Below are 57671 nucleotides of genomic sequence, written 5' to 3' on the forward strand. Positions count from 1 at the left end.
AAAATCAAGTCCGTTTCATTTCAAAAAACGTGTAATTGACTATATTTCAATAATTTCAAAGAACTATTTATCCACTTTTACGGGACAGTAGTGAATTTCAGATTTGGGAACATAAACATAGTTACCGATTTGGCGTGTAGGAATAGAATGACGGCGTATGTGCTTAAACACACTGCTGTCATTGATATGGAACTTCTTTGCGATCTCTCCGATGGTGTAACAATCTTTGGGTTCAAAGGACAATGCCTCCTTTTTTCTCTTTCTACTCCCTGCCTTTGTTTTGAAGTGTTCATCCATATACTGCCGACTAAGGCGTATCAGACGCTGACCAAAATTGTATGACGGTATCAAGCCTTGCCGTATCATACGATAAAGAACGTCTTTACTAATTCCGTAAATCAGCATAGCTTCCTTTACGGTTAGATACCCCTTACTGGATGGTATTCGTCTAATCAGTGCTTGGCGTATCGCTTCTTTCTCTTTTGCGATTTGTCTTTTCTTATACGCCCTCTTGGAACAAGCAGGGCAACAATACTTCGACACTAATGTCGGAGGAGTAAAGATTTTACCGCACTCCTCGCAACTTCTTTGAATGATGTAATTTCCTCTTGGCATATTCTTCTCGTTTTAAATGGTTTATATCAATTTAAGTTGTACCTTATCGCCAAATAAGACGTGTCGCAAACATGTCGCAAATAAGAGATAAAAAAGCCCATAGAAAACACATAGCAACCATGAACCCCATAAACGCAAAAAGCGTGCAACTCATTGAGCTGCACGCTTTTGCTTATTGTTTATTGTCTGTTTCCTTATCGGAATCATTTGACCTCCTCAAAATCCACATCCTGCACATTATCTCCGTGCTTGTTACCATCCTGTGCACCGCCGTTTTGTCCGGCATTCATGTCAGAATCGGTTTGCGCACCGCTTTGAGCATACATTTCAGCACTTGCGGCCTGGAAAGCGGTGTTTAGTTCTGTCATGGCAGAATCAATAGCAGCCAAATCCTGAGACTTGTGAGCATCTTTCAGTTTCTGCAGAGCGGCCTCAATAGGAGCTTTCTTGTCAGCAGGCAACTTATCGCCCAAATCCTTCAGCTGATTTTCTGTAGTGAAAATCATGGAGTCTGCCTGATTCAGCTTATCGATCTTTTCACGTTCTTTCTTGTCCGCTTCGGCATTAGCTTCCGCCTCTGCCTTCATCTTTTCGATTTCCTCCTTGCTCAAGCCGCTGGAAGCTTCAATGCGGATGGCTTGTTCTTTACCGGTGGCTTTATCCTTGGCCGAAACCTTCAAGATACCGTTGGCGTCGATGTCGAATGTAACCTCAATTTGAGGAACACCGCGACGGGCAGGAGCAATACCGGTCAAGTTAAACTGACCGATTGATTTATTCTGCGAAGCCATCGGACGCTCTCCCTGCAATACGTGGATAGTCACCTCTGTCTGATTATCGGCCGCAGTAGAGAATGTTTCACTTTTCTTACACGGAATAGTTGTGTTGGCATCGATCAGCTTAGTCATCACACCACCCATCGTTTCAATACCCATAGACAGCGGAGTGACATCCAGCAATACCACACCTTTGATTTCATCTGTCAGAACTGCACCTTGAACAGCCGCACCCACAGCTACCACTTCGTCCGGATTAACACCCTTGGAGGGAACTTTGCCGAAGAATTCTTCTACCAGCTTCTGCACGGCAGGAATACGCGAAGAACCACCTACAAGGATTACCTCGTCAATATCCGCATTGTTCAAACCTGCATCGCTCATGGCTTTCTTACAGGGTTCCAAACAAGCTTGAATCAGGCTATGGGCCAAAGCTTCGAACTTGGCGCGAGTCAGCGTCTTCACCAAATGTTTGGGCACACCACCCACCGGCATGATATAAGGCAGGTTGATTTCAGTGCTGGTAGAAGAAGAGAGTTCTATTTTCGCTTTCTCGGCAGCTTCCTTCAAACGTTGCATAGCCATCGGATCTTGCGTCAGATCGGCGCCCTCGTCATTCTTGAATTCCTGAACCAGCCAGTCGATAATCACCTGATCGAAGTCGTCACCGCCAAGATGAGTGTCACCATTAGTTGACAGCACCTCAAATACGCCGCCACCGAATTCAAGGATAGAGATATCGAACGTACCGCCACCAAGGTCGAATACAGCCACCTTCATGTCCTTATGGGATTTGTCGATGCCATAGGCAAGGGCTGCGGCAGTAGGCTCGTTCACAATACGTTTCACTTCAAGACCTGCAATCTGGCCGGCTTCTTTCGTAGCCTGGCGTTGAGAGTCAGAGAAATAAGCAGGAACGGTAATAACTGCTTCCGTAACTTCCTGTCCCAGATAATCCTCGGCAGTCTTCTTCATTTTCTGCAGAATCATGGCCGAGATTTCTTGCGGAGTATACAGACGTCCATCAATATCTATACGCGGAGTGTTATTGTCTCCTTTCACCACTTTATATGGCATGCGAGATATTTCTTTCTGCACCTGTTCCCAGTTCTCACCCATGAAACGTTTGATTGAGAATACAGTCTTCGTCGGGTTGGTGATGGCCTGACGCTTGGCAGGGTCGCCAATTTTACGTTCACCACCGTCTACAAATGCCACTACCGAAGGAGTGGTTCGCTTGCCTTCACTGTTTGCGATTACCACCGGCTCGTTACCTTCGAAAACGGAAACACAAGAGTTTGTTGTTCCTAAGTCAATACCAATAATTTTTCCCATGATTGTTTTATTTTATTTGTTATTATTCATTGTTAGCCGTCCACCACATCGGCAGACGCCAATCCAAAAACAAATGCCGTGCCAAAGCATGTAAGGGCAACCACAATCGGGAAGTGACAGAACTTGCTGTCAAATTGTCAGAAACCGCATGCTCTTTTCTGCCTAAATAGTCTTTTTACTCCGGTTCTTGTTCAGAAACCAGCTTCCGCCATGCCTTCAAAATGCAGAACGGGAGGCAGTTCTTTGCCTGAAGGCTTAGGCTTCTTCTGTAATACGATTACGGCATGTCCGGAAGAACCGAACAGCCCCATATTTTTCATATCCAGCTGTCTATACCTTCTCACTCTGCCCAAAGCAGCCAGCACCTTCTGTTCCACTGCCATATCGGGACATGCCATGCGAGTATTTCCCAACGCATGCAGATGCAAAACTCCCGGTTTGGCCTTCACATCAAACGTGCCTGTGAGGCTGTTGCAACCACTGTTGCCGTACATCATGCCGGTCTTTGTGCGAAAGCTGATGTAAGGATACGATTGTCCCGGAGCAGGAACCATTGCCGTACCGTCCACTTCGATGATATACCATTCACCGTCGATAGACGAAATCTCAGTCGCGTTTTTAGTCGAAGCACAGGACGATACTCCCACCAAGGCAGCTGCCATACAGATAGATAAAATCAATTTTTTCATTATTCCTTTCAGTGTGTTCAAATTAATCCTCCTTTAGAAAACCAAAGCGGAGAGACAAATATAACGTAAAGCTTTTATTCCCACAAATCCGGCGCTTAAAAGAAAGCTTAAAAGGATATTAGGGAAAATAAAACCGCTTCATAATGATTTTATGAGAATTAACCCTTATATTTGCTCTCCGTTATTTTCACAAACAAGATATAATATAAAAATAAGTAGTAAAGAAATGGGTAAAGTTCTTATTATCGGTGCGGGCGGTGTAGGTACCGTTGTTGCGCACAAAGTGGCTCAGAATCCTGATGTTTTTACAGAAGTCATGATAGCCAGCCGAACCAAGTCCAAGTGCGACGCCGTTGTCAAAGCCATCGGAAACCCTGCCATCCAGACCGCTCAAGTAGATGCAGACTGTGTGGATGAACTTGTAGCGCTTTTCAATCGTTTCAAACCCGAAATTGTCATAAACGTGGCTCTCCCCTACCAGGATCTTACCATCATGGAAGCATGCCTGAAGAGTGGCGTCAACTATCTGGACACGGCCAATTACGAGCCGAAAGATGTGGCCCACTTTGAATATAGCTGGCAATGGGCTTATAAGAAACGTTTCGCAGAAGCCGGACTTACCGCCATTCTCGGTTGCGGTTTCGACCCGGGTGTGAGCGGCATTTATACGGCTTACGCAGCCAAGCATCACTTCGACCGGATCGAGTATCTGGATATCGTGGATTGCAATGCAGGCAACCATCACAAAGCATTTGCCACCAACTTCAATCCGGAAATCAACATCCGCGAAATCACTCAAAACGGACGTTATTATGAAAACGGCCAATGGGTGACTACCCGTCCGCTTGAAATTCATAAAGACCTCACTTATCCCAATATAGGTCCGCGCGACTCTTATCTGCTTTATCACGAAGAGCTGGAGTCGCTGGTCAAGAATTTCCCCACCATCAAACGTGCGCGCTTCTGGATGACGTTCGGTCAGGAGTATCTGACGCACCTGCGTGTAATCCAGAACATCGGCATGGCGCGTATCGACGAGGTGGAATACAACGGAACCAAGATTGTTCCGTTGCAGTTCCTCAAAGCCGTACTTCCCAATCCGCAGGACTTGGGCGAGAACTACGAAGGCGAGACCTCCATCGGTTGCCGCATCCGCGGACTGAAAGACGGTAAGGAGCGCACCTATTATGTATACAACAACTGCAACCATCAGGAAGCCTATAAAGAGACCGGCATGCAGGGTGTAAGCTATACCACCGGCGTACCTGCCATGATTGGAGCAATGATGTTCCTCAAAGGTCTTTGGAAAAGACCGGGAGTATGGAATGTGGAAGAGTTCGACCCGGATCCTTTCATGGAACAACTCAACAAGCAGGGATTGCCCTGGCACGAGATTTTCGACGGAGATTTGGAAGTTTAATAACGAAAGGCCATGAACATAGGAGACAAAGCCCCCGACATATTGGGTATCAATGAGAAAGGCGAAGAAATACGCCTGAGCAATTATAAGGGAAAGAAAATCGTACTTTATTTCTACCCCAAAGACATGACGTCGGGGTGCACCGCACAAGCCTGCAACCTGCGCGACAATTACTGTGAGCTGCGCAAAGCCGGTTACGAGGTCATCGGCGTCAGTGTGGATGGCGAGAAGTCACACCAAAAGTTCATCGAAAAGTACGATCTCCCTTTCAGCCTGATTACAGACACCGACAAGAAACTGGTGGAGCAATTCGGCGTATGGGGAGAGAAGAGCATGTACGGCCGCAAATACATGGGAACTTTCCGCACCACTTTTATCATCAATGAAGAAGGCGTTATAGAACGTATCATCACCCCTAAAGAGGTGAAGACCAAGGACCATTCCGCCCAGATTCTTTAAATCATAGCAAAAATTTTATGGCAAAAAAAGACGAACTTAATTTTGAAACAGAAAATGGCGCTGCAACACCTGCCGGGAAACTGAAAGCCTTGCAGGCTGCCATAGACAAGATAGAAAAAAGTTTTGGCAAAGGCTCCATCATGAAGATGGGCGACGAGAGCATCGAGCCGATAGAAGTAATCCCTACCGGCTCCATCGGACTGAACGTGGCACTCGGCGTAGGCGGTTATCCACGCGGACGCATCATCGAGATATACGGCCCGGAATCATCTGGTAAAACCACTCTGGCCATCCACGCCATCGCCGAAGCGCAGAAAATGGGAGGCATAGCCGCTTTCATCGACGCCGAGCATGCTTTCGACCGTTTTTATGCCGCCAAATTAGGTGTGGACGTAGATAATCTGCTCATTTCACAGCCCGACAACGGCGAGCAGGCGTTGGACATTGCCGACCAGCTCATCCACTCCTCTGCCATCGACATCATCGTGATAGACTCCGTTGCCGCACTAACCCCAAAAGCCGAAATAGAAGGCGATATGGGCGAGAACAAGGTAGGACTTCAGGCGCGTCTCATGTCGCAAGCCTTGCGCAAACTCACGTCGGCTGTCAGCAAAACACGCACCACCTGCATCTTCATCAACCAACTACGCGAGAAAATAGGTGTAATGTTCGGCAACCCTGAAACCACGACAGGCGGTAACGCCTTGAAGTTCTACGCTTCCGTGCGCCTTGACATCCGTCCGGGGCAAGCCATCAAGAATGGTGAGGAGATTCTGGGCAAACAGACCAAGGTCAAAGTGGTGAAGAACAAAGTGGCTCCCCCGTTCCGTCGCGCAGAGTTCGACATCATGTTTGGCGAAGGCATTTCGCGTGCCGGCGAAATCATAGACCTGGGTGTGGAGATGGAGATTATCAAGAAAAGCGGCTCTTGGTTCAGCTACAACAACACCAAAATTGCTCAAGGGCGTGATGCAGCGAAACAAGTCATTCTCGACAATCCTGAATTGGCCGAAGAATTGGAAGGACTGATTTTTGCAGAACTCAAAAAGGAGAAATAACAAAATCCTCCCGGACATGCACGGCGCATCTCCGGGAGTTTTTTCATCCCGGTACATTTTTTTACTGCAAAATTTTGCAGTAATATCAAAAAACCGTACTTTTGCACCGCAATTAAGGATGGTTCCGTAGCTCAGCTGGATAGAGCAACGCCCTTCTAAGGCGTGGGTCAAGCGTTCGAATCGCTTCGGAATCACAACGAAAGGCAAGCAGTCGATAAAAAAGATGGCTTGCCTTTCGTCATTTTACCGGATAGCGATTTTGCAATCATTCCGGAAACCCGATTTACCCATAGCCCACGGACAATCAGGAAAATCCGTGTCCTGCATTCCCTCCTTCCACTATTCAGAGAGATTCAATGGAAAGGTTGTACAAGTGAGGAGTCACGCTTGTACAAGCGAGGGCTTATGCTTGTACAAGTGAAAGCTCACGCTTGTACAACTGTAAGGTGATACTTGTACAAGCGTAAAAGCAGAAGCTGCCTTCGGACCTTTCAATTAAAATGTTGTGGATTTCTTTGACTAAGGATGACGTAAATGATGACCGGCGCTCCGATGATAGGCGTTACTGCATTCAGCGGAATAATGCCCGACTCGCCCGGAAGTACGCACACCAGGTTACAGATCAAAGCCACCGCCCCTCCGCTCAGGATGGTGACGGGCAGCAACAAATTATGGTTGGATGTCCCCAGAATCAGGCGGGCCACGTGCGGTACGGCCAGCCCGATGAAAGCCACCGGCCCGCAAAAGGCAGTGGTGACGGCGGTCAACAGTCCGGTGACAACCAGCAGCCAATTCCTCACCCTACGGATGTTCACACCCAGATTCTCCGCGTAGCGTTCGCCCAGCAGCAGTGCGTTCAACGGCTTTATCAGCAGCAACGAGGCAAACAAGCCCAGCAGGGTGATTGCGGCAAAGGCAGGCATCTGTTGCAAAGACACTCCGCCAAAGTTACCCATGCCCCATATCATGTAGGACTGCACCCCCTCGGCAGTAGCGAAGAAGTTGAGCAAGGCGATGGCCGAAGAGGCCATATACCCTATCATGATACCCGTTATCAGCAACATGATGTTGCTCTTCAGCAAAGTAGAGAAGAAAAGGATGAGCGCCATAATCAGCATAGCCCCCACAAACGCCCCTGCCAGCACGGAGAAGAATCCGGACAGACTGAATGTGCCTGCCGTGATGCTGCCTCCGAAGAACAGCATCACGAAAGCCACTCCCAGACTTGCTCCGGAATTAATACCCAAAATAGAGGGGCCGGCCAACGGGTTCTTGAAAGCTGTCTGCAACATCAGTCCGCAAACGGCAAGGGCACTGCCACACAGCAACGCCGTCAATGCCTGAGGCAACCGCGACTCCCATAGGATAAAAGCCCAGCCAGCCTTCACTCCTTCAGCCCCCCAAAGAATACGGAACACATCGGCCGGCGGAATCGAAACCGACCCCACCAGCAGATTCGCCAGAAAGAGCAGTACGATGATTGCTCCCAGGCCGATGCCGTATCTCCAACCTTTATTCATTCAGTTTGCAAAAATAGTGCAAACCGCCCAAATCTCCCATTTCAGGATGCAGAATTTGTATCAGGTCGGCCAGCAGATAGTCCGGACGGAAAGGCGTCTCTTCATAATACGGCACTTTCCCTGTGTTGCAGCCATAAATATTGCGGGTCTTGAAGGCCTTGAAGCCTGTATATCCCATGAAGTCCGCTTTCAGATCCGCATAGGTCATATCCCGTTCGCGGTTGTATTTGATGGTCCACACGTCCGCATTTCCCGCCTTGTCGAACACCGTCTCGAAGGCCAGAGGCACGGAACCGCTGTGCGTGTCGTCGGCAAAGGCATAATTCCCGCACGCGTCCCTGAAGAGACCACCCATGGTGCTGCGTCCGCCCGGCACATACCAAGCCGTTCCGTTTTTCAATTCACTAACCACCGACAAACGCACCGACGAAAGTTCGGCACGCATCTTCAACTGCCGATAACAGCTGTCCACCTCGGCAAAAAGACTGTCGGCTTGCGCCTTCCTGCCGAACAACAGACCATAGAAACGCATCCACTCGGCACGCCCCATGGCAGAGGTCTCCATGTAGTCGGCACATTCGATGATGGGAATATTCAGCTTCTCTACACGTCCATAGCCGCCACTGTTCTCAAAAGGCGAGAGCAAGATGGCATCCGGATGCAGGTCGATGATTTTTTCCATATCCGGATTCATGCCGTCGCCGCAGTCCGCTATCGTCCCGTTGCGACATCCCTCCTGCACGGTCGGCAGTTTGATATACTTCAGGTCGCACACGCCGCCTATGCTGCCCCAAGCGCCCAGCTTGCCCACCAGCGCGCAATGCACCGACGAGTAGACCACCGCCTTCGAGAGTGGCGTGCGCACCACCGTCCCTTCGGGCAGATTCTCCGGCAAGGGATCGGCAGCAGGCACAAGCACATACGTATGCAGCGTTTTCAACGTATCCCACGGGTTTCGCAACGAAGCCACGGTGTAACCCGGATAATCCACCAATACGAGGTTATCGGCATAGCGTAAGGCCACCGTGTCGCCTCCGGCAACCGCCGTAGCACTCCTGCCCCTTGCGCCACAAGCCGCAAAGAGCCAAATGGCAGAGCATACAACAACCGATACGAAAAATCTTCTCATCCGTTTTTAGTTAAAGAAAACCGCCCTCTTAGGATTCTGACCACCGCAATCAAACTTCTCTACAAAGCTGCCGTCGCTTTTGAAACGATATACATTGCCGTTCGTCTTGCCGTGTCCGGTAGTGGCAATGTAGATATCACCGTTCTTCCCGTTCACCTCAATCATATACACCACTGCCGTATTCAACTCTTCCGGAACATTTTTCAAGAAAGAGGTCGCATTCATCTTCCCGGACTTCGCATCATAGGTAGCAAACGAATTGCGGGCGGAAACCTCCGGCCAGTGCGAGTAGTCCACTCTCGAATCCACCAGATAAAGCAGGTCGCCTTTCGCGGCCATGTGGGTAGCATAGCCCAGTTGCGACACCTTGTTTCCGTTTTTCGGCTCTATCATCTGCAACACATAGCTTTCGGCACTGTAATCCCACGAAATGAGATACACCCGGCCATCTTCCTCTGTCATCATGTTGGGATTCTGCGTCACGGTCAGCTTCTCTTTCAGGCTGAACGTGTTCAGATCTATCACGGCCACCTCCTTGTTATAAACATACTTGGAGTCCACAACCTTATACGAATCCGCCACATAGAGCATCCGCTCGCTTATGGCCACCCCCTCCAAGTTGTTTCCCACTCCGGTCAGTTTCTTCTCCACCTGCAACGTATTGGCATCGATTTTGGCCACTGTCCCTCCGTAAAACGAAGCATAGATATAGCCATCCTCGGCGGCAATGCTGCGGATACCGGCAGACAAGTCTGCGTCACCGACAAAAGACACCCGCTTCTGCACCACACCGGCAGCGTTCAGCTTCACCAGATAATTGGAACCATACACAGCCACATACAGACACTCTTCATACACTATCATGTCCTGTCCCACATCTCCCAACTGCGCATTGTTCTGCTTCTTGAAGATGTCGCTTATGGATGCGGCATCCCCGTTGGGAGCATAAAACATGATACCCGCATTGTTCTCCTTCTGCGTGCCCTCATTCAGGAAATAAGCACGCACCTGTGGCAGACTCACCGTCGAGCCGCTGTCGTCCAACACATCATCCTCGTCGCTACAAGAAACGAGCGAGGCACTTAACGCCAGCATGCAAAGCATGCCGAATAGCAAACTTCTCACTTTCATAAATACCAGTCTTTAAAAAATTAAGTTTTAAAAATTCAATGTCCCCGTAAGCCGCCACGAACGTCCCGGCATCGGATAATATTTTATCACTTCATACTGTTCATCGGTCAGGTTCACCACCTCAGCCTGCAACCGCAGCTTGCACCGCTTCATCGCCAGCTCCCTCGACACGCTCACCGTATGCTCCATGTACCCGTCTATCCGGTTCTCCGGGATGTTTTGCGACAGCCGGTAACGCTTTCCCACTCCCACCACGGAATAGCCCATGTTCAGCCAAGGCGTTTCCCACACGGCCGATACGTTTCCCGTATGCACGGGCGTATAAGGCAACTGCTCCTTGTAGTTCTTGGCCGTTGCATCGGTCACGTCCACCGCCTTCTGATAGCTATACCCTCCGGACATGGCCAGCTTCATGCTTCTGCCCAAAGCCACCGCCGTGGCCAGCGTAATATCCACCCCTACGGCACGCACCTTGCCATAGTTTGCCATCCGCCACGCATACGTGGTGGGAAAAGCCACAATCTTGTCGGTCACGTCGTTATAATACGCATCCATCGTAACGGACAGATAATCCGGCAACCGCCAAGCCGAGCGGCTCCACGTAATGCCCACGTTATACTCGTTCGCCTTCTCCGGGCGCAGGCTTCGGTTGCCAAGCCTGTAATAATACAAATCGTTGAATGTAGGCATACGGAACGTGCTTTTGTACATCAGGCGCAAGAAGAGCTCCTCCTCCTTCCACGGTTTCAGGCTGATGGAGAGCGACGGAGCCAGACGCTGAAAATCATCGGGCGCCTCTCCCACCCTCACCCGTTCGGTCACAAACGTATGCACCAGCGTGCCCGTGGCCGTCACCGCCCCTTGCCGGTAGCGCACGTTAAAAGCCGTCAGCGAAGTATATCGCGTGGGAAACGGACAGTCGTTCAGGTTGCTTCGCAACTTATTCACCGCCCCGTCTTGCGCCACCGACAGCGACCAAGCCAATGACGGGCTGTACAATGCCGTTGCCGACAGGTAATACTCGTCTTGCCGGTGCACGCCCCGATATACTCCCTGCTCATACTCCTTCCCCTTATCCTCATACAAGTTCCATCCATGCGTATACTTGGCCTGCGCCTGCACGCTCCACCGCGGCGAGAAACGCTTCTTGTAGCGCGCCTGCACAAACGGGTTCTCATCCCACAGCGTCTCGTCCGATAACGGGTTGTAGAGCGTCACCGCACCCGGCAGCCCCCTTCGCGAATAGTAATAGCCCCCTTTCACATCCAGTTCGCCGCCATCCCCGAACGTATGATACAAAGCCGCTTCGCCCTGCCACGAATAGATGGCCGAATTGTGCCGCTTCTCCTTCGTCACATACTTCCCGTTCACCAACGTAAACGGATATACCCCATCGGCCCTCATGTAGTCGGCATTCACAGACAGGCGCGTGCGGTCGCCCACTCGCTGCCACCATCGCAACGAAGGACTCACATAGCCGAACGACCCGCCTTTCATCCTGACCCGGAAAGCCGTGTTCCGTCCCTCCTCCAAATACGGTTTCTCCGTCTCAATATTCAGCACCCCCGCCGAGGCATACAAACGGGCCGACTGCAACAAATCCTCCTCCTGCCCCACTGCCAGCGAAAGCATCGCCACATTGTCCGTCGAGAACCGTCCGATGTCAATCTGCCCCGCCAGGCAGTTGCTCACCGCCACCCCGTCATAGCTGACAGCCGTATGCGGTGCTCCCATGCTGCGTATCGACACAGTTTTCAGTCCGCCTATTCCCCCGTAATCCTTCACGTTGGCGCCGGCAAATCGTCTCACAGCATCTGCCATGCCCTGTATTCCCAGCCGTTCCATCTCCTGCTTCGACATGGTTTGCACGGGCACGGCCGATGTCACCTTGTTCGGTAGCCGTCGTGCCGTCACCACCACCTTCTCTATCTCGTGCACCTTTCCGGCAATGGTATCCCTTCCCGCCTCCTGAGCGGCAAGCGGCAAGACGCTTATTCCCAAGATACAGATGCAAGCCAGTTGCCTCCTCATATATCCGGCCATACAGACAATTAAAATTAATCTTATAAAAATCCGTGCATTGTCCGCTTTCCTCGAGCGGACAATTTTTCGACTTTGTTTTGCAGGTCTTCTGACTTGTTTCCGGTGCATCGCCTTCCCATCCTTTTTTCAAGGATAGTGGCATTGGTATTGATGCACCCTCCGCGAAACTCACAGCAGCGGGACTGTCCGGGATTTTCACCCGATTCCCTTTTCATCCATATTCTCCGAATGGAGAAGGCGGAACAAAACAGGGGCAAAGATAAGAATAACAGATGATATTATAATATCGTTAAAAAAGAAGTTTTTATTACACCAAGTAATTTATGTTATAATGATTGGGGTAGATGATTTTGCCGGCACTTAAATTGAAAGATTTCTTACGAAACAGACAAATCTGTACAGCAGGGAGTAATTCTAAGCAACTTTTTTCACTATCTTCAAATGGAATAAAAATAGGATTTGATCTCGAGAAATGACCATAAGCCCTAATCCCATCATACTTAGAAGCTAAACCGGCTTTACTCTTCAAATACTCTATCACTTTGGCAACCGTGGTAGTCTTAGTAACCAACTTTTGGGACTTCAAGAAATCAATTACTTCATTAAAGGATTTCAGATGTTCCATGTTACCATGCAGGTCAAAGCATTTTCCATTCAATAAGTCACACGTATATTCTACAATTACATAATTTTCTCTATACCTCACCTTGCCCCACCAATGTGCATTTGCAATCAATGTATCCCAGAAATAATATCCCTCTCCCAGCCATGCATTTGCAGCTTTGCAAATAAAAGGAGCATTCGATTCTATGTAATCAGGATTATCTCTATCCTCTACCGTCTGGAAAAGCTTCATCTCATTGCACTTCTTTAGTGTGTTTCTTCAAAGGTTCTTCCAAGGAAGACAAATTCATTGTCGGTAAAACAATGGGAGGAACATTTGCCTGAAGCGTTATTGTACTCACAAAAGCTCTAACATATGGAAACACTATTGCAATACTGTTTGCATAGAAAAAAGAAGGAATCTCATTAAATTGGATATTGCTTGCAAATTTAAAAGTTGCATGACACTCAACCGAGACAAAAGACTCCGAAGCACCTTTATCTTTCGCAGAAAATATAAACTTTAGGTCAAAAACAGAATTAGGGTTCATTTGCTTAAAACTTCCCGAAGGTTTAAAATCAATTTCCAATTCTGACAACTTGTTTAAATCAAAATCAATTCTCACTCTATTAAAGATATATTTCTCCAAAGAAAAAGCAGCCTTATTCATGATAAAAGAATATTATTGGTGAATATTGGGTACAAATATAAGAAAACTCCGAATACAAATCCGGAGTTTTCTTGTTTTTATTTTCTGACGTTCCTTTCCATTTGAATGACCAATTGCTTGTAAATGATAAAAAATCATCTATTGTAGGTCCTGTGTTATAGGAATCAAATTCCTCCCACTCTTGTTCAATAATAGCCCGTGGGCTATTATTAAAATATTGCTTTAATTGTTCTAATATGGTATTCATAATCCCAATCTTTTGATATATCAAGCCTTGATGATAACTAATCACTTATAAACTTTATGCAAAGATATTATTTTTCTCTCAATACGCCAAATTCATCCCAATATTTTTACCATCTGTTATATAAAGGCATATTCTTGCCTCTCAACATCCTCCATAACAGTCAAAAATGGCTGTTCCATGCATCGCTTCTCTTATGGAATATAAGCTCCGTCTTTCGCTTCAAATATAATTGAGGGCTCCTGTACATTCACCGTATGCCATACACCTGCAGGAATTTGCATACCATACAGCCCTTCGGCCGGACAAAGCAACTGCCTTGATACTTCCCTGAAAGTTCTTTTCCCCACTACCTCCCCTATATTCGATAGCGCATCCGACGCATACTCCTCCACCTCTTCATAGAAAATTTCCTCCAGCTTTCCACGTAGACATACCACCGTTTCCGCTGTAGCCTCATGCCGATGAATTGACACCTCCGTGCCTGGAAGCAACGCATTCAGCATCCGTTGCGACGTATCCTCCGACGAGTTACGCAAGTCATAATTCTGTCGCAGTCTTGGAGATTCAGCAGCCTGTACCAACAAACTGTCCAAGAAATTCTTATCAAATAAATTGTTCATTATATAACAATCATTTATTTAACGATGCCAGATATGCCTCATGCAGAGGATAATATAGTTTCAATGAACAATACTTCATTCTATCAATACGCCCTGAGCACCACCTCAAAAGCTTCGGAGTACATCTGCCCCCACTGACCACCTCTCATAGCCGCAAGACCTGAGATATATTCGGCCGATCTAGGATGTGGATATGAACGCATAACACCACGGTACATTGAGAGAGCCTTAATTTTAGCTTCCACACCTTCCTTGCCAACTTCTACAAAGCAATTAGGATTAAAAGTATTCATGCCGCTATTTATCTTCCACTCCGTACAAGAAGGTACTTCCATATACCAAAACTCTTTCACACGTTTTACCCCTGGGCGTCTTTGGAACAGACGGATAGCTTCCTGACACGCCATTGAGGTCTGTAAATGGTCATTATTAGTATCTGCAGGATGATGAGTGATGATAATATCCGGTTCACTTTCCTTAATTGCACTTTCTATGAACTGTACCAACCGCAAGTGAGGTACAGTATTCATCTCGATATTAGGAAATGTACCTTCATAAATTTTATTTACTCCGAGGAACTTATTGGAAGCATTCGTATCATCCTCCAATTCATTGTCCTCCGGACGGAAAGCACGTACTTTAACTTCCGTACACATAATGACAACTTCTACTTCATCACCCTCTTTACTCCACTTATACATAGAAGCACCAGCTCCCAAGACCTCATCATCAGGATGAGCCACTACAATTAAACGCCTCATAATTTATTCTTTTTTTATTACACAATTAAAGCTTAGGCATCACTTCTATCTCAGAATTTGACGCTTTAGCGTCAGCAAGAAACTCCCTCAATATCCAAGTGGCTTCTTTGCCAAGAAAAGTATATACAATGCAGATAACAGTATAAATGATCATCTTCAAATCATAGAAAAAACCAGCTTTCTTAACGTATGTATATTCCAATTCTCTGCGAGTAGGATAAACCTTCTCCATATATTCCTTCTCATCTGTGAAATTATCACCATAAACAAAGTCATAAAGTGCAGCAGGTCCGCTAAGTCCTACTGGTACACTCTTGGCTTCATCCCATTTACCATAGCGGAACATATCAAATTGATCTTTTGCTACAGGTCGAGGACCAACAAGACTCATAGTACCATTAAGGATATTGAGCAATTGAGGTAACTCATCAATCTTTATCCTACGGATAAAATGGCCACAAGGGAAAATTCGGTCTTCTTCTGGACGGAGAGAAGCTTCTGCTCCTTTCTTTGGTTCTTTCAGCACTCGCATGGAACGAAACTTATACATTTTGAAAAGTTTATTGTTCTTTCCTATTCGATGAGCAGTATAGAAAATAGGCCCCCAGTCAGAAATCAGGATGCCAATTATACCGATTATCCACAAAGGGCTGGTAACAATAATACCAAGTAGTGCACACACAAAGTCAAATATTCGCTTTATTATTCTGTAAATCATAATACCGATACTTACAATTCACTTTCTATTCATTAGAAGATTTTGATTTATCTCCTCTATGTGGTATTTGCTTCAAAACCTTTGCAGGCCTCCCGGCAGCCACTGTCCAAGCCGGTATATCCGTTGTAACAAATGAACCTGCACCTACGATGGCACCTTCACCTACTGTCACTCCCGGCATCACAAAACTTTCCATTCCTATCAAACACCCTTTCTTTAGAACAATAGGCTTCACTATATATCCTAGTTCCATATAATCATCTCCAACACAATAATCACAAAAATTTCTTTGATGACAAAGCAAACGAGTTCCAGAAGCTATACTAACGTGATCTTCCAGTGTAATCATATCAGCATGTCCTTGATCTATTCGTACATAATCTCCAATAAAACATTCTTTACCAACATGACATCCCATCTTTCGCATAAGTATAGGTCTAATCTTGCGAGGATTGAATGACTGCAATATCGGCCAATCCATCATCTTTTCCAATCTCTTACGATAGATGTTACCAAAAAACTTTCCAAAAACCTTACTTACACTTACATCACCATATTCTTCTTCTGAATAGTTAAAGCCGAGTGTTCTCAACATTTTGTAAGTCGTACTTAGTTTTTTCTGCTTACTCATATCTTAAATCGATTATTTTTTATTTTTAGGTTCAATACCTGCGAATGATTCTTTCAAACTTACCACTCTATATTCAAATGCATATTTGCTCATTTCCATATCATATGTACTATTAGAAAACATCTTACCCAAAGGACGGACATGATTCCCGAACATCCATATGAGAGGATTAAATAATCTTGTAATCCAAACATGTCTTCCACTCTGTTTCGCATAATAGCGAATGATCTCTACAGTATCAGCATATTCTGCATTTTGAGGAAACACGATACCTCCTGTTTCGTGTAAAATCAACTGCTTAACGAACTCACAAAGGTTATCTATATAAAGCATACTTCTCTTATTATGCCAAGCCGGGAAGATAGGAGTCTTATTAGCCAACCATACCAATCTAGGAAAATTACCTTTACATCCTGGGCCATAAATCATTGGTGGTCGAATAATACACACTTTAAAGTTATTATCTGATAAGGTGCGGATTCCTTCTTCTCCTTGTAATTTACTATCGCCATAAAAGCCATTAGGTGCTGGTTTTGTATCTTTATGTATCTGCTTACCTTCAAGAGTCTTCACTTCTTTATAAACAATCATACTACTCATATGGATAAATTGCTTCACACCTGCAGCTTTAGCCGCTTTGGCTATCTCTATCACCATATCGCGGTTAACAGCATAATACAGAGGTCCCTTACCTTTAGCCGCTTTAACATGGGCAATACCAGCCACATTGTAAACAACATCATATTTTGAGAAGTCGGCTTGCTTCCAACGATTGTCAATCGTATCTACAGCATCAATATCAAATAGCTTTTCTTTACCATCAAATGCAGCATCAAGCCAATGTTCTACTCTGAGACCAACATAACTGCCGACACCTGTTATCAAAACTTTCTTCATGATTTATTTTGCTCCTATAATCTTCTCTAAATTATCAATACACATATCCATTCGATAATTCTTCATGTAATAGTCTCGGCTATTATGTCCCATTTTTTCAAAAGATTCGCGATTCGTTAGAACCTTTTCTCTAATTACCCTTATCAATGCTTCGGAATCCCCTGCAGGTACGGCATATCCACACTGTGATTCATCAATGATATCAGCTCCGCCACATCCTATCATGGCTAGGACAGGTCTTCCAGCCGACATGTATGATTGTAGGCGAGCTGGAACAACAGCTTCTAAATGAGGAAATCCTGCCCTCAAGGTTACAAGCATTACATCTGCTTGTTTGTAAAAAGCTGGCATAGCTTCAAAAGGATACTGTCCAAGACAAACAGCTTTATTCTCCATCCCATTTCTTTTGATGAAGTTTTCGAGCCATTCTTTTCGCGAGCCACCACCTACAAATATCCATTTCACTTCGGGTTCGTCTTTCAATCCTAACATCACCTCAGTTACAGCTTCCAGATTCTGAGACTTACCCAGATTACCTGCAATCATAATTTTAAAGCCTTCCGGAACTTGTGGTATTTCATAATCGGCAGACATCTCAAGAATATCATCACTCCAATTTGGAAAGTAAATAATTTTATCCTTAAAGTCACCTTTTTCTTCGATAGGCGCTCGAAAACGTTTACTTGTTATCAATATCTTATCTGTTTGATTATAAATATTTTTAACCAGCTTATCAACAAAGTTCACTACTTTCTCGTTCTTTATCCCCCCCCCAGACTTCATAGCATCTGGCCATAAATCCATAATCCAATAATAGAAAGGAATTTTTCTAAGCTTTCTCAGCAATAATGCCGGATAAGCTTGGAAAATAGGCGAAGGCTCATGACCGATAATGCAATCATACTTCTTTTTCCATGCAAAGAAAAAAAGCACCCACAAGCATCCACTGATTACGTATGACAAATAATTGAAAGGTAACCTCCATCCCCCTTTCCCTCTTGGTGTTTGAAAACAACGATATACATTAACACCATTTACAACTTCATACCGCTTGCTAAATAATCCATATCCATCAAAGAATTTCCCGTCAGGATAATTGGGAATACCTACAAGGGCATCCACATGATGCCCTCTTTTTGCCAATTCAAAAGCTAAATCATTACTTTTAAATACCTCTGGATAAAAATATTGTGTAACTAATAATATTTGCATTTTATATTTCTATATAAGATGATTTCCCATCATAACCTTTCAAAGCTCTTCCTGAAAACCAGAGCTTTCCATCACAATACGCATTCTGTGGAAACTCAAATGTACCAAATTGGAAGATTGCTGGCCAGCAATCTTTCTCAGCCTTAAAAACTTCTTGCCATTTCTCTCCATCTTTAGTAACCCAAATATGTGAGAAACGGTCTTTATTCACTTTTGAAGGCTCAATGGTTGTAGATAAATAAGAAACACATTCTACCTGCCCACCTTTAATAGCCGATCCTTGAATTTTAAACAAAGATGTAACCTCCAATGTTTCACGATCAATTCTTTTAATCTCATTCTCCACATACTGTGAGTCAGTCGCATACACAATGAAATCCTTATAGAAAAACAACTGACAACTTCTATATTCCTGCCCTCCACGAAACACTTCATGAACCGTTTTAAATTCGTCTTCGGTATACCCGATAACACATTCATTCTCACGGTCTCCAGTCAAGTACCACATTCGTCCCGTATACTTGTCGTAAAACAATCCATGTATATGATTGATATTGCCAGATTCGAAAGTATAAACCACTTCCCATGTATCCCCTTTGTTATAAGAGCCATATACATTTACTGCAGTCTTATCTAAATTCTGGAAATACTCACCAAAGAAAACATGTCCATTGGGCAGAATACAAAGATTCAATGGTTTGGAGCCTTTGGGGATATTAAAGACCCTTGCAAAAGTAACATTATCTCTCAGTTTGAAAAGCCCTTTCTTGGCTACAACTATAGTATTACCATCCGCAAACTTATAATATCCAGTAACTTCTGCACGCACCAATCTACGGATAAGTTTAGAAAAAGAGTATTTGGAGTACTTCCACCCCTCTAGATGATAACTAACTTTCTTATTACCATCAATATTGAGCACATTTATAGCATCGGCTCTATAACAAAACATGTTGCCATCATCAATGGCTATCATTTTACCGGTTATCATTATTAAGTATCCTCATTTAACCAAAGCTTTTTTACATAAAGCTGAATATCTAATAAAATTTGTAATATTTGAACTTTCTATGCTGAAATGTGTCCGATAAAAATTCGCACTTCTTGATTAGGGTATCTTCCTCATTAAAGACTCCATTGTTTCTTTTTTATGGATATCTTAACCTATGTCTGTTTTGGGAAGTATTATATTCTTCAAATTCATAGGCCTCAATAAAAGATGCTGGAGTTTTATTAATGATCTTCACTCCTAGATAGTCTGCATAATCTCGCAAGACAAAATGAGACTTTAACGCATTATGGATATCGAGTACCCACTTGCAGTACTCACCTTTTTCAAAATATCTCATGTTCTTATTCTCATAAAAATGTCCATCATTCATAAAAATTCTATGTGTTTCTGGATCAACATCAAAAATTTTCAGCCATGAATGTTCCACACCATATAGATATATTTTCTTATAACCAGCATTTATGGCACAAAAAACAGCCGCATTAGATATATTCTGAGGCAAAGGCATACCTAATGATTTTTTATATAGCCAAAAACATACATTATCAAAACCGGAAACAGGCGTCATGTTATATATGCATACTGTTATATTCTTGTTTTTTGTCAATCCGTCAATTATATCTTTTTTACCATTGTTTGGGTAATAAAAAGTCATAGGCCATGTTACTTTACTTATAATATCATAAAGTTGTTCTACTTGTTCCTTATTATAATCTCGTTGAGCAGTTCCAATCAAAATATTATCAAGAACAATGTAATTTGAGGGTTTGGCAATAAAGAACATATCAGTGTTCCCAAAGAAATTAACAGCAAAAAGATCCCTGCCATTCACATCTTCCTTTTTGATAAAATTAGCTAAAGACGGGCCATTGCCAAATATATAGCAAACATCCCCTTTATGTTTCTCACGTTCTTTCTTAAAAAAAGAACCCACATTGTATTTACTAAACAATATTATTGATAGCACGGAAATAGCAGTATCCATCAGCAATTTCATTTTTAAATATATCCGCTTCGCAAATCTTTTCATCTTATTTCTCACTCAATATTTTATAATACAATGCAACATATAGTTTAAATATTTCTCTCCAGTCATATTGCTTTCTACTTATTCGTTTTTTCCTATGATTTCTTGCCCATAAAACAAATGCATCACTATCAAATTTATTATAATCAAACACATAATAATCATTTTTATTGGTTGTATCTGTAATTACTGTTCTCAAAACATCTTTATTCAAAGCTATTTTTAGATCTGTAGCATATGCTTCAACTTCAGACAAAGCCTGTCCTTCCTCATAACTTCCATGGATATATACGTCAGCAGCAGAATAATACTTATATAAATCTGCATTAGCAACATAACCAATTATAATCACTTTATCCTCAAGACCATTGTCACAAATATATTTCCTGATTTTTCCCTCGTCAGGGCCTCTTCCTATAAGGATATATTTATATTTAAAATCTACACCAAGACTACTGAGTTTTTGAATGAAGCTGTATTGGCCTTTTCGGTGCTGTATTGAACCGACCGTCAGCAAAACTGTTGTTATATCATCAATGCCCAAATTTTCCCTTACAATTCTTCTCTCTTCATCACAAAAATAAAATTTATTCGTATCTACACCATTAGGTATGATTATACTCCTTGATTTAGGATAATTTCGTTTAATAATCTCTGCAAGTGTTTCATTTGTAAGACATGTAGTATAATCTGGCATGTCAACAATTGATTTAGCCTCAGTATCATTATTCTTATTTACACCATGAAATGTCAGAATTAAAGGTATATTAAATTTCTCATTTGCGAAATACGCAGATGACATCTGCACTAAATTCATACAATGTATTATATCCGGCTTTTCCTCTTGGATAATACGATAAATATTGTCTCGATACATCTCATAATGAATAAAGTTTGCATGACATTGCTTCTTATAAAACCACCACTGTCTAAATCTTTTAACTGGATTCATTAACATCTCAAATAATACCCTATAAGGTCTCAACAATGTACCTCTATAACAAGTAGTACCATTTATTCTTTTTGCAGCATTATCAGATATATTCGTAGCGTATACGATAAGATCTATGCCAATAGTCGAACACCGACTAAGTTCATATACCACATTACATACCCCCGTGGTGTAAGTCCCCCCCACTTCAGAGGGTAATTGTCCAATCATTAGTATTTTCATAAACAATGTGCATTTGCAGTTGAAATCCTAACTCCAAATCATAATCTAAAAACGTTACTATTCAGTTTATTAACTCACACACATGTATTCCTAAAAATCAATCAGCATAAAAGAATAACTCTCGTAATCTATTCTCTAGGAGAAATTTAAAACTAATTAGCCCCCCTAAAAGTTATTTCAGGCTGATTAACTAAATATCACAGCTCTCTTTCCTGATAATTTTATTTTTCCGCATCTTCAAAATTAAAACTTGAAGATCTTACGATTACGCTAACTGAGATTTTCGCATAAGCCATATTCCAACAAGAAAAATTATTATGTAATAGGTCATATTAAATCCGCCGAATTTATAATGAATAAAATAAAATTCATATAGTCCTTTATTAGTGAGATAACCATTTAGTGTGATTACTGAAAAAAGATATACGAATCGTAATGGTTTTGATTTTATATATGAAACTGTAATAGGGATTGAAATAATGGACAATGTTTGGAAGTATTGAAGCATACGACCAACTTGGTTCATGCCTGGAGCAAAAGCATACCCTATTACAATTATGAGTAAAGCAATAAAACAGATCTTATTCATACCTAAATCGAAAATATGCTTCTTCAAAGAAAAAACATAAAATACCAGATAAAGAGATGGAATGATTATTTGTTTAATATCTATTTTATTTTCAACCATATAGGCATCATAAGCATCCATATTAAACACAAATATCATCAACTTCCCAAGATCAGAGCGCATCAAAATAAAAAACAAAGTGAAAGCAACCGCTGATAAAATAAATACTCGCTTTTTTTTTATTCCATACATAAAATATATGGGCAACCATATAATACTTGAGTAATGTGTAAAAAATGCCATAACACACAATACCAAATAAGGAATAATTTTGCCTTTAATAATACATGGTATTGTAAACAATAAAATTGAAATAGCCATATACTGCCTGAGGACGAACAATGATTGATTGTAATTATATATAAGCAAAACGACTATTGATATAGGAACATATGGAGAGTACTCTCTTATAATCAAGTAATGAGATAAAAAAAAGAATAAATTATAAATCAAAAGAAAGAAAACAAAATCTTTCGAAATAAAAGCCACCACCTTATTTGCAATAATAAATAAATACTCCTGACTTCTGTACTGATTAAAAATATCAGATCCCGATGCAGCAGCAATTCTATTAAAGGCCGACTCATATAAAGGAAGATCCTCTACGCTCTCGACATTTACACCTACATGAAAAATGGTCAAAATAAGAAATGAAATGAGCATAAAAATATTTTCCACCTTTCCCTGCTTTAAACCATAACCTCTATAAAGCAATATTACAAGTAAATAAAAAGCAAAAAATATATATATTATAGAAAATGTATGCATATGATCAAAAAAACTATAATACAAACATTATAATAAATTAAAGTTCAGACATTTAGTGGTTACCTGGCAATTTTTCTTAATAGTATATAGAACCAATGCGATGCATCTATCATATATTTAGGGATAGCATCGAACATATATAGAGGAAGTCTCATAATGAAAGAATAGTCACTATTCAGTTTTGAGACGTATGAATTCTCTTCAATATTTGGAATAAGACGTTTTTTTTCCTCAATTATACAATCTACAAATTTCCAATTTATTTTAGTAAAACCGTAATAAGCTCTTATCAATGAATTACAATAAAACAATTTATAAAAATGATAATCTATTTCACTTTCATATTGCTGTGCTATGTCCATTTTTTTTAGAGAATTATATTCCAATTTTGCGGTATCTAACCTACCCCAGAAAGCGTTTTGATTCATTGATCTTTGAAGCGATACATTATCTACTCTATAATGATATCCTACTTTCTCAGTAAATTTAATATTTTCTGTCTTAAAATAAAGTAGAGTGGTCATAAAGTCGTGGTATGCATTATTCTCTACAAAATGGAAAACCAATCTTTCAAATAGACTTCTTTTATAAAAATTCGTAATAAAGAATAACCCATTAAGTAAAATATTCTTCCGAATATCATAGCCACAATCAGCGAACTTCCTTTCATCAATATTATCTGACTTAACAAATCCTTTATAGAATTTTTTTGCGATTATAATATCAGCACCTAACTCTACAACTTCACAATAATCATATTCCAGCCAATCATCAGCATCAACAAAACAAAGGTAGTCGCCTGTAGCTGCCTTTACACCTGTATTCCATGCCCCCCCTTGATGTCTGTTTTCTTCATGGTTTATTAGCTTAATACGACTATCTTTAGCACTATAGTCTCTAATAACTTTTTCTGAATTATCAGGAGAACAATCATTAACACATACTATTTCTATATCACGCACTGTTTGATTTATTAGAGAATTCAAACATTGCTCTAAGTATGGCATACTATTATATACTGCTACAATAAAAGATACTTTTGGCATATTTTAATATTAATAGTTCCTCGCAATTTCAATAAACTGCTCCACAAGTACCTCCTGCTCATGCAACAATCGATAATTGTCCCTGCGTGTTACCTCACACTCTACACAAGCAATAAAATACTTGATTGATTTCAAAAAGGCATCATCAGCAGGAAGCTCACGTTTTTCGAATTCTTGGTTTTTCTTGATGGTATATGAAGGAGTGAAACCAGTAGGTGCTGTCAAAATTCGGTTCGATGTTATAGTACCTTTACTACCCCATATTTCAATCTCGCACAGATAATCATTATCCATGCCGAAAGCTATTTGCGCTATATCTCCATTATCATTTGACATAGTAGCAGATCCATACATATCGACCTCAAAACCATCAATATAGTTTGCCTGAGCTGTAACTATCTTTGCCGTATCACCAAGTAGATAACGAGCATATTTCATGCAATAACCACCAGCATCAAGAAGAGCCCCCCCACCTAATTTTTTATTGTAACGGAAGTCACTTAACTGGCGGAGAGGAAATCCAAAGCAAATACGATACAGACGTACATCACCTATTTCGCCACTATCAACTACATTATTCAAAGCCTCTATCTGTGAGTGGAAAATAAACATATAGTTCTCATGAAGAGCAAGTTTCTTCTCACTAGCTATACGAATAAGTTCATCAGTATCTTTCAAGCAAGTAGTTGAGGGCTTCTCTACAAATACATGTTTACCCGCTTCAAGGGCTCTCTTCGCCCATAGGAAATGAAGTGCTGGAGGAAGTGGAATATAAACAGCATCAATCTTATCAGATATTATGAGATTATCATATCCAACGATAATCTCACCACCATACTGCTCAATAAATGTTTGAGCCTTTACACTCTCACGAGCCTGCTGCTCATCAATAGCTTTCTGAGGCACATTGATTATATCACCAAACCATTCTTTCGGACTCGCAATGCCAATAGCGACAAACGTTATATCATCACCCATCTCCTGCAAAGCGGGTAGAAATCTTCTGAATGCAATTTCAGAAGGACATATAATACCAATTCTTATCATTCTTCTAGTAAAAACTAATAGCCGACAGCAAAGAGCGGGCAGCTATATTCAAATAATTATTATACGCAACGAAAGAAAGCATTTGATTGAGAGTCATCCAGCAATAGTTCTCCTCTACTTCAATAGGAAACTCATCACCAACCTCAACAATAATGTTCAGATTCTGCTCCTGAAAAAAGCGACCACCCTCTTCACTCTGATAACTACTATACCAAATCTTATCCTCTGCTGCATTCAGAACCTCCTCAAGATAAGGAATAGTATATTCATTCTTACCCTTGCGATAATTGCCAGTCAGACATTGCACCGTTGGCGCCATTTCCACAACATCAAAGTTTCCCGATTCAAGTTTTGCCTGTACCAAAAAGTGATATATACCATTAATTTTCTTCACAATGAAGCCCATCAATCCCTCCTGAGCAGAACGCACCATCGGCTGGTCCCAAGATACAACCTCTCTGTTACCAATCTCAACACGCACACCAATAACTTCGAAATACTTACCATTCTCATGACGGATAGTATTACCATTGTATGTCCAATACAGCATTTCTGAAAGACCTATAGGTTTAACTTCCAATTCATACTTAAACTTCAAAGAAGTAATCCATTGGATGATATCCTGCAAATCATGAAGGTGGTTATCTGAACTCAAAACAGAATAGAGAAAAGAGTCTGGTTTACATGATTTAATACCTGTCATTTTCTTGACAGAATCGAGCAATTTGAGCGAGCGTTCTGAATAGCTACCAAATTTAATACAAGAAATAACAGTACGGCTATCCATGTTGACAACATTAGGATAACGAAGTAGTTCCTTAATTTGACCAAGTGAGATCCAAATGAAACCTGCCTTAATCTCAAGCTCCTCATTTTCATCAACTTCAACAATGATGTTACGATTGCGCTTATGTAGAAAGCGGGCTCCTTGCTCAGACTGCAACTGATCTACAAGAACTGTAACATCTTTCTCACCATTGAAGTATTCAAGATAGATTGGAGATTTCCCGCCATGAACCCGAGTATAGTTGCTTCGAGTTGCCTGAAGAGTTGGCGACAATTGAACAATATTGAGATTTCCTGGTTCGATCTTTGCCTGCATCAAGAAATGCATTACACCATTGAACTTCTTAACAATAAAACCAAGAAAACCAATCTCCGGCTGATTGATAATTGGCTGATCCCATGATGGGGTATTGCCATAATTGGTGTCAATATGAATACCATCTATACTAAAAAATTTACCAGAATTGTGACGAATACGATCATCGCGATAACTCCAACCTTTCAATTCGCTAATAGAAATCTGCTTAATATTAGAAACAACTTCATCATTTCGTTTTTTCATCCAATCAAGAATCTCCTGTGTTCCCATGAAAGATCCATGACTAAGAGCAGAAATCAAAAAATCTAATTGAGCATCTTCTACATTTCTTGTTCTCATAATACTTAAATATCTTGTATAAAATCTGCCAATCTCTTATATTCAAAGACACCTATAAGTGACTGAATTTTAGCATCATCGAAATAAGTATGATCACTCTCAATACGAAGATCACGATCTGGCCAAGAAACCGCCGTCACATTTGCTCCAAACTTGCTCGCAATGAGTACCGCCGCTTCTTTCAGAGAGAAAGTTTCACCACCTATATTGTAAATCTCACCATTGCTATTTGGATTGAAAGCGCCTTCCACCAGTTGATAACAAAGATCCTGCATATGGGTAAAAGTACGCTTAATAGAACCTCCCCCATAAAGAGTAATATCCTTGCCGGCTCTCGCTTGCTTTATAAAGAAACCAACAGTTCCGAAACTATAATCTGTAGAGAGCAGATTACCATAAGGAATGCAAATACGGAAAACAGCATAAGGAATATCAAAGCTTGTTTTATAAGCTTGAAGCAATCCCTCACATGCAATCTTGTTGACAGCATAAATGGTTTTTGTTTCCTTCGTGTCAGATTCCTTTAACGCCTTATCTTCGCCTTTATAGACCAATCGAGTTGAAGGAAATATTATCTTAGGGCGATATTTACTATTGCGAATAGCATCCAAAAGATTCATCAGGCCGATCTCGTTGATAGCGTTATATGCCTGATACTTATCAAATCCAACATAAGTGCCTGTAAGACCTGCAAACATGAATATATAATCCACATTAAGATCTATTTCTGCTACAGATGCAGGATTTGTTATATCTATCTTTTTATAATTAGGCTCACTAGCATCCAAAACATCATATTCCATGGGAATATAACCTTTCTGCTTAAGATAAAAATTCAAATGTTCACCAATATAGCCTTTACTACCTATTATTGCTATTTTCATTGTTGTTTTATGGTTTCACAGAGCACAAGCCCTCTCAGGTGTTTCAAACGACACAATACTTTCTTCTAACAATTATGATGCCCCATCATTTTAGCATACAAATTATTTCCCAAGATGTGAAATAGAATAACCCTAATTACAGATCGAAAACTATAATGAAGTGTATTAAAGATACCATACTTTGCGTAAATTTGTTTATAGAAATATCTTTTCTCTTTCATTGGCATATCAGATATGCTTATATACCTAAAAAGAGTACCAATAATTGTTCTGAATACATTATCCTTAAAGATTTCTCTTTCTCTATAAAAAAGATCTAACATGGTTAAATAAGGTATTATCAATTCACTTCTATTCCATGTTATATCACCACCATGTGTCTTAAGAATTGCCTGATTTGTAAAGAAACAAGTATCATTGGGAATATTTCTTAGATGTATCATCACTCTTACAATCTGGGCAATCTTCAAAGACAAATATTTATAATGATAGAATAAATCATCTTTCGTTTTTTCTATATTATGTGCACCTTCTGATGTAAAAAAAGAAGACAAGAACTCATATTTATTAGACATAGCTTTGGCAAAGCCTTGCAAACCTTTAATTTGACCATTATAGGACGAATTAAATTTGATAAAAATTTCATCAGGATGCTCTTTAAGTGTTTTTATAATATACTTTAATGCACCTGCTGATAAATAATCATCATCTCCCAAAACAATAAGCCATTTCGTATTACAGAACTCAAATAGCCTTATAATATTTGCATCTCCACCTACATTAACCTCATTCTGGTATGGTATTACACCATACTCTACAATGTATGGTTTTATAAATTCTTCAAAATTATAATTGGTGCTCTTATTATCTCTAACTACAATCTGGATATCATCTGTAATCTGTGAACAAATATGCTCTAAGCACTCTTTCAAATAATTGCTTCGATTATAAGTCGGAATACCTATTGTCAGCAAAGCTTTTTTATTTTCCATTATGCCATTTTCGTTTGTATGAATAATAAGTATAATAACCCCATGGAAACATTAATATCTGGATTATACAGTAACCTATCGTTACACCGTATAGTCCATATAGATGTCCAAAGCCTAATGTTGATATCATACATAAGCCTCCCGCAACTACCGAATTAATAAGAAAAGGCTCTTTCTTGTGACATCTTAGATATGTTGCCCAAGAATTCACATATTGATGAGTATAAACAGGTATTATCATTAGGAGTAGTGGAATATAATCCAAAAAACGATCTGCAAAAACATTTCCATTAATCTTTAACTCAGTTATTCTTAAAAAGAAAATAAATAATAAAAAGAGAAACAAAAGGACAGCACATACTGATGTCATTTGCCGTAATGTTTTCTTAAAAAGCTTATCTAACTGTACATAATCTTTTAAAGCTATAAGTTTGCTATAAAGCGGAACCTTAGTGCCGATCCAGCTAAAAGACAGGGTCTGTATTGCATTTAATGCTTGAAGTGTCATTCCCATCTGACCAGCAACCACCGCTCCTTCTACTACGAACAATACTATATTAAAGATATTAAATATAAAATAACCACTAATCCAAGAAAGAGATATACGCCATTGAAGGGGGAATATCTCCTTCATGTAAGAAACCCTATTCTCAATCTTCTCATTCCATAAATTAATTATAATTCTTAGTAATCCCTGTCTTATTACAAAAGTCAGCCATACGATAACAGAAACCAGATATCCTAATCCTACAACATACAATTTAAGTCCTACGGCAAGTCCTATCCATGTAAATACAGGAATTATTATTTGTTGTCCAAAAGTGATAATCGACATTTCTTTAACATAGCCTAATCCACTTAATATTGAAGTTAGAGGTCCTTCGTATAATTTAATACCTGTGGCTATAGAAATAATTATCCATGGCAATCTCCATTCCACATCAGTGGATTGTGTTTCTCCGAAACGCTTAAAGTATAAGAAACCTACTATTAAAAGAAACGAGACCACTAAAAGGGCCAGAATTGCATACCATTTAATGCAAAACCGAACTAATGAAGCTAACCTAGAGACAAAAAAGGGATCTCCCGAATAATGCCCATCATCCGTGAGTTGAAGACAAGAAGCCTCATGCGCAGCAAACTGGGTCATTATGCTAGTCAATCCAAGTTCAAAGAAGACCTGCATTGCAAGTAATGAACCAAATGTATAGAAGAATCCCTGTTCTACTCCTGTTAGAAAAGTTGTTATAAAGAATACAGAAGCTACTCCTGTAAACCCTCCGATTATTCTAGCTCCCGAAGAATAGGCTATAGACTTATCAATTCCTATTTTCTTAGCAAGTTCTTTGACTATATTAGCCATTATAAAAAAAGCCTTTCGTATTTTCGTAAAAATAGTTGAGAACCTACAACCTCAACAAACTCATCAGGAATAGCAATTCTCTTAATCTTTGGATATGTTTCTATCCCACCATCAGCATAAAGATCATTTACTATCTCAACAACAGCAGACCCCATACCACAAGATTTCTGATGTTCCTCTATTGTAATCAATCCTTTTGGGTGAGAGTTAATAACCCTCTTCAACTGATCAATATCAATAGGCTTTACAAATGGAACGCTATAGAGATTATAGGGAAGATTTTCATCCTCTATTTGATGCTTAGCTGCGTCAAGAATATTACCGCAAGCTAATACCGCTTTTTCATTCCCTTTCTTAACGATTAGCGGGCAGATATCTCCAATCTTAATATCTATAACCTCTTTAGTATGTACGACCTTCTCACCAGCTTTACCCAAACGAATATACATAGGACCATCGTATATAGCAGATAACTTCGTTATAGCCTTAGCTTCGATCGGGTCACCCGGCGTTGCTACCACTATATTGGGTATAACACGAAGGGCACCAATATCCTCAGTCGCTTGATGAGTAGCACCAAGGCTACCATAAGCATAACCAGCTCCTACAGATACAATCTTCACATTCACATTGTGGTAAGAAATATCATTACGTATCTGCTCCAAGCACCGGATAGTTGGGAAATTACCTATTGAATAAAAATACACATTATAACCTGCCATTGATAAACCTGCCGCTACTCCTGCCATATTCTGTTCAGCAATTCCCACGTTCAGGAAACGTTCAGGAAACTCCTCTGCAAATGGCTCGATAACATGATAACCTAAATCACCTACAAGCAGAAAAATTTTATCATTATGACGAGCTTCTTCAATTAATTGCTTTATAAAATTCGTTCTCATAACAACTCCTCCTTAGCTTGTTTAAGTTCACCATCATTTGGTGCGCTATAATGAAATTTCAGATTATGTTCCATGAAACTAACACCTTTACCCTTTATTGTATTTGAAACGATTACGGTTGGCTTGCCTGTGCATTCTTTAAAATTATCGAAAGCAGAAATAATCTGATTATAGTCATGGCCATCGATTTCAATAACATTCCATTGAAAAGTCTTCAATTTTTCAGGAAGAGGATCAAGACACAACACATCCTTTGTATCCCCCAAGGCCTGCATTTTGTTCTTGTCTACTATCAAACAAAGATTATCCAAATGATTATGAGCTGCAAACATAATAGCTTCCCAATTGCTACCTTCATTGATTTCGCCATCACCAATCAAACAATACACACTGTTGTTTAGACCATTGCGTTTCGCGCCAAGAGCTAATCCGCAAGCTACTGGCATACCATGACCAAGACTACCTGTAGAAAGCTCTACACCAGGAAGTTTATGAGTGGCATGAGCAAAAAAAAGAGTTCCATTCTTTGCAAAGTTCTCCATAAGTTCATTCATATCAATGAATCCCATTTCTGCCAAAACTGCATAATATAGGGCACAACAATGCCCCTTACTCAATATAAATCGATCTCGTCCAGGAGCCTCCTTTGTTTCTGGAGTATTATTTAGATAGTTGGCATAAAGTGTAACAAGTAAGTCCGCCATAGATAAAGCTCCACCAGAATGCGACTCATTTGCATTATGAGCCATTTCAAGAGCTTTATAACGAACTGACTGAGCCAGTTCGAATAATTGTTTTTTTTCCATCATTATACTTATTGAGATAAAATTCTATAGTTTCATACAACCTTTCATCAAAGTTCGATGTATTTAGATTATAGATATTTTTACGAAGGGCAGTAGTATCCCCTTCCATATACATACATTGCCCATAACGATAAGGCAGTGCACCAAAATTCAATTTAAAACTTGGATTAATTGCATCCCTTATCTTACTAACCAAATCTTTCAAAGATGTTGGATTGTCAGAACAGATATTATAAATACCACTCTTTCCATCAGCATAAATTGCCATCTCAATAGCTTTCGCACATTCACCTACATAAAGATATGCCAATTTCTGTTCTCCAGGTGTTAAATCCATGTGGTCCTCATTTGATATACTCTTTATTAAACTGGGAATTAACCATCTGTCTGCTTCATGAGGGCCAAATAGAGGGAAAAGACGAAACCAGAACCAATCCATGTCATGAATTTCACAGAAACTTCTCAGTATTGTTTGAGATGCAGATTTTACTGCTGCATAAGCTGTCTTGGGATTGATAGGATCAGATTCTTCAATTTTTTTAGTGAAGTTTCCATATTCTGATTGGGAGCCAATGCCTACAAACTTCTTGCATTTAGTTTCCAATGCTATATCTAGAAGCTCCTGTTGTAAATAAATATTACTCACCTGCTTACTCCACACAATACGATCTGCAGCCGCTACTCCATTCCAAGCAAGATTATAGACAATAGTTGGATTAAAATCATGAAATCTTGATTTCCAATCATCTGAGTTATCAACCCATAGTACTTTTTCTTTATATGATTCCAAGCCGTTAAGTTTAGAATTAGGCCTTTTAAGGCATAACACCTCATGACCATCATCCACTAGAGCTTTAACTAAATATGCCCCAATAAACCCACTTGCACCTGTTACAAATGCTTTCATTACCTAAGAAACTTCTCAATTTCCTCCAAACAGAGGTTAAATACATTTTCTGTTTTATATCTCTTGTACCAATCAGCCGTTAAAGCTACACACTGCATGGCATTTAATCTTGGCTTCCATCCAAGACGTGTCTTCCCCTTATCAATATTAAGCATCAACAAATGTGCTTCATGGAGTGCCTCAGAATCTGAAACATCTTGCAATTCTCCAAAACCAAAGGTCTTGATGATAGCAGTCGCCATCTCCCAAACAGTAAGCACACTTTCAGCTTCAGGACCAAAGTTCCAGCCTTCACAATATTCTGTAGGATTCTCCCACATCTTCTGAGCGAGCATCATGTAGCCAGAAAGAGGCTCTAATACATGCTCCCATGGACGAATAGCCTTTGGTGAACGAATTTTGATTGGACTACCTGTTTCAAGCGCACGAATACAATCTGGAATAATACGATCAAGAGCCCAATCGCCGCCTCCAATTACATTACCGGCACGAACTGATGAAACGCTAACGGTATGCTTCTTACCATAATCTTCCGGATTAAAGAAACTCCTTCTCCAGCTTTGGATGGCAATTTCGCAAGCACCTTTAGAGGAAGAATATGGATCATAACCACCGAATGGGTCAGTTTCAACATACCCTTTCATCTGTTCTTTGTTATCATAGCACTTGTCGGTAGTAATCATTATACCAACTTTCACACTCTTTGTAACACGAATAGCCTCCATGATATTGATAGTTCCCATCACGTTTGTCTGATAAGTCTCGACAGGTTGCACATAGCTCAAGCGAACCAATGGCTGAGCAGCAAGATGGAAAACAATCTCTGGCTGATATTCAGTAAAGATTTGCTTCATCTTTTCGCCATCACAAATATCAGCACGAATATCTGCTTTGATTTTTGAGCCAATACCAGAAAGAACAAAATTGTCTTTCTCAGAATATGGCTCAAGACCAACACCTACAACCTCAGCTCCTAACTCATGAAGCCAAATAGAAAGCCAAGACCCTTTGAAACCAGTATGGCCGGTTACAAGAACCCTTTTTTCTTTATAAAAACTATTGAAAATATCCACCATATTGTTTAAAAACCTTTAGGGATATTAGGAATCGCACGTTTCCAACGTTGCCAAGGTGCTTTATTTTCAGCTAGCAATTTTTCCAACATAGCTTTCTCACGAACGTTGTCCATACATTGCCAGAAACCTTTATGAATGTATGACATCAACTGATTCTCTTCAGCAAGTTTGGTAAGTGCGACCTTTTCAAACACACATGTATCATCTGTTAAATAATCAAATATTCTTGGCTCAAGTACCATATATCCAGCATTGATAGGTACCCCATCAGCAATATTCTTCTCTCGAAAGGATTTTACCGCTCCTCCCTCAATATCAAGCACCCCCTTCTCTTGAGCCATTTTAACTGCTGTTAGAGTTGCAAGTTTACCATGAGACTTATGAAATTCTAGCAATTTGTCTATTTCAACATCACATACACCATCGCCATAAGTGAACATGAAAGGTTCATTACCAACATACTTCTGAATGCGCTTAACACGACCACCTGTCATGGTGTTATAACCAGTATCAACAACAGTCACTTTCCAAGGCTCCATATTTGTCTGATGAACCGTCATTTCATCTTTACCATTACGAAAATCAAAGGTTACATCAGAATTATGCAAAAAGTAATTAGCAAACCACTCCTTGATATATTCCTGCTTATAGCCTGCACAGATAATAAACTCTATATGTCCATAGTAGGCATACTCTTTCATAATATGCCAAAGAATAGGCATGCCGCCAATCTCAATCATTGGTTTTGGTTTGAATTGGCTTTCCTCACTGATGCGTGAGCCAAAACCACCAGCTAAAAGTACTACTTTCATGGTATATTTCACTTTATGTAATCAAGACTCATTCTATCCCCCTTATTAAGATTACAATTTACCTTTTTCCCTAGTATATCTTTGAAATATTTTGGATGCAATCCAAAACCCGGCCTCACAGATCTCACATTCTTTTCTGTGATAACATCACCAGCTTTCATATCTTCAGCAACATAGAGAGAACGAGAGAAATTGCGTCCTTTAATTTTGAAAGGGTCTGTAGGATAATCAACATGACCAAGGGCCTTTTCTACATTACGAATAGAGATTGTCATTGCTGCAAATTCTTCTGTAGTCATAGAGAATGCAGCGTCAGGTCCCCCAATAGCCCTATCCATGATGAAGTGCTTCTCAACTATTTCTGCACCCAATGCCACTGCTGCTACTGCCACATCAGACCCCATTGTGTGATCAGACAATCCTACTTTAACGCCAAAACGTTCTTTCATGTCAAGCATTGTCTTGAGATTTACATTCTCAAGAGGGGCAGGATAAGCAGATACGCAACGAAGAAGAGTAATATCTGTGTTACCTACCTCATGACAAACCTTAATTGCCAGTTCGATATCTTCCATTGTTGCAATACCCGTCGAGATAACCATTGGCTTACCTTTACTTGCCGCATATCGTATGAGGTTAACGTCTGTTATTTCAAAGGAAGCAATCTTATATATTGGATTGCCACACTCCTCCAGCAAATCAACTGCAGTATTATCAAAAGGAGTTGAAAAGCAAATTAATCCTATTGATCTTGCATAATCAAACAGCTTCTGATGCCATTCCCATGGAGTATATGCTTCTTTATATAAATTATAAAGTTTATAACCATCCCAAAGGCCATTATCAATCTGAAAGTCTTCCTTATCACAATCAAGTGTAATGGTGTCAGCTGTGTATGTTTGTATTTTGACCGCATCTGCTCCAGCTTCTTTTGCAGCATCCATTGTGCGAAATGCAATATCAAGACTACCATTATGATTCGCAGATAACTCTGCTATAATAAATGTATTCATATCAACATTCAAATATTACAAGTAGCCATAGCTCTTGCTTCACCTTAATTAGCTTAATTAAATAGTGCCATTATCAACATGAATATTCTGACCAGTAATACTCTCTGCCTTGTCACTCAACAGAAATGCCACAGTCTCAGCAACCGATCTTACCGATGTTGCAGCCTTCAATGAAGTGCGAGCATATATCTTGTCTCTCTGTTCCTTAGTCAAGGAAGCACTCATTGCTGTAGCCATAAATCCTGGCACTACCACATTTGAGCGGATACCCATCTGTCCCCATTCGCGAGCTGTATCCTTTGAAAAAGCTTCGAGTGCCCCCTTTGAAGAGGCATACATTGCCAGCCCCTTATAACCAGTGTGGACACTGATAGAAGAGATATGAACGATAGAGCCCTTAGTATGATGAAGAATCATGTTGCGAATCACATTCTTAGCCATCATCATTGGTGTGAAGACATTCACATTATACATTGCTTTCAAACGCTCAAGATTCAAGTTGGTTATAATGTCATCATAAGCCAATGCTGCATTGTTGACATAACCATTAATCTGTACTTTATTGCCACAGAAATCCTTGAAAACACTCTGGCGAATATTATCACAATCAGAGAGATCAACACTCTTGTAAAATAGTCGACCTTCATACTCGCTTTGCAGAGCCTTGAAATCATCGGGACAGCTACGAGCAATTCCATAAACAGTATGGCCCTGTTCTAGTAGGACTCGACAAATTTCTAATCCTACCCCACGAGAACAACCTGTAACTAATATATTCATGCTAAATAAATTTATTATTTACACTCTTTTTAACTTGCCTGTACGTGTGAGAGAGAATACCTCCACGAACTTAATCTTACGGGGAATCTTAAAATCCTGAAGTTGTTCCTTGAGTACCTTGCGAATCTCTAATTCTGTGAGTTCCACATTGTCTTCTAATTGAACTTCTGCTACCAAAATATTGCCAAGGATAGAGTTCTTCTTACCAAAAACCAACGATTGGCGAATACCCGAAATTGCATTGATAACATCCTCAACCTCATTAGGATTGACCTTATAGCCACCTACATTGATGAGTTCATTCTTGCGACTCTTGAACTTGAAAAAACCTTCCTCCCTGTTTGTCCATTCGATAAGGTCGCCTGAGTGATAATAATCTCCATCAAACTTGAAGCTATCTGAAAATCCCAACAGACTTTTGTGAATCAGCAACTCAGAGTTCTCGTCAACCTTAAACTTATCACGGATTTTCTCAGGTATTTGAAAAGCATCACCTCTTGCAGCGAACAACGAACCAGCTTCTGTAGAAGCATACACATTATTAATTTTTGCATTTGGGAATATTTTCTTAATAGAATCATAAAGATGCTGATCAGACTTCTCCCCCCCTAATGTTGCGCGTATCAAACTTTCGTAAGACTTCTCGAAAGGCAACAACAAACGATAAAAAGTAGGAGTTGCAGAAACATGTGTGATCTGGTACTTATCAATCAGGTCATACACCTCTGCACGATTCCTATTAAAGACATTCACAAAGGTATCTTCATTTTCAAAAGCCTGAAAAAAAACCTGTAGCCCTGCCATATGGGTAGGATTATAGGCATACCCCCAAATTTGCCCTCTATACTTATCACCAAGGCGAACCGCACGAGTCAAAGAGCTGATATGATGAACGATTTTTTTGGGTTGGCCAGTGGTACCAGATGTGAAAATAGTAATCTCTGATTGAGATTCCTGCACACCTTTTACCACATCCCCCATGCTGCTTACATGTACTTCATCAATGGCTACAACCTTGTTAATATCCTCTTCCTCAACACCATCAATTTCAGACGCATTGATATCTGAATCAATCAGGATTAAAGGCTTATTAGCGACTAACGCTTTGATGACGTTTACAAAGTACTCAAAGAGTTTCTTTGTACGCATCATTGGTATATACTCCTTACTCCCGTTAATGGCATTCAACAGCTCATCATAAGAATAAGTCCTCTCACCATCAATCAAAAAAATCATCACGCCTCTAGCTTCTTATAGATTTCTCCAATAGTATTAACAAGACCATCCTCAAAAATATCGATGTCGAATTCATCCTCAAGCTTTACTGTCAACTCTGCCAAATCGAATGAAGTCAAACCTAAGTCATCGCGAAGGTTATCCTCATTGTTAAGTACAGTTACTGGTGCCATTTCTTTAGCTACACGAATTTCGTTGATAATTTCTAAAACCTTTGCTTTCATTATATCTGAATTAATATTATTACTCATTTCGTTGTATGATATTTAGCAGTATTACAGTTCTATTACTTCAATCCTGCTTTACAAAACTTAATATAGTCTCTAATCTTAAGATCATACTTTTCCATAAAGAGATTTCTATCTAAGTTTGTACTAACTAGATAATTATCTCCATCCACCTTCTTTTGAGAAGAGAATTCACAACCCAAAAACGCATCTATCAATAAGGCATTTCGATTATTCTCTGCCACTGCACAATATAAATGACCAAAATCAAGAATATTAAAGAAAAAATAAAAACATTCACGAACATAGTTGTAGCCCAGCTCTCCTGATTTAGGATTCATATACAAACCTAGTTCCGCTGTGTCAGAAGCTTTATCAATATCATTTATATTAACTACACCAATATAATTACCTTTAAATGACATAACTAGCCAATAATACCTGTCATTGCGTTCTTTTAAATTATCTATAAATTCAAGATGTTCCTTTAATTGAATTTCATTTTTATTATACATCCATTTTTTTATCGACTCAGAATTACGCCATTCCAGTATCATTTTCTTTTCTTGGTCTGATAATTCCAAGAAAGACTTAAATATATATTTACTACTCTTATATTCTTGCTTTTTATTAATATCTATCATAAGTTCTTGATGCCTTCTAATGTATACCTATACTATCAAATCGATCTAAATGCTTTTATAATATTGGAAGCTATATCCGCTCTTTCTAAATGTTTTGAAACAAAGATTTTTAATTTCTCTACTGCATTTTCCAATCTACCAGTCGTCACATTTTGAAGTTGACCTAATGGAATTATGTAACCATTTTGTTCTAACATACGATAAAAATCATATTGGTTGTCTACATAAAAGCCTGCTATTATAGGCAAATTCCTGCTTAAGGCTTCAATACACACAGTACTTGCTGAAAAAATTCCAGCACTTGATTGGTCAAAAAGCATTGCCATTTGGTTCGCTCTAAGATTACTTAAAACATCAACCCTCTTTCGATTTTCATCTGACAGATATACTTTTTCGCCTAATATAACCTTAATATTATAAGGTATAGCTATTTTTAATAGCATTGATACAACTCTATCTGTCAAACGAAGAGGATCTGCACCTCCAAAACAAACTACAATATCTTCATTTCTAGTTTTAATTGAAGATTGGAGTAAAAAAGGCCTTCTAAGAAGTGAATATTCTAAACCAAGGCATAATTTTGAATAAGGTTCTATGATATTTTCATATAATGATTTATCGTTAACTCCATGATTTACTATTAAATCTGCATAGAAATGTTTATCATGTAAATCATCAATGCATACCAATTTACAGCCTTTGCCCTTTACTAGCTTTTGATATTCAGTAGTATAAAAATAATTGTCTAATACTACAATCTCATCACCTTGCAGATAAGATAAAAAGTTTTCAAATTTACTATTGTCACAAGGCAATTCTACAAGTTTACATACATTTTCTGCCTCATTCTTCTGATATTCTGAAGGATTTTGGGTAAAAAAGATACATTCAAAATCATCTTTGAGCATATCGGCAAGTGCAAGGCTACGAATGAAATGACCGTAACCAATATCTGCACTTGCATCTGCCCGAAAGTAGACTTTACGCTTTGTCATTAAACAACAATTTATATTTCATTTCAGCAAGCTTCCAATCGGTTTCTGTATCAATGTCTTGGATACGAGTTTCATCAACCTCGACACCACCGATTTTGATATTTCCAGAAAGCCATCCTGCTGTTTTATACCAATAGAACGTACCCGTATCATGATACTCCTTTGGAAGATCTTGACTACGGCTATTTTCATACTCCGGCCAATGACGTTTCATGGTTCCATCTTCCGCCAAATCAAGACAACGCCAAATAGGATAAGAAAATTGAACCACAGGATATACGACTGTGAAGTCAGAAGAAAGAAGACGTTCGTAAGCTGCTGTAATATCCTCACTTTGCGTCATTGGAGCTGTAGCGTAAATGCAACAGAAATTATCGAATTCTATCCCGGAAGCTTTATAATTACTGATTACTTCATTAAGGACATCCGCTGTTGTTGCAAAGTCGTTTGCCGTCTCAGCACTTCTCATAAATGGAACCTTAGCCCCATATTGACGCGCAACTTCTGCTATTTCTTCATCATCGGTACTAACTATAACTTCATCAAAGAGCCCTGTTTTAAGAGCCGCTTCAATGGAATAAGCAAGCATTGGCTTACCAAGAAAACGCTTCACATTCTTACGAGGTATGCGCTTACTACCACCTCGTGCAGGTATAATACATAAGTTTTTCATTTTACTTACATATAAATTCTTTGACCTCAGAGATTGTATACTGCTGCTCCTCATCTGTCAATGTTGGGAACATAGGAAGTGCGAGAGAATGCTTGTAATAATCCTCAACTATTGGAAGATCACCCTCCTTATTTCCAAACTGTTTGTAGTAAGGCATGAGGTTGAGCGGATAATAGAGCACCTGTGCGTAGATCTTGTTCTCACGCAGGAAGTTATAGAGTCCAAGACGGTCTTCCACTTGAATGATATAGAGATGGTATGCATGATAAACATCAGGAGCTTCATATGGTGTCTTGATACCTTCGACATCAGCCAAAGCCTCATTGTACTTACGGACAAGTTCACGGCGAATCTCTACGTTACGACGTGCACGTTTGAGTTGAGATGTACCTAGAGCTGCTTGAATATCAGTAATACGGTAATTATAACCAAGTTCCTGCATCTCGTAATACCAAAGTCCATCCTTACGCTGGAGTTTGTCAACATCATGAGTGATACCATGAGTTCGATAAAGTGCCATCTTCTCATAGAGATTCCTATTTTGAGTACATGCCATACCACCTTCTCCTGTGGTAATGTGTTTAACAGGATGGAAAGAAAAGACAGTGATATCAGAATACTTGCCACAACCTGTATAAACCTTATCACCTGCACTATCTATAAAATAAGCTCCAGGAGCATGACATGCATCTTCTAGAATCCACATTCCATATTCATCAGCCACTCTACGATATTCTTCCATATTATGAGGATAGCCGGCAAAATCAACAAGAACCATACCTTTATAAGTACCCTTTGGAGAAGCTGCAAGAGTTTCTTTCAATTTGTCAATATCAAGCAGAAATGTTGTAGGGTTTATATCAACGAACTTGACATTGCCTCCACAGAAACGTATACAATTGGCTGAGGAAGCAAAAGTCATAGGCGTACAGATAATATTATCGCCTTCCTTTACCCCAAGAGCCATTGCTGCGATATGGAGAGCGGCTGTAGCATTACATACCGCTACCGAATAGTCTGCATGCACGTATTCACAAAACGCTTTTTCAAATTCGGGAATAGCAGGACCACAAGTCAAGTAGTCAGACTTAAGGGTCGTTATCACAGCCTGAATGTCGTCATCGGAAATATATTGGCGACCATAAGGAATAACATTTTCTATCATTTAGTTATAATTTTAATGACGGATTGATATAGAGTTTAATCTTATCTCGAAGGGATTCAACTGTCTCCTGAACAGGATTATCGTTAGAACTGTAGTGAAAATCATCAGCAACAGGTTGGGCGTTGTAATGAGCAGTATAATTATTTTTGCCACGATGACCAGTGAAAGAGATACAAGGAAGAATTGCATAATAATCACCAAGGTCAATAGTGTTGATGCTATCGGCCGCCGAGATAAGTTCCTCATGAATCTTCTCACCGGCACGAATGCCAACCTCCTTTTGCTCCATTTCGGGAGCAATGGCTGTAGCAAGATCAGTGATGCGATAGGAAGAAACCTTTGGAATAAAAATTTCTCCTCCAATATGATTCTCTAAAGCAAACTCTACAGCTGTAACGACTTCTTGATTAGAAATAATAAAACGGGTCATTCGCTTGTCTGTAATGGGTAGGCTTCTACCGCCAAGTTCCTTACGAGAAAGAAATAATGGAATAACAGAACCTTTACTACCCATCACATTACCATAACGCACTACAGAGAAACGGATATCCTTTGAGCCTTTCATGTTATTAGCAGCAACGAAAAGCTTGTCAGAGACTAATTGGGTAGCTCCATAAAGATTGAGAGGAGCACATGCTTTATCAGATGATAGCGCAACCACATCATGCACTCCACACTTGAAAGCCGCATCAATTACATTTTGAGCACCGATTATATTAGTCTTAATACATTCTTCCGGATTATATTCTGCAGATTCGACGGATGCTATGGTAGCTGCATGAATAATAATATCGATGCCCTCGCAAGCTCTGATCAGGCGTTCCTTATCACGCACATCACCTAAGAAAAAGCGTAACTGCGAAAACTGTTTCCCGGGATATAGTTGAAGAATATCATTATGTTTCTGTACATCACGTGAGAAAACAATAATTTTTCTAACCCCAGGATAGTCGCGAAGGATTGTTTCAATGAAACAACGGCCAAAAAGCCCAGAACCACCTGTAATAAGTATTGTTTTATTATTGAACATTATATTTACTTATTATTAGATTCCACAGGATCGAAATATGTATCAGGGCGGTCAGGATCAAAACAACCGTTTGCCCATATAACAGTCACCATATTCTCGGTATCTGACAAATTAATGAGATTATGGGTGTAACCGGCTATCATCTCAACTACTTGTAATTTGTCACCACTGACCTCATAATTAAGAACCGGATAAGGAACACCATTCTCGTCAACTCCTTCCTTACGAAGTTGAATGAGACCATGACCACTGACTACAAGAAAACGTTCTACAAGATTGTGATGCCAATGTTGTCCTTTTATGACACCGGGTTTGGATATATTGATAGATACTTGACCATGGTTTTCAGTACGAATGAACTCAGAGAAACTTCCTCGATCATCAATTTTCATTTCAAGAGGATATGCAATCTTACTCTCCGGAAGATATGAAACGTAAGTAGAATAAAGCGCCTTGCGAAAGCTATCGCTCACACAAGGAATCTGAAGATTATATCTCCCCTTATCAAAAGAATAGATAAGATCGGCAATGTCACCGAGGCGCACCTTATATACATTAGGTACATAACAATACTTACCCTCTTTATATTCATGGCCAGAAAGACATGCTATTAAAGCATCAACCACATCGTCAATATAAACCATGTTGAGCATGACGCTTGGATCATTAACCTGAATAGGTTGTCCGTTAGCAATATTATAACAAAAAGTCGCTACTACAGAATTATAGTTAGGGCGACACCACTTTCCAAAAAGATTAGGAAAACGATATACAAGCACCTTGGCTCCTGTCTCCTTTCCATATTGAAACATCAGTTCTTCTCCTGCCTTTTTGGAAAGTCCATAAGGATTATCAAGAGCAGCCTGAGAAGAAGAGGAAAGCATAACAGGACAGGTATTAGCATATTTCTTAAGTGTGTTAAGAAGTGTAGTGGTAAAACCATAATTTCCTTTCATAAACTCTTCCGGATCCTTTGGTCGGTTGATACCTGCAAGGTTGAACACAAAGGAACATTCCTTGCACCATTCTTCAAGTTGTTCCGGAGTGGAATCAATATCATACTCATAAACAGCCTCAATAGCTTCGGGAAGTTTATACCAGCGAGCCTTATTATCTTTGATGTTATTAAGTTGAGCACAAAGGTTTTTACCGACGAACCCTTTTGATCCTGTAACTAACACTTTCATAGATTTAAAATTTTCTCCACACCATCTTGTTGACGATGCCTACATAACTCTGAATAATCTTAACGACTTTGGTACTGACATTTTCATCTATGTAATCAGGAACAGGAATCCCGTGCTGACCGTCTTTACAAAGTTCAACTGCAGTGGTAACAGCTTGAAGGAGTGACTTCGTATCAATACCTGCAATGATAAAGCCTGCCTTATCAATTGCCTCAGGACGTTCTGTGGAGGTACGAATGCAAATAGCCGGGAACGGATGACCTATACCGGTAAAGAAAGAGGATTCCTCGGGAAGTGTACCAGAATCTGATACCACAGCAAAGGCATTCATCTGGAGACAATTATAATCATGAAAACCAAGTGGTTCCTGCTGAATAACGCGTTTATCCAACTTGAAGCCTGAAGCTTGTAACCGGTTTCTACTCCGGGGATGACAACTATAGAGGATGGGCATATCGTATTTTTCAGCCATGGCATTAATAGCATTGAAGAGAGAAAGGAAATTTTTCTCAGTATCAATGTTTTCTTCACGATGAGCACTTAAAAGAATATATTCCCCCTTTTTAAGTCCAAGACGTTTGTGAACATCAGATGCTTCAATCTCTGCAAGATTCTCATGGAGGACTTCTGCCATAGGAGAACCAGTTACATAAGTACGCTCCTTTGGAAAGCCACAATCGGCTAAATATCTGCGAGCATGTTCTGAATAAGCCATATTGACATCAGAAATGATATCCACAATTCTACGATTAGTTTCCTCCGGAAGACATTCGTCTTTGCAACGGTTACCTGCCTCCATATGGAATATAGGAATGTGAAGACGCTTTGCACCAATAACAGACAAGCAACTATTGGTATCACCCAAAACGAGTACTCCATCCGGCTTCAAAGCAGCGAATAACTTATACGAACAATTAATAATGTTTCCACAAGTAGCACCAAGATCATCACCAACTGCATCCATATAAACTTCCGGTTCGGCGAGCTTGAGATCACGAAAAAAAATACCATTGAGATTGTAGTCATAATTCTGTCCGGTATGAGCCAGAATGAGATCGAAATACTTGCGACATTTATTGATAACGGCAGCAAGACGGATTATCTCAGGGCGAGTACCTACTACTATGATAAGTTTAAGTTTACCGTTTTCCTGCCAGTGGATATCACTATAATCTAATTTGGGAAGTTTGTCCATAATGCAACTCTTATTCAGAACGATAATCACGTGATTTTGCACAAGATTGGAGTCCGAGATCTTCACGAATGAAATTAAGTTTGAGGAGAAGCTCTTTCATGCCCTCAACATCTAGCCTGCGGGTGTTGTGTGAGTGATAATCCTCTGTACGGCTGATTGCATCATCACCTTCGGTAAAGAATTTGTCGTAATTGAGGTCTCGAGAATCGCAAGGAATACGAAAATAATTACCCATATCTTCTGAACGAAGCATCTCCTCACGAGTGACAAGAGTCTCATAAAGTTTCTCACCATGACGGGTACCAATAACCTTGACTTCTGTCTTACCAAACTCAGGATTTACTTTTGCATATATCTCCTTGAGAGCCTTTGCGAGTACTTCTAATGTAACTGCAGGAGCTTTCTGCACAAAAAGATCACCATTATTCCCGTGCTCAAAAGCGTAAATGACGAGATCCACAGCATCATCAAGGGTCATCATATAGCGAGTCATATTAGGATCTGTAATTGTTATCGGCTTACCCTCCATCATTTGCTCTACCCAAAGAGGAATAACAGAACCACGAGAAGCCATAACGTTGCCATAACGCGTACAACATATAGTAGTCTTTGCATCAGCACCAAGTGCGCGACCCTGAGCGATAGCAACTTTCTCCATCATAGCTTTAGAAATTCCCATAGCATTAATCGGATAAGCAGCCTTGTCAGTAGAGAGAACAACGACATTCTTAACACCATGTGAGATGGCAGAAAGAAGCACGTTATTAGTACCTTCCACATTAGTACGAACAGCTTCCATCGGATAGAACTCGCACGAAGGAACCTGCTTCAATGCAGCAGCTGAAAAAACATAATCTACGCCGGCCATTGCAAAATCTACAGCCTCGCGCTGGCGTACGTCACCGATGTAAAATTTCACTTTGTGGGCCACATCAGCACGATTAGCCTGAAGAAAATGACGCATATCATCTTGTTTTTTCTCATCTCGACTCAAAATCCTGATTTCTTTAATATCTGAATCAAGGAATCTCCTTAATACTGCATTACCAAATGATCCAGTACCACCTGTGATTAACAGGACTTTATCTTTGAATACTGACATAATATTATATTATTATTATAAAATTGCTAATCCAAACAGCATTGAATACTTTCTATTAAAAAATACAAATAACACAAGTTCATCAACTGTATAGTTTGTTTGCTAGTTCCAGTCGCAACTCCTACCCCATCACCTCCAGCATTCCCCCCGCAATCTCCATCCTTGCGCATCCCAGCATATCCACGCGTATCACCAGATTGGTTTTTCCGTCGCCGGTTTCCAGCACATATCCCTCCAGCCCCATGAGCTTGCCGCCGTTGACACGGACTTTGGCTCCAAGGGGGATATCTATAGGTTCGATGGTTATTTCGCCGTCGCCGTCGTTCACCATCCGTTTCAGGCTGCGCATCTGGCTGTCGGGGATGACGGCTACGGAGCGCATGCCACTGTCGGTACGTTTGGCAGCAATGTTCACCATGAAGCGTTTGATGTAGGGCAGGTGCACGATGTCCCGGCGGCGCTGCTGCTCCGTACAACGGATAAAGAGCATGGCGGGGAAAAGGATGCGCTCTACGGTGCGGCGCTTGCCGTCGGCACGGACACGAAGCTCTTGCCGGACGGGGACGTAGACTTCGTAGTCTTTGGCGTCATCGGCCTGCCGGACTATGCGGGCTTCGAGTTTGTCGCGACAGATGCGCTCGGAGTTGTTGCCCACAATGGCGATGTACCACTGCTTGGTTTCGGGCTTTTTATCGGGGAAAGATACGCCTACGGCGTCGTCGGTTTCGGCAACCGGCGCTATCTTCAAGGGCTTAGGCGAACTTATCTTTTTATTTTTTTCCACAACCTATACTAAAGGTTCGGAGCTTGTTTCAATTCCTTTCGACCTTAATTTCGGGCTTCCCCCACGCGTTTTCTTTCACAAAAAAAAGTTGCCGAAAGAGAACTTGGATAAGGCGAGACAAAATAAAAAAACGGCTCCGTATTGAAAAACACACTTCTTCCCGATTCGGGAATCGACTGTCGGGGACAAAAGTACAACTTTTTTTATATTCTACCGCTTATCTCAAAGGAAAAAAGTAAAAAAAATAGAGATTGGAGAGGTCAGGGATTGGAGGAGAGGAGAATATAAGAAGAGGCGGCGGGGATTCCCGGCTCAAGGAGGAAGGCGGCGCACGTGCCTTGACAAAGGGTTTCATACCGGCGTGCCGCTTCATACCTCTTCTTGTCCTCCGTCTTTCTTCGTCAGACCGGGAAAGAGCAGGCGCACGCCTTCCACATAGATGCGATGGGCATCTTCCTCATCCGTGAACTCTTCGAAAGCACGCAGAATGTGCTCGTAATAGTCTACCTCGTAGTTGCCTTTGCCTTGCTTGATTTCCTCAAGGTAGGTCTGGCTCATGTGGCAGACATCACGAAAGTCGTTGCGCCTGATGTGCAGACGGCTCAATTCGCGCATCAGAAAAGTGCCGAAAGCTTCGTGATTGGAGGCTTTACGGGCCTTCAAGTGTGTCATAAATAATGAAGTTTATTAAATAAACAGGATTGCACGGTAATCTGTACCCACATATGGGTACAGGCTATCCGAGAAAATCGAATTAAGAAGTTGTTTTCTGTCTTTCACAGAGGGTATGCGCTTTTATCATTTTCTTGTTTTCTTCTTGTCTATGGCGAGCGCCTCCAAAAGAACATGATAAGAACATGATAAGAACATGATAGGAACTTGGTTGGTACGAAGGTAAGATGGCTACTTCTTTTATGTGCTTCCAATCGTGTCAAACTGTTGAAAAGCTGAAATAAATTCAAAACAGATTCTAATTATATTAACAATAATATACCCTCCGGGAGGTCTTTCGGAGAAAATGAAGATGAAGGTAAAGAATTTTCGCCCCCCCAAAAAAGGGGGGGGGCCGGACGTGCTCTCTTTGCACGCCCGGAACGAACGAAGCGGGGAGGTTCTTCCACCTCATCATCACCGAAGGCGGAAAGGATGCGCTCACCCTCGGCGAAGCGGGCTATCTGTTTGTCATCAGCGTGCCCAACGGGGCGGCGGGCGACCTGCACAAGAGTTTCGAGGCCTTCGACCCGTGGCTGGACTATGCGCAGAGCATCGTGATTTGCGGCGACACCGACCTGCCAGGGCGCACGCGGACCAAGTACCTGTCCGACTACTTCGGCAACCGATGCCTGCTCACAATGTTGCCGCACGACTGCAAGGATATCTCCGGCGTGGTGGTGAAGTACGGCATCGACGTGGTGCGCGAAATCATTGACACGGCCAAGCCGCAGCACACAGCAGACATCATCACCGTGGGCGAACGCAAGGAGGAGGTGCTGAACGTACTGTGGGACGAATACGACCATGGTTACGACGTGGGCTACGCCTCGCCCACCAGGTCGGCGCCCACGCCGCCGGCTGGAACGACAAGAGCCTCGGCATCTGCTACGAAGGCGGTCTTGATGAAGACGGACATCCGGCCGACACACGCACCTATGCCCAGAAATGCACCCTGATGGATTTGCTGCGCCGATTGCGGAAAGACTATCCCCATGCCCGTATCCTGGGGCACAACCAGCTCGGCCCATCCGTGCGCAAGGCTTGCCCCTGCTTCGACGCAAGGAAGGAGTACAGGGAGTTGTAGGGACAATGTGCCCGATGCCCGGAAGAAAGCCCCCTCCTTAAACATCAGGCACATTCATTTACGCCCCTCGAATGATGCCGCACATCTTCTCAAAAACTTCTACCGCTTCCTTTTTATTCAATCCGGCTTTTACGGCCACAGCGAAAATATCCTCCTTCGTTGGTTCTATACTTTCGTTGATGGAAGTTGTACGATAGCCGTTGATGCCATCGGCAGGCAGCAAATCATAAGCCGGTGCAAAATGCCAATCTCCGTCGCGACGGATAAAGGAGAAATTCTTTGCATGGTCATCTTTATTGCCTATCAGATAATTGAATACCATCAGACGGTAGACCTTCCACATCTCGGCGACACTACGGGTCAATGCCGCACATACCTGAAAAATATGCCTGTAGTCGATACCGGGCAAACGATAATCGGCACCGATAAGCCCGGCAACACTTACCACATGCAATTTACCCTCCGCCGTACGGTCAAAACGTTCGACACCAAAATATTTGTCCTCGAAAAGACGTGTATCAGGCATTTCAACCCCGCATTCCTTAGCGAGAAGCGAATAGTGATATTCCTCTATCCCTATACGTTGAGAATCTCTCTTTGCACGAAACTTCACCAACCATTCCCTGCCCTCATAATGGGTGAAAATTTTGGGACGCGCACCTCCGGGAGAGCCTCCCCTGTCCTGAAATTCAATAATCCCCTCTCCTGCATAATCATCACTGTCGAGTATCCGTTCCGCCTCCAATGCCAGCTTCTCAAAATCCGCATATTCCTGATTGGAAACAACGCTTCTGTCCGGCCGGAATTCCAAAGCTCCGCGCCCTGCAGAGCCGACGAATGCGAGACGATCCAACAACGACAGAGTATGCAGCCTGACGCCTTTCTGCTGCAAATACCTATCAAGAATAAGCAAGCCCCACCCATTAGGCAAGCAGTCATCAAAAACACCGAAGCCCCCCTCAAATGGACGCGGTTTTGCTATAAAGACACCACTCCTCAACGGCAACTCAAACGGCGAAATGGAAAATCCCGAATTAAGCCATCCGGCCGAATACTCGAACGCACACAACCCTTCTTTGGTCAGAGCCAACCGCCCAACCAACAAATCGCAATGGATGACCTCTATCTGTCTGATACTATTCATTCTTCTGTCCTCTTTTACGGGTAATACTTTGTTCGTTCAGCACCTCGTCCAATGACCGGTACTGCTTCTGCACAAAAAGAGCATCGAACTCAGCAAGCGCATTCAAGGCAAATCCTATCCGGAGCAATCCCTTTAAGGAGATCTCTCCTGTCTGCTCAAACCTGCGGTAAGTGGCAAACTTGATTCCGGCTCTTGCAGCCAATCCCTCCTGGGTTAAATTCAGTTCCAATCTCCGAGCCTTCACTCTGGCCGCCATCTGTAGCGCCACCTCGTCGGGAGTAGAAAAATTAATTGCTATTATATTATTCATAACTGCGATATTATCCCACTAACAAATATTATATTGTTCATTACAAAGATAAGCATTATAATCTAATCGTACTTATTTTAAGCATAATTATTTTAAGAATCATTGTAATGCGCAAGCAGCCGTATGAATCAAGGACGACAGGGAGCAAGCTTCTTACACTTGATAATAAAAAAAACGGCGAGACACCGGTTTTGCCCCGGTATCTCGCCTGAAATATTCCTTGTTTTAAGGAGAAACCACTGTATCTTTTGTCCGACAAACGTGCTACGCCTATTCAGTGTACGCGTGCCGTCAAGCAAAGATGTCGCTTCGCTGAATATATGCAATCACATCACCCTTGTTGACCACATCGCCTTGCTTGGCGCACACCTCTACCACGCGCCCCGTGAAGCCGGTCCACACCTTCTCATACTCTCCCCACGGTGTGGAGACGTAGCAGAACACTTCGTCGTGCTGGTACTTGCGACCGATGAAAGGTTCGGACGAAGGCCCTTCGACGGAAACTTCCCAAAGCACCTGTCCCTTGGAGGGGGCAACAACGGGGTCGGCTTTGGCACGCTTCAGCTTCTTGATTTCCTCTTCCGAGAATCCGCTCTTCGCCATGGCAGCATCTTTGGCGCGTTGCAAATCGTCTTCAAAGCGTTTCTTGGCAATGCCCGACTTGTAATCGCGATATTGGCGGTCGTGCATGGCCAACTCGAAGAGTTCCTCGTCGTCATCGCCATACGCCCAGCCGTTCTCGTCCATCTCCTTCCGGTATTCGTCCAGAGCGTCGGGATAGTTCAGCTGCGGGTCGGTATCCACGAACTCGTAGCCTTTGGACTTGGCAAGCTCCACGATTTCGGGTGCCAACGCACCGGGCAGGCGCCCGCTCTTGCCCAGAATCATATCCCAGGTATGGTTGTCGATCATCGTCCAGCGCTCTTCGCCCTTCATCAGCTGCATCAGGTTCATCAGCGCCACGTTCTTGACGTATTGGCTGAAAGGCGTCACCAGCGGAGGATAACCCAGCTTAGGCCATACGTATTCCACCTCGTCGAACAGCATCACAAGCAAGTCGTCGATGCTGAGCTCAGGTTCGTTCTTGCCCCTCAATATCATGTTGATGCCGGCATGCACCCCTTTCAGGTCGGCCATCATGGAGCCCATCATGCCGCCGGGCAGACCGCACTTCAGCAGCAGCGAAGACATGTATTTGTTGGTGGGATCCATGAAATAGCCCAGAAAGTCGTCTATGAACTCCTGTGTCATGGCACGAGCCTTCATATAAGCCTTCATGTTGATATCGGGCACTTGGAAGCCCAAATCCTTCAGCATGGCCTGCACGGAGATGATGTCCGGATGGACTTTTCCCCACGACATCGGCTCCATGGCCACGTCTATGATATCGGCTCCGTTCTCGCATACCTCAAGGATGGAAGCCATCGAAAGACCCGGTCCGCTATGCCCGTGATACTGTATCAGCACGTCGGGATGCTTCTCCTTGATGGTCCTGACCAACATGCCCAGCATGCCGGGACGGCCGATGCCCGCCATGTCCTTCAAGCAGATTTCGGGCGCGCCGGCCTCGATGAGCCGGTCGGCAATCCGGGCGTAATACTCCACGGTATGTACGGGGGAATAGGTGATGCAGAGCGTGGCCTGCGGTATCATTCCTGCCTCCAGCGCATACTTGATGGAAGGAATAATGTTACGGGTCTCATTCAGTCCGCAGAAGATGCGGGTAATGTCCACCCCTTGCGCATGCTTCACCTTATACATCAAGCGGCGCACGTCGGCCGGAACGGGATACATGCGCAACGCATTCAGACCGCGGTCGAGCATGTGCGTCCGGATGCCCGCTTCCCTGAAAGGACGGGTAAAGGCGCGAACGGCTTTATTGGGATTCTCGCCATACAGAAGATTCACCTGTTCGAAAGCTCCTCCGTTTGTCTCGACTCTTGCGAAACAGCCCATTTCAACAATCAACGGGGCGATGCGCTCCAATTGGTCTACCCGGGGTTGGTATTTACCGGAAGACTGCCACATGTCCCGGTAAACAAGACTGAATTTGATTTCCTTTTTCATCGTGGTTAATAATAAATGTTTTTTCTTTGGTTAACTTAACATATACAAATATAGAATAATCTTCTGACATATAGTTAATGGAAACCCATAAAAATCCACCCGGAATTATATGTTATATATCATATTGTCGGATGTCCGACTGCTTGTACGACACATTTTTCGCGCCCGGAAACATTTTTTCCGAAAGAATCGTAAAAGCAATGTGATTTTTTCATAATTTTGCCTACATATGTAGAAGCCGTCTGGAATTTATTCTTGAATATGTTCCCGGCAAAAACACTTTAATTATAAACACTTCATTACATGAAACCAAATCAATTCAAATCACTCTTTTTATTGATGGCCCTTGCAGTTGCCCTGCCCTCTTTCGGACAAGGGCTGAAGGCTTTCAAGTTAAAAAACGGTCTTTCCGTATATATATGGGAAGACAACACGAAATCGGATGTGTATGGAGCCGTTGGCGTACGCACGGGTTCGGTGAACGACCCGGCAGAGTACACCGGACTTGCGCACTACCTGGAACACGTCATGTTCAAAGGTACGAACAAAATCGGCACGCTCGACTGGAGTGCCGAAGAACCCCTCTACAAGCAAATCATCGCCAAATATGACGAAATGGCCGAAGAAGCCGACCCGGTGAAGAAAGAAGCCATCGGCAAGGAGATAAACGAGCTGACCATCCGGGCAGGCAAGGTGAGTGTATCCAACGAGTTCTCCAACCTGATGGAAAGCATGGGAGGCAAGAACCTGAATGCAGGAACCAGCTACGACTACACGGTCTACTATAACTCTTTCCCGGCCTACCAGATCAACAAATGGCTGGAGATTTCGTCGCAACGCTTCCTCAATCCGGTGTTCCGCACGTTCCAGTCGGAGCTGGAGACCGTATACGAAGAGTATAACCGTGCGCAAGACAACCCCGGAAGAATGCAGAACCAGTTCCTTATGGGCAAGGCTTTCGAAGGACACCCCTATTCGCGCCCCATATTGGGACTTCCGGAGCACCTGAAGAACCCGCGCCTGAGCAAACTGATAGAGTTCTACAACGCTTGGTACACGCCGGAGAACATGGTGCTGGTGCTGGTGGGTAACATCGATGCCCGGCAAGTGAGCGCACGCATCAACGCAGCTTTCGGCCGCTTGCCCAAGAAAGGAATCCCCGAAAGAAAGAGCTATCCGGAACTTGAGATAAAAGGACGTACTCAACACACCGCCAAGATAGGTTATTACCCCAGCGTTGCACTGGTATACAAGGGCGTGCCCGCCGGACATCCGGACGAGAAGGCGCTGGACATCGCCATGGAATTACTGTCGAACAGCAACAACACCGGAACGCTGGACAAATTGGTGATAAGCGGTGACCTGACCAACGGATACGCATTTCTCAACACGCTGCGCGAACAAGGACGCTGCATCGTAAGCGTGATGCCCTTGTACGACGAGAACCAACGCCGGTTCGAATCGAACAAGAGCGCCGAGAAGAAAGCACTGAAGGCTATTGAGCAGATCGCCAAAGGCGAATTCCCCGACTGGCTGGTAGAGGCCATCAAGAACAATATATGCCGCGACTACGACTTGCGGATGGAGGCCAACGAAAGCAAGGCCAACGCACTGATGGAAGCCTTCATCAACGAGGCCGACCTGAGCAAAGTGCTGAACTACAAGGAAGAAGTAATGGCCGTCACCAACGAAGACATCAAGCGCGTGGCCAAACAATATCTGGCGGACAATTACCTGGCACTGTACATAGAGAAAGGAAAAAACAAAGAAGACAACAAGCTGAAGAAGCCCGGCTACAAAGCCATCGAGCCTCCGGTAGGCCGGCAGTCGCTCTATGCCACACAGTTCAAGAACATGCCCATCGGACAGGTGGAGGAAAAGTTCATCGACTTCAGCGATGTGCAGACCAAGAAGCTGAACGAACGTTCGCAAATGTTCTACACGAAGAATCCGGAGAACAACATCTTCAGTCTGACCCTGAGATATGGCGCAGGAGAACGCGAGTTTCCCAAGCTGGGCATTGCCGCCAACCTGATGAACGACGCCGGAATCATGGGAGCATACGAACCCCAGCAACTGAAAGAAGAGTTGAGCAAGCTCAATGCCACCTACTCCGTGAACGCTGACGACAACTACCTCTACATCACGATGAGAGGATATGAAGAGACCTTGCCACAGGCCTGCCAACTCTTGGCACGCCAGATCTTGATGCCCAAGCTGGACGCCAAACAGCTGAGCCGCATCAAGGGAAGCCTTCTGGGTATGCGCCAGCAACGCAAGGAGAACGTTTCCCTGCTGAATCAGGCACTGAGCCAATATGTCCGCTACCAAGACAAGTCGGACTACATCACCGAGCTGACCGACAAGGAAATCTACGAATTGCAAATAGCCGAGCTGACGGGAGACATCAACCGTGCCGCCAACTACGAGGCCGAGATTTTCTATTGCGGCTCCCTGCCCTTCGACAATGTATACGAGATCTTGAGCAAGAACCTGCCGCTGGTAGCCAATGAGCGCCCCAGCCAATCGCCCCAGGACAAAGCCTTGGCACAGGTTACGGAAAACATCATTTACTTCCTGCCCAACTCCGACACCGAGCAGGCACAGATCTCTTTCTACCTGCCTATGCAAGGTTATGACAAGAAAGACGACGTGTTGCGCGACGCCTTCTACCAATACTTCTCCGGAGGTTTCAACGGATTGGTGCTCAACGAAATACGCGAAAAACGCTCGATGGCCTACACCGCAGGAGCTTATGTGGTAACCCCGCAGGTAAAGGGGAATCCGACGTACTTGTCAGGAAGCATCGGCACACAAAACGACAAAGCCAATGATGCCATAGATGTATTCATGGAACTTATCAACAATATGCCGAAGAACGCCGAACGCATGGACAACATCAAAAGCTACATGCGTCAAGAGGCCTTGAGCACGCATCCCGGCTTCCGCTATAAGGCAAGCTATCTCAAGAGACTGCAACAGATGGGCTATGAAGGAGATCCTGCCGCAGTAAATCTGCCGAAGATCGACGCCCTGACATTCGAGGACATCGTGAAGTTCTATGAGGAGAACATCAAGGGTAAACCTTATGCCATAGGTATCATGGGTAACCCGAAAGACATCGACCTGAAACGCTTGGAAAAATACGGCAAAGTGGTGAGACTGAACGAACGCAAGTTGTTCAACACCAAGGATGCCTTGTTTTAATTACTAAAAAGGTAAACAATGGAAGAGGAGCGATGATCATCGCTCCTCTTTTTCTCCCCCATGCCCCGACAAGGTGGGCAGACATATCTTGAATTTCACCGCCAATATGCGGACAATGAATACGGTGGTGCCCGCCATCACCTGGCAAGCGTAGGATTGCATCCCCAGCGAATCGCAAAGCCAATAACACGTCCCGCCTACCACGCAGGCCATTGCATAAATCTCTTTTCTGAATATCAGCGGGATTTCATTGATGAAAACATCGCGTATCACGCCTCCCGCAGCTCCGGTGATGCTGCCCATGATGATGGCCACCCAGAACGGATAGCCCACGGCAAGACTCTTGCCTACACCCACCACAGTGAACAGAGCCAGTCCGATGCTGTCGAAAATGAAGAACGTATTGTGCAAATGGATGAGGTATTTCCCGAAAAGAATGACCCACAACAAAGCCAGACCGGTACAAATCAAATAAATGGGATCTGTCATCCAGCCCGGAGTGACATCGAGCAACAGGTCGCGTATCGTACCGCCGCCAATGGCCGTCACAAAACCTACCACATAAGCACCAAACCAATCGAACCGCTTGGCCGAAGCCAGACGTATGCCGCTGATGGCAAACGCGAACGTGCCGACAAAATCGAGAACCTGAACAAATGTAGGCATTGTCATACTGTATTTGAGATTTAGAATGAGTATTTAAATTCCACTATTTTCAAGAAGTATCTAAAATTATGGGCAAAGTAACAAATAAATTCCCTAAGAAAACGTATTTTTGTTCCATCATTTTTTTCACCATTATGACAATGAAGATAACGATTGTATCGGGAGCACGTCCCAACTTCATGAAAATAGCTCCTATATGCCGTGCCATCGATGCGGCCAAAGAAGCCGGGAAAAACATCTCTTACCGCATAGTGTACACCGGACCGCAAGATGACACCAGCTTGGATGCCTCGCTCTTTTCCGACCTTGACATGAAGCAGCCGGACGCCTACCTCGGTGTTTCGGGACGCGACCACTCCCAAGTGGCAGCCTCCATCATGTTGGCTTTCGAAAAAGAGCTGAACGCTCATCCCGCCCGGATTGTACTGGTGGTAGACGACATGACCGCCACCATGAGCTGCTCCATCGTAGCCAAAAAACGCGGGCTGAAAGTGGCGCACGTCATAGCCGGAACACGTTCTTTCGACATGAACATGCCCCGTGAAGTGAATCGCACCATCGTGGATGCCATCTCCGATTATCTCTTCACTGCCGGCATGGTGGCGAACCGCAACCTTAACCAGGAGGGAATGATACCTGATTATATCCATTACGTGGGAAACATCCTGATCGATACCATCCGCTTCAACCGCCATCGCCTGATACAGCCGGTATGGTTCTCTACCCTCGGCTTGAAAAAAGGAGAGTACCTGTTGCTCACCCTGAACCGGCACGACCTGCTGGCCAAGAAAGCCGTGCTGCAATCTTTGCTGCAGACGCTGCTTGAAAAAGCAGACGGCATGCCCATCGTGGCCCCACTGCATCCATACGTGCAAAATGCCGTGAAATCATTGGAACCGAATGCCCCCAACCTGCACATACTGCCGCCGCAGAGCTATCTGCACTTCGGTTTCCTCATCAACCAAGCCAAAGGTATCGTCACCGATTCGGGCAACATCGCCGAAGAAGCCACTTTCCTCGACGTGCCCTGCATCACCCTAAACACCTATGCCGAACATCCGGAGACCTGGCGCATCGGAACGAACGAGCTGGTAGGCGAAAACTCCTTCGCCCTTTCCGCCTCGCTCCACAAACTGCTTCACGAAGGCTGGAAGCACACCACCCTGCCCGATCGATGGGACGGACGGACTGCGGAACGTATCGTACAGACTTTGCTGAACAAGGAGTCGGTTTAAAAATATCCGGAAAGAACAGGAACTGACGCTAATGGCACAGATCTTCTGCATCTGTGCCATTAGCGTCAATTGTATGTAGAAGCATCGCGCGGATGCCACGCAGGCATCATCCGCCAAGCCCCGACAGAGAAAAATTATGTAAAGTTAAGAAGCCGTAATGTCAAGATAATCATTTCATTAATCACTAATAACTTCTTTTTGCTTCTTGATTGGCAGTTATTTGCTAACTTTGCAGCCTGATTATTGTGTAACAAGTATGAAACATATATATATTATTTCCGCCCTTTTCCTGCTGTCCCTGTTCGCATGCGTACCTGCATCGGCACAAATAAAAGGCGTAGTTACAGACTCCCTCACCAACGAGCCATTGATGTATATCACCGTACAATACGAGGGAAAAGGCGTGGGAGGCATCTCCAACGGCAATGGTGAATATCAGGTGGAAACCCGCAAAGGCTGGAATGAACTTACCTTCTCTGCCGTGGGATACATCACCAAGAAAGTGAAGTTTGAACCCGGAACCAAGGTACTGAACGTGAAGATGCTGGCAGACGACATCATGCTCTCCGAGGTAGTGGTAAAACCCAAGAAAGAGAAATACTCGCGCAAGAATAATCCGGCCGTGGAGTTCATGAAAAAGGTCATCGAGAACAAAAAAGCCCTGAAACTGGAGGAGAACGACTACTACCAATACCGGAAATACGAAAAGATGAAGATGTCTGTCAACGACATCACACCGGAGAAAATGGAGAAGGGCATCTACAAGAAGTTCTCCTTCTTCAAGGATCAG

The 57671-nt window shown here is 42.4% G+C and carries 55 protein-coding genes, 1 tRNA gene, 2 pseudogenes and 1 riboswitch (1 of these 59 running past the window's edge); of the genes and pseudogenes, 9 read left to right on the forward strand and 49 right to left on the reverse strand.

From position 1 onward, the window contains the following. Window positions 1–63: 63 nt before the first annotated feature. The 3 genes from EV202_RS11210 to EV202_RS11220 all read right to left on the reverse strand — a co-directional run bounded on the left by EV202_RS11210 (window position 64) and on the right by EV202_RS11220 (window position 3415). Complete coding sequence (locus tag EV202_RS11210) at window positions 64–615, reverse strand: helix-turn-helix domain-containing protein (protein WP_131927125.1); 552 nt, start codon at window positions 613–615, stop codon at window positions 64–66. Window positions 616–818: 203 nt separating this feature from the next. Beyond that, window positions 819–2726: a molecular chaperone DnaK gene (gene dnaK / locus EV202_RS11215; RefSeq protein WP_131927126.1), complete on the reverse strand. Its 1908-nt coding sequence runs from the start codon at window positions 2724–2726 to the stop codon at window positions 819–821. 191 nt (window positions 2727–2917) lie between these two features. Continuing rightward, a complete protein-coding gene (locus EV202_RS11220; protein WP_131927127.1) occupies window positions 2918–3415 on the reverse strand; it encodes an META domain-containing protein in 498 nt (165 codons plus the stop codon). A 226-nt stretch (window positions 3416–3641) separates the two neighbouring features. On the opposite strand from EV202_RS11220, the gene EV202_RS11225 reads away from it, so the two are divergent. From EV202_RS11225 to EV202_RS11240, 4 genes are all read left to right on the forward strand, one after another. Then, window positions 3642–4835, forward strand: coding sequence for a saccharopine dehydrogenase family protein (locus EV202_RS11225; protein WP_106070243.1), 1194 nt, complete (start codon window positions 3642–3644; stop codon window positions 4833–4835). A 12-nt stretch (window positions 4836–4847) separates the two neighbouring features. Further along, complete coding sequence (gene bcp / locus EV202_RS11230) at window positions 4848–5294, forward strand: thioredoxin-dependent thiol peroxidase (RefSeq protein ID WP_131927128.1); 447 nt, start codon at window positions 4848–4850, stop codon at window positions 5292–5294. A gap of 17 nt (window positions 5295–5311) precedes the next feature. Beyond that, entirely contained in the window at window positions 5312–6352 is a 1041-nt protein-coding gene (gene recA, locus EV202_RS11235; protein ID WP_125239958.1) for a recombinase RecA, read from the forward strand. A 120-nt stretch (window positions 6353–6472) separates the two neighbouring features. Beyond that, window positions 6473–6546 (forward strand) — tRNA-Arg (locus tag EV202_RS11240). Window positions 6547–6843: 297 nt separating this feature from the next. On the opposite strand, the gene EV202_RS11245 is transcribed toward EV202_RS11240, so the two are convergent. The 42 genes from EV202_RS11245 to EV202_RS15300 all read right to left on the reverse strand — a co-directional run bounded on the left by EV202_RS11245 (window position 6844) and on the right by EV202_RS15300 (window position 47126). Then, window positions 6844–7872 carry an iron ABC transporter permease gene (locus EV202_RS11245; RefSeq protein ID WP_131927129.1) on the reverse strand — a complete coding sequence of 343 codons (1029 nt, stop codon included), beginning with the start codon at window positions 7870–7872 and terminating at the stop codon, window positions 6844–6846. Further along, complete coding sequence (locus EV202_RS11250) at window positions 7865–9001, reverse strand: ABC transporter substrate-binding protein (protein WP_131927130.1); 1137 nt, start codon at window positions 8999–9001, stop codon at window positions 7865–7867. Before EV202_RS11250 ends, EV202_RS11245 begins: the two co-directional genes overlap by 8 nt. 6 nt (window positions 9002–9007) lie before the next feature. Further along, complete coding sequence (locus EV202_RS11255; RefSeq protein WP_131927131.1) at window positions 9008–10132, reverse strand: YncE family protein; 1125 nt, start codon at window positions 10130–10132, stop codon at window positions 9008–9010. 27 nt (window positions 10133–10159) lie between these two features. Continuing rightward, window positions 10160–12163: a TonB-dependent receptor plug domain-containing protein gene (locus tag EV202_RS11260; RefSeq protein WP_394364523.1), complete on the reverse strand. Its 2004-nt coding sequence runs from the start codon at window positions 12161–12163 to the stop codon at window positions 10160–10162. A 73-nt stretch (window positions 12164–12236) separates the two neighbouring features. Further along, window positions 12237–12438: riboswitch (cobalamin riboswitch) on the reverse strand. Between the two features lie 44 nt (window positions 12439–12482). Continuing rightward, a complete protein-coding gene (locus tag EV202_RS11265; protein ID WP_106070236.1) occupies window positions 12483–13031 on the reverse strand; it encodes a hypothetical protein in 549 nt (182 codons plus the stop codon). 1 nt (window position 13032) lies between these two features. After that, window positions 13033–13449, reverse strand: coding sequence for a protein-export chaperone SecB (locus tag EV202_RS11270; RefSeq protein ID WP_106070235.1), 417 nt, complete (start codon window positions 13447–13449; stop codon window positions 13033–13035). Further along, window positions 13442–13696 (reverse strand): hypothetical protein, encoded by a 255-nt coding sequence (locus EV202_RS11275; RefSeq protein WP_129588768.1) that lies wholly within the window; start codon window positions 13694–13696, stop codon window positions 13442–13444. Before EV202_RS11275 ends, EV202_RS11270 begins: the two co-directional genes overlap by 8 nt. 191 nt (window positions 13697–13887) lie before the next feature. Then, entirely contained in the window at window positions 13888–14316 is a 429-nt protein-coding gene (locus EV202_RS11280) for a WbuC family cupin fold metalloprotein (protein ID WP_131927133.1), read from the reverse strand. Between the two features lie 83 nt (window positions 14317–14399). Beyond that, the gene (locus tag EV202_RS11285) at window positions 14400–15077 is read right to left on the reverse strand and encodes a PIG-L deacetylase family protein (protein WP_131927134.1); all 678 of its coding nucleotides are present in this window, start codon (window positions 15075–15077) and stop codon (window positions 14400–14402) included. 25 nt (window positions 15078–15102) lie between these two features. Continuing rightward, window positions 15103–15795: a sugar transferase gene (locus EV202_RS11290; RefSeq protein ID WP_131927135.1), complete on the reverse strand. Its 693-nt coding sequence runs from the start codon at window positions 15793–15795 to the stop codon at window positions 15103–15105. A gap of 25 nt (window positions 15796–15820) precedes the next feature. Beyond that, window positions 15821–16426 carry an acyltransferase gene (locus EV202_RS11295; RefSeq protein WP_131927136.1) on the reverse strand — a complete coding sequence of 202 codons (606 nt, stop codon included), beginning with the start codon at window positions 16424–16426 and terminating at the stop codon, window positions 15821–15823. 12 nt (window positions 16427–16438) lie between these two features. Continuing rightward, window positions 16439–17323, reverse strand: a complete 885-nt coding sequence (locus tag EV202_RS11300; protein ID WP_106070229.1) for an NAD-dependent epimerase/dehydratase family protein — start codon at window positions 17321–17323, stop codon at window positions 16439–16441. Window positions 17324–17326: 3 nt separating this feature from the next. Then, window positions 17327–18535 carry a glycosyltransferase family 4 protein gene (locus EV202_RS11305; RefSeq protein ID WP_131927137.1) on the reverse strand — a complete coding sequence of 403 codons (1209 nt, stop codon included), beginning with the start codon at window positions 18533–18535 and terminating at the stop codon, window positions 17327–17329. Between the two features lies 1 nt (window position 18536). Continuing rightward, the gene (locus EV202_RS11310) at window positions 18537–19511 is read right to left on the reverse strand and encodes a hypothetical protein (protein WP_207903443.1); all 975 of its coding nucleotides are present in this window, start codon (window positions 19509–19511) and stop codon (window positions 18537–18539) included. A gap of 172 nt (window positions 19512–19683) precedes the next feature. Continuing rightward, window positions 19684–20577, reverse strand: a complete 894-nt coding sequence (locus EV202_RS11315) for a hypothetical protein (protein ID WP_131927138.1) — start codon at window positions 20575–20577, stop codon at window positions 19684–19686. A 1-nt stretch (window position 20578) separates the two neighbouring features. Continuing rightward, on the reverse strand, window positions 20579–21748 hold the full coding sequence (locus EV202_RS11320) for a glycosyltransferase family 4 protein (protein WP_131927139.1): 1170 nt from the start codon (window positions 21746–21748) through the stop codon (window positions 20579–20581). Between the two features lie 265 nt (window positions 21749–22013). Then, window positions 22014–23054, reverse strand: coding sequence for an EpsG family protein (locus EV202_RS11325; protein WP_165899424.1), 1041 nt, complete (start codon window positions 23052–23054; stop codon window positions 22014–22016). A gap of 149 nt (window positions 23055–23203) precedes the next feature. Beyond that, complete coding sequence (locus EV202_RS11330) at window positions 23204–24190, reverse strand: glycosyltransferase family 2 protein (RefSeq protein ID WP_131927141.1); 987 nt, start codon at window positions 24188–24190, stop codon at window positions 23204–23206. 9 nt (window positions 24191–24199) lie between these two features. Continuing rightward, the gene (locus tag EV202_RS11335) at window positions 24200–25237 is read right to left on the reverse strand and encodes a Gfo/Idh/MocA family protein (protein WP_131927142.1); all 1038 of its coding nucleotides are present in this window, start codon (window positions 25235–25237) and stop codon (window positions 24200–24202) included. A gap of 4 nt (window positions 25238–25241) precedes the next feature. Next, window positions 25242–26681, reverse strand: coding sequence for an NDP-hexose 2,3-dehydratase family protein (locus tag EV202_RS11340; RefSeq protein ID WP_131927143.1), 1440 nt, complete (start codon window positions 26679–26681; stop codon window positions 25242–25244). A gap of 5 nt (window positions 26682–26686) precedes the next feature. Beyond that, on the reverse strand, window positions 26687–27565 hold the full coding sequence (locus tag EV202_RS11345; RefSeq protein WP_131927144.1) for an NAD-dependent epimerase/dehydratase family protein: 879 nt from the start codon (window positions 27563–27565) through the stop codon (window positions 26687–26689). A 65-nt stretch (window positions 27566–27630) separates the two neighbouring features. Beyond that, on the reverse strand, window positions 27631–28557 hold the full coding sequence (locus EV202_RS11350) for a glycosyltransferase family 2 protein (protein ID WP_131927145.1): 927 nt from the start codon (window positions 28555–28557) through the stop codon (window positions 27631–27633). Continuing rightward, window positions 28547–29920 (reverse strand): lipopolysaccharide biosynthesis protein, encoded by a 1374-nt coding sequence (locus EV202_RS11355; RefSeq protein ID WP_131927146.1) that lies wholly within the window; start codon window positions 29918–29920, stop codon window positions 28547–28549. Before EV202_RS11355 ends, EV202_RS11350 begins: the two co-directional genes overlap by 11 nt. Beyond that, on the reverse strand, window positions 29920–30822 hold the full coding sequence (locus EV202_RS11360; RefSeq protein ID WP_106070221.1) for a transketolase family protein: 903 nt from the start codon (window positions 30820–30822) through the stop codon (window positions 29920–29922). Before EV202_RS11360 ends, EV202_RS11355 begins: the two co-directional genes overlap by 1 nt. Further along, a complete protein-coding gene (locus EV202_RS11365; RefSeq protein WP_106070220.1) occupies window positions 30819–31631 on the reverse strand; it encodes a transketolase in 813 nt (270 codons plus the stop codon). Before EV202_RS11365 ends, EV202_RS11360 begins: the two co-directional genes overlap by 4 nt. Next, complete coding sequence (locus EV202_RS11370) at window positions 31582–32535, reverse strand: NAD-dependent epimerase/dehydratase family protein (RefSeq protein ID WP_106070219.1); 954 nt, start codon at window positions 32533–32535, stop codon at window positions 31582–31584. The genes EV202_RS11365 and EV202_RS11370 overlap by 50 nt, the downstream gene beginning before the upstream one ends. Further along, window positions 32535–33611 (reverse strand): CDP-glucose 4,6-dehydratase, encoded by a 1077-nt coding sequence (rfbG, locus tag EV202_RS11375; protein WP_106070218.1) that lies wholly within the window; start codon window positions 33609–33611, stop codon window positions 32535–32537. The genes EV202_RS11370 and rfbG overlap by 1 nt, the downstream gene beginning before the upstream one ends. A 5-nt stretch (window positions 33612–33616) precedes the next feature. Next, window positions 33617–34423, reverse strand: coding sequence for a glucose-1-phosphate cytidylyltransferase (rfbF, locus tag EV202_RS11380; RefSeq protein WP_106070612.1), 807 nt, complete (start codon window positions 34421–34423; stop codon window positions 33617–33619). Between the two features lie 8 nt (window positions 34424–34431). Continuing rightward, on the reverse strand, window positions 34432–35436 hold the full coding sequence (gene pseI / locus EV202_RS11385) for a pseudaminic acid synthase (RefSeq protein ID WP_106070217.1): 1005 nt from the start codon (window positions 35434–35436) through the stop codon (window positions 34432–34434). 57 nt (window positions 35437–35493) lie between these two features. Beyond that, the gene (locus tag EV202_RS11390) at window positions 35494–36216 is read right to left on the reverse strand and encodes an SDR family oxidoreductase (RefSeq protein WP_106070216.1); all 723 of its coding nucleotides are present in this window, start codon (window positions 36214–36216) and stop codon (window positions 35494–35496) included. Window positions 36217–36234: 18 nt separating this feature from the next. After that, window positions 36235–37455 (reverse strand): ANL family adenylate-forming protein, encoded by a 1221-nt coding sequence (locus EV202_RS11395; protein ID WP_106070215.1) that lies wholly within the window; start codon window positions 37453–37455, stop codon window positions 36235–36237. Further along, on the reverse strand, window positions 37452–37676 hold the full coding sequence (locus EV202_RS11400; protein ID WP_106070611.1) for an acyl carrier protein: 225 nt from the start codon (window positions 37674–37676) through the stop codon (window positions 37452–37454). Before EV202_RS11400 ends, EV202_RS11395 begins: the two co-directional genes overlap by 4 nt. Before the next feature lie 62 nt (window positions 37677–37738). Beyond that, entirely contained in the window at window positions 37739–38323 is a 585-nt protein-coding gene (gene pseH / locus EV202_RS11405; protein WP_106070214.1) for a UDP-4-amino-4,6-dideoxy-N-acetyl-beta-L-altrosamine N-acetyltransferase, read from the reverse strand. Between the two features lie 35 nt (window positions 38324–38358). Continuing rightward, window positions 38359–39318: a UDP-2,4-diacetamido-2,4,6-trideoxy-beta-L-altropyranose hydrolase gene (gene pseG, locus EV202_RS11410; protein WP_106070213.1), complete on the reverse strand. Its 960-nt coding sequence runs from the start codon at window positions 39316–39318 to the stop codon at window positions 38359–38361. Next, window positions 39305–39991, reverse strand: coding sequence for a pseudaminic acid cytidylyltransferase (pseF, locus tag EV202_RS11415; RefSeq protein ID WP_131927147.1), 687 nt, complete (start codon window positions 39989–39991; stop codon window positions 39305–39307). Before pseF ends, pseG begins: the two co-directional genes overlap by 14 nt. A 1-nt stretch (window position 39992) precedes the next feature. After that, window positions 39993–41156, reverse strand: coding sequence for a UDP-4-amino-4,6-dideoxy-N-acetyl-beta-L-altrosamine transaminase (pseC, locus tag EV202_RS11420; RefSeq protein ID WP_106070211.1), 1164 nt, complete (start codon window positions 41154–41156; stop codon window positions 39993–39995). 4 nt (window positions 41157–41160) lie between these two features. Continuing rightward, window positions 41161–42186: a UDP-N-acetylglucosamine 4,6-dehydratase (inverting) gene (pseB, locus tag EV202_RS11425; protein WP_106070210.1), complete on the reverse strand. Its 1026-nt coding sequence runs from the start codon at window positions 42184–42186 to the stop codon at window positions 41161–41163. A 5-nt stretch (window positions 42187–42191) separates the two neighbouring features. Beyond that, complete coding sequence (locus tag EV202_RS11430; RefSeq protein ID WP_131927148.1) at window positions 42192–43373, reverse strand: capsular polysaccharide biosynthesis protein CapF; 1182 nt, start codon at window positions 43371–43373, stop codon at window positions 42192–42194. Window positions 43374–43377: 4 nt separating this feature from the next. Beyond that, window positions 43378–44568 (reverse strand): UDP-N-acetyl glucosamine 2-epimerase, encoded by a 1191-nt coding sequence (locus EV202_RS11435; protein WP_131927149.1) that lies wholly within the window; start codon window positions 44566–44568, stop codon window positions 43378–43380. 10 nt (window positions 44569–44578) lie between these two features. Then, a complete protein-coding gene (locus EV202_RS11440) occupies window positions 44579–45670 on the reverse strand; it encodes a polysaccharide biosynthesis protein (protein ID WP_131927150.1) in 1092 nt (363 codons plus the stop codon). Window positions 45671–45791: 121 nt separating this feature from the next. Beyond that, a complete protein-coding gene (locus tag EV202_RS11445; protein WP_234878289.1) occupies window positions 45792–46454 on the reverse strand; it encodes a transcription termination/antitermination NusG family protein in 663 nt (220 codons plus the stop codon). 369 nt (window positions 46455–46823) lie between these two features. Next, window positions 46824–47126, reverse strand: coding sequence for a hypothetical protein (locus EV202_RS15300; RefSeq protein WP_234878290.1), 303 nt, complete (start codon window positions 47124–47126; stop codon window positions 46824–46826). Between the two features lie 449 nt (window positions 47127–47575). Here EV202_RS15300 and EV202_RS11455 point away from each other — a divergent pair. After that, a pseudogene (locus tag EV202_RS11455) lies at window positions 47576–48004 on the forward strand (toprim domain-containing protein); the annotation flags it as partial. Then, window positions 47992–48252 (forward strand): annotated as a pseudogene (locus EV202_RS11460) (N-acetylmuramoyl-L-alanine amidase); the annotation flags it as partial. The pseudogenes EV202_RS11455 and EV202_RS11460, both read left to right, overlap by 13 nt. 58 nt (window positions 48253–48310) lie before the next feature. On the opposite strand, the gene EV202_RS11465 reads toward EV202_RS11460, so the two are convergent. The 3 genes from EV202_RS11465 to EV202_RS11475 all read right to left on the reverse strand — a co-directional run bounded on the left by EV202_RS11465 (window position 48311) and on the right by EV202_RS11475 (window position 51773). Then, window positions 48311–49396: a type II toxin-antitoxin system HipA family toxin gene (locus EV202_RS11465; RefSeq protein ID WP_131927152.1), complete on the reverse strand. Its 1086-nt coding sequence runs from the start codon at window positions 49394–49396 to the stop codon at window positions 48311–48313. Beyond that, entirely contained in the window at window positions 49389–49706 is a 318-nt protein-coding gene (locus EV202_RS11470) for a helix-turn-helix domain-containing protein (RefSeq protein ID WP_131927153.1), read from the reverse strand. The genes EV202_RS11465 and EV202_RS11470 overlap by 8 nt, the downstream gene beginning before the upstream one ends. A gap of 291 nt (window positions 49707–49997) precedes the next feature. After that, entirely contained in the window at window positions 49998–51773 is a 1776-nt protein-coding gene (locus tag EV202_RS11475) for a biotin/lipoyl-binding protein (RefSeq protein WP_106070204.1), read from the reverse strand. Between the two features lie 303 nt (window positions 51774–52076). Between EV202_RS11475 and EV202_RS11480 the strand changes: the two genes are divergently transcribed. Beyond that, window positions 52077–54980, forward strand: coding sequence for a M16 family metallopeptidase (locus EV202_RS11480; protein ID WP_131927154.1), 2904 nt, complete (start codon window positions 52077–52079; stop codon window positions 54978–54980). Between the two features lie 36 nt (window positions 54981–55016). On the opposite strand, the gene EV202_RS11485 is transcribed toward EV202_RS11480, so the two are convergent. Next, on the reverse strand, window positions 55017–55646 hold the full coding sequence (locus EV202_RS11485) for a trimeric intracellular cation channel family protein (RefSeq protein ID WP_106070608.1): 630 nt from the start codon (window positions 55644–55646) through the stop codon (window positions 55017–55019). A 140-nt stretch (window positions 55647–55786) separates the two neighbouring features. On the opposite strand from EV202_RS11485, the gene EV202_RS11490 reads away from it, so the two are divergent. Together EV202_RS11490 and EV202_RS11495 are read left to right on the forward strand one after the other, a co-directional pair. Then, window positions 55787–56881, forward strand: coding sequence for a UDP-N-acetyl glucosamine 2-epimerase (locus EV202_RS11490; RefSeq protein ID WP_131927155.1), 1095 nt, complete (start codon window positions 55787–55789; stop codon window positions 56879–56881). A 256-nt stretch (window positions 56882–57137) separates the two neighbouring features. Then, window positions 57138–57671 carry the beginning of a DUF5686 and carboxypeptidase-like regulatory domain-containing protein gene (locus tag EV202_RS11495; RefSeq protein WP_131927156.1) on the forward strand. 2052 nt of this gene lie beyond the right edge of the window, so only the first 534 of its 2586 coding nucleotides appear in the window; it begins with the start codon at window positions 57138–57140; the stop codon falls past the right edge of the window.

The organism is Prevotella heparinolytica, from assembly GCF_004342845.1.
Taxonomy (GTDB): Bacteria; Bacteroidota; Bacteroidia; order Bacteroidales; family Bacteroidaceae; genus Bacteroides; species Bacteroides heparinolyticus.

Excerpts from the sequence above, each read along its gene's own strand:
- EV202_RS11210 (WP_131927125.1), bottom strand. The coding sequence starts at position 615 with ATGCCAAGAGGAAATTACATCATTCAAAGAAGTTGCGAGGAGTGCGGT.
- dnaK (WP_131927126.1), bottom strand. The coding sequence starts at position 2,726 with ATGGGAAAAATTATTGGTATTGACTTAGGAACAACAAACTCTTGTGTT.
- EV202_RS11220 (WP_131927127.1), bottom strand. The coding sequence starts at position 3,415 with ATGAAAAAATTGATTTTATCTATCTGTATGGCAGCTGCCTTGGTGGGA.
- EV202_RS11225 (WP_106070243.1), top strand. The coding sequence starts at position 3,642 with ATGGGTAAAGTTCTTATTATCGGTGCGGGCGGTGTAGGTACCGTTGTT.
- bcp (WP_131927128.1), top strand. The coding sequence starts at position 4,848 with ATGAACATAGGAGACAAAGCCCCCGACATATTGGGTATCAATGAGAAA.
- recA (WP_125239958.1), top strand. The coding sequence starts at position 5,312 with ATGGCAAAAAAAGACGAACTTAATTTTGAAACAGAAAATGGCGCTGCA.
- EV202_RS11245 (WP_131927129.1), bottom strand. The coding sequence starts at position 7,872 with ATGAATAAAGGTTGGAGATACGGCATCGGCCTGGGAGCAATCATCGTA.
- EV202_RS11250 (WP_131927130.1), bottom strand. The coding sequence starts at position 9,001 with ATGAGAAGATTTTTCGTATCGGTTGTTGTATGCTCTGCCATTTGGCTC.
- EV202_RS11255 (WP_131927131.1), bottom strand. The coding sequence starts at position 10,132 with ATGAAAGTGAGAAGTTTGCTATTCGGCATGCTTTGCATGCTGGCGTTA.
- EV202_RS11260 (WP_394364523.1), bottom strand. The coding sequence starts at position 12,163 with ATGAGGAGGCAACTGGCTTGCATCTGTATCTTGGGAATAAGCGTCTTG.
- EV202_RS11265 (WP_106070236.1), bottom strand. The coding sequence starts at position 13,031 with ATGAAGCTTTTCCAGACGGTAGAGGATAGAGATAATCCTGATTACATA.
- EV202_RS11270 (WP_106070235.1), bottom strand. The coding sequence starts at position 13,449 with ATGAATAAGGCTGCTTTTTCTTTGGAGAAATATATCTTTAATAGAGTG.
- EV202_RS11275 (WP_129588768.1), bottom strand. The coding sequence starts at position 13,696 with ATGAATACCATATTAGAACAATTAAAGCAATATTTTAATAATAGCCCA.
- EV202_RS11280 (WP_131927133.1), bottom strand. The coding sequence starts at position 14,316 with ATGAACAATTTATTTGATAAGAATTTCTTGGACAGTTTGTTGGTACAG.
- EV202_RS11285 (WP_131927134.1), bottom strand. The coding sequence starts at position 15,077 with ATGAGGCGTTTAATTGTAGTGGCTCATCCTGATGATGAGGTCTTGGGA.
- EV202_RS11290 (WP_131927135.1), bottom strand. The coding sequence starts at position 15,795 with ATGATTTACAGAATAATAAAGCGAATATTTGACTTTGTGTGTGCACTA.
- EV202_RS11295 (WP_131927136.1), bottom strand. The coding sequence starts at position 16,426 with ATGAGTAAGCAGAAAAAACTAAGTACGACTTACAAAATGTTGAGAACA.
- EV202_RS11300 (WP_106070229.1), bottom strand. The coding sequence starts at position 17,323 with ATGAAGAAAGTTTTGATAACAGGTGTCGGCAGTTATGTTGGTCTCAGA.
- EV202_RS11305 (WP_131927137.1), bottom strand. The coding sequence starts at position 18,535 with ATGCAAATATTATTAGTTACACAATATTTTTATCCAGAGGTATTTAAA.
- EV202_RS11310 (WP_207903443.1), bottom strand. The coding sequence starts at position 19,511 with ATGATAGCCATTGATGATGGCAACATGTTTTGTTATAGAGCCGATGCT.
- EV202_RS11315 (WP_131927138.1), bottom strand. The coding sequence starts at position 20,577 with ATGAAAAGATTTGCGAAGCGGATATATTTAAAAATGAAATTGCTGATG.
- EV202_RS11320 (WP_131927139.1), bottom strand. The coding sequence starts at position 21,748 with ATGAAAATACTAATGATTGGACAATTACCCTCTGAAGTGGGGGGGACT.
- EV202_RS11330 (WP_131927141.1), bottom strand. The coding sequence starts at position 24,190 with ATGCCAAAAGTATCTTTTATTGTAGCAGTATATAATAGTATGCCATAC.
- EV202_RS11335 (WP_131927142.1), bottom strand. The coding sequence starts at position 25,237 with ATGATAAGAATTGGTATTATATGTCCTTCTGAAATTGCATTCAGAAGA.
- EV202_RS11340 (WP_131927143.1), bottom strand. The coding sequence starts at position 26,681 with ATGAGAACAAGAAATGTAGAAGATGCTCAATTAGATTTTTTGATTTCT.
- EV202_RS11345 (WP_131927144.1), bottom strand. The coding sequence starts at position 27,565 with ATGAAAATAGCAATAATAGGTAGTAAAGGCTATATTGGTGAACATTTG.
- EV202_RS11350 (WP_131927145.1), bottom strand. The coding sequence starts at position 28,557 with ATGGAAAATAAAAAAGCTTTGCTGACAATAGGTATTCCGACTTATAAT.
- EV202_RS11355 (WP_131927146.1), bottom strand. The coding sequence starts at position 29,920 with ATGGCTAATATAGTCAAAGAACTTGCTAAGAAAATAGGAATTGATAAG.
- EV202_RS11360 (WP_106070221.1), bottom strand. The coding sequence starts at position 30,822 with ATGAGAACGAATTTTATAAAGCAATTAATTGAAGAAGCTCGTCATAAT.
- EV202_RS11365 (WP_106070220.1), bottom strand. The coding sequence starts at position 31,631 with ATGATGGAAAAAAAACAATTATTCGAACTGGCTCAGTCAGTTCGTTAT.
- EV202_RS11370 (WP_106070219.1), bottom strand. The coding sequence starts at position 32,535 with ATGAAAGCATTTGTAACAGGTGCAAGTGGGTTTATTGGGGCATATTTA.
- rfbG (WP_106070218.1), bottom strand. The coding sequence starts at position 33,611 with ATGGTGGATATTTTCAATAGTTTTTATAAAGAAAAAAGGGTTCTTGTA.
- rfbF (WP_106070612.1), bottom strand. The coding sequence starts at position 34,423 with ATGAAAGTAGTACTTTTAGCTGGTGGTTTTGGCTCACGCATCAGTGAG.
- pseI (WP_106070217.1), bottom strand. The coding sequence starts at position 35,436 with ATGAATACATTTATTATAGCAGAGTTATCTGCGAATCATAATGGTAGT.
- EV202_RS11390 (WP_106070216.1), bottom strand. The coding sequence starts at position 36,216 with ATGAATATATTAGTTACAGGTTGTTCTCGTGGGGTAGGATTAGAAATT.
- EV202_RS11400 (WP_106070611.1), bottom strand. The coding sequence starts at position 37,676 with ATGAAAGCAAAGGTTTTAGAAATTATCAACGAAATTCGTGTAGCTAAA.
- pseH (WP_106070214.1), bottom strand. The coding sequence starts at position 38,323 with ATGATAGATATTAATAAAAAGCAAGAATATAAGAGTAGTAAATATATA.
- pseG (WP_106070213.1), bottom strand. The coding sequence starts at position 39,318 with ATGACAAAGCGTAAAGTCTACTTTCGGGCAGATGCAAGTGCAGATATT.
- pseF (WP_131927147.1), bottom strand. The coding sequence starts at position 39,991 with ATGAAAAACTTATGTATTATACCTGCACGAGGTGGTAGTAAGCGCATA.
- pseC (WP_106070211.1), bottom strand. The coding sequence starts at position 41,156 with ATGATAGAAAATGTTATTCCTTATGGTCGCCAATATATTTCCGATGAC.
- pseB (WP_106070210.1), bottom strand. The coding sequence starts at position 42,186 with ATGTTCAATAATAAAACAATACTTATTACAGGTGGTTCTGGGCTTTTT.
- EV202_RS11430 (WP_131927148.1), bottom strand. The coding sequence starts at position 43,373 with ATGAAAGTGTTAGTTACAGGATCAAAAGGGTTCGTCGGTAAAAACCTT.
- EV202_RS11435 (WP_131927149.1), bottom strand. The coding sequence starts at position 44,568 with ATGGACAAACTTCCCAAATTAGATTATAGTGATATCCACTGGCAGGAA.
- EV202_RS11440 (WP_131927150.1), bottom strand. The coding sequence starts at position 45,670 with ATGTCAGTATTCAAAGATAAAGTCCTGTTAATCACAGGTGGTACTGGA.
- EV202_RS15300 (WP_234878290.1), bottom strand. The coding sequence starts at position 47,126 with ATGACACACTTGAAGGCCCGTAAAGCCTCCAATCACGAAGCTTTCGGC.
- EV202_RS11465 (WP_131927152.1), bottom strand. The coding sequence starts at position 49,396 with ATGAATAGTATCAGACAGATAGAGGTCATCCATTGCGATTTGTTGGTT.
- EV202_RS11470 (WP_131927153.1), bottom strand. The coding sequence starts at position 49,706 with ATGAATAATATAATAGCAATTAATTTTTCTACTCCCGACGAGGTGGCG.
- EV202_RS11475 (WP_106070204.1), bottom strand. The coding sequence starts at position 51,773 with ATGAAAAAGGAAATCAAATTCAGTCTTGTTTACCGGGACATGTGGCAG.
- EV202_RS11480 (WP_131927154.1), top strand. The coding sequence starts at position 52,077 with ATGAAACCAAATCAATTCAAATCACTCTTTTTATTGATGGCCCTTGCA.
- EV202_RS11485 (WP_106070608.1), bottom strand. The coding sequence starts at position 55,646 with ATGCCTACATTTGTTCAGGTTCTCGATTTTGTCGGCACGTTCGCGTTT.
- EV202_RS11490 (WP_131927155.1), top strand. The coding sequence starts at position 55,787 with ATGAAGATAACGATTGTATCGGGAGCACGTCCCAACTTCATGAAAATA.